This window comes from Anaeromyxobacter sp. SG17 (assembly GCF_022690695.1).
GTDB lineage: Bacteria > Myxococcota > Myxococcia > Myxococcales > Anaeromyxobacteraceae > Anaeromyxobacter > Anaeromyxobacter soli.
The window spans coordinates 1-55,259 of record NZ_JALCYX010000029.1 but is presented as its reverse complement, the minus strand read 5'-3'; the positions used below and the strand labels follow the sequence as shown (position 1 = coordinate 55,259).

General features: G+C 73.2%; 50 protein-coding genes and 2 tRNA genes. 29 read left to right on the top strand and 23 right to left on the bottom strand.

Annotated elements, in window-relative coordinates; all coding sequences use genetic code 11:
- The coding region (locus MNY60_RS12755) for a PLP-dependent aminotransferase family protein (protein WP_242360709.1) at window positions 1–1,255 on the top strand (1,255 nt) is incomplete at its 5' end.
- Here MNY60_RS12755 and MNY60_RS12750 read toward each other — a convergent pair.
- The 3 genes from MNY60_RS12750 to MNY60_RS12740 form a co-directional block, all read right to left on the bottom strand.
- A complete protein-coding gene (locus MNY60_RS12750) occupies window positions 1,203–2,552 on the bottom strand; it encodes a hypothetical protein (RefSeq protein WP_242360708.1) in 1,350 nt (449 codons plus the stop codon). The two genes, MNY60_RS12755 and MNY60_RS12750, sit on opposite strands and share 53 nt — an antisense overlap.
- A gap of 137 nt (window positions 2,553–2,689) precedes the next feature.
- Window positions 2,690–4,102: a sigma-54 dependent transcriptional regulator gene (locus MNY60_RS12745; RefSeq protein WP_242360706.1), complete on the bottom strand. Its 1,413-nt coding sequence runs from the start codon at window positions 4,100–4,102 to the stop codon at window positions 2,690–2,692.
- A gap of 134 nt (window positions 4,103–4,236) precedes the next feature.
- A complete protein-coding gene (locus MNY60_RS12740; protein WP_242360704.1) occupies window positions 4,237–6,492 on the bottom strand; it encodes an ATP-binding protein in 2,256 nt (751 codons plus the stop codon).
- Between the two features lie 130 nt (window positions 6,493–6,622).
- Here MNY60_RS12740 and MNY60_RS12735 point away from each other — a divergent pair, with 130 nt between their 5' ends.
- The 6 genes from MNY60_RS12735 to MNY60_RS12710 all read left to right on the top strand — a co-directional run bounded on the left by MNY60_RS12735 (window position 6,623) and on the right by MNY60_RS12710 (window position 12,797).
- Window positions 6,623–8,902, top strand: coding sequence for a transglycosylase SLT domain-containing protein (locus MNY60_RS12735; RefSeq protein ID WP_242360702.1), 2,280 nt, complete (start codon window positions 6,623–6,625; stop codon window positions 8,900–8,902).
- Between the two features lie 110 nt (window positions 8,903–9,012).
- Window positions 9,013–9,606 carry an HNH endonuclease gene (locus MNY60_RS12730; RefSeq protein ID WP_242338209.1) on the top strand — a complete coding sequence of 198 codons (594 nt, stop codon included), beginning with the start codon at window positions 9,013–9,015 and terminating at the stop codon, window positions 9,604–9,606.
- 29 nt (window positions 9,607–9,635) lie between these two features.
- Window positions 9,636–10,622 (top strand): P-loop NTPase, encoded by a 987-nt coding sequence (locus tag MNY60_RS12725; RefSeq protein WP_242360701.1) that lies wholly within the window; start codon window positions 9,636–9,638, stop codon window positions 10,620–10,622.
- Window positions 10,619–11,446 carry a helix-turn-helix domain-containing protein gene (locus MNY60_RS12720; protein WP_242338205.1) on the top strand — a complete coding sequence of 276 codons (828 nt, stop codon included), beginning with the start codon at window positions 10,619–10,621 and terminating at the stop codon, window positions 11,444–11,446. The genes MNY60_RS12725 and MNY60_RS12720 overlap by 4 nt, the downstream gene beginning before the upstream one ends.
- 61 nt (window positions 11,447–11,507) lie before the next feature.
- Window positions 11,508–11,774, top strand: a complete 267-nt coding sequence (locus MNY60_RS12715) for a hypothetical protein (RefSeq protein ID WP_242338203.1) — start codon at window positions 11,508–11,510, stop codon at window positions 11,772–11,774.
- Between the two features lie 15 nt (window positions 11,775–11,789).
- On the top strand, window positions 11,790–12,797 hold the full coding sequence (locus tag MNY60_RS12710) for an RluA family pseudouridine synthase (protein ID WP_308197130.1): 1,008 nt from the start codon (window positions 11,790–11,792) through the stop codon (window positions 12,795–12,797).
- A gap of 1 nt (window position 12,798) precedes the next feature.
- Here MNY60_RS12710 and MNY60_RS12705 read toward each other — a convergent pair whose 3' ends face one another.
- The 5 genes from MNY60_RS12705 to MNY60_RS12685 form a co-directional block, all read right to left on the bottom strand.
- A complete protein-coding gene (locus MNY60_RS12705; RefSeq protein WP_242354992.1) occupies window positions 12,799–14,283 on the bottom strand; it encodes a hypothetical protein in 1,485 nt (494 codons plus the stop codon).
- A 99-nt stretch (window positions 14,284–14,382) separates the two neighbouring features.
- On the bottom strand, window positions 14,383–15,648 hold the full coding sequence (locus MNY60_RS12700; protein WP_242338199.1) for a hypothetical protein: 1,266 nt from the start codon (window positions 15,646–15,648) through the stop codon (window positions 14,383–14,385).
- A 96-nt stretch (window positions 15,649–15,744) separates the two neighbouring features.
- Window positions 15,745–16,644, bottom strand: coding sequence for a hypothetical protein (locus MNY60_RS12695; protein ID WP_242354994.1), 900 nt, complete (start codon window positions 16,642–16,644; stop codon window positions 15,745–15,747).
- Between the two features lie 110 nt (window positions 16,645–16,754).
- Window positions 16,755–17,375: a class I SAM-dependent methyltransferase gene (locus MNY60_RS12690; RefSeq protein ID WP_242354995.1), complete on the bottom strand. Its 621-nt coding sequence runs from the start codon at window positions 17,373–17,375 to the stop codon at window positions 16,755–16,757.
- Between the two features lie 28 nt (window positions 17,376–17,403).
- On the bottom strand, window positions 17,404–19,203 hold the full coding sequence (locus tag MNY60_RS12685) for an ABC transporter ATP-binding protein (protein ID WP_242355025.1): 1,800 nt from the start codon (window positions 19,201–19,203) through the stop codon (window positions 17,404–17,406).
- 166 nt (window positions 19,204–19,369) lie between these two features.
- Here MNY60_RS12685 and speA point away from each other — a divergent pair, with 166 nt between their 5' ends.
- The 3 genes from speA (at window position 19,370) to MNY60_RS12670 (ending at window position 22,158) form a co-directional block, all read left to right on the top strand.
- The gene (gene speA / locus MNY60_RS12680) at window positions 19,370–21,349 is read left to right on the top strand and encodes a biosynthetic arginine decarboxylase (RefSeq protein WP_242338193.1); all 1,980 of its coding nucleotides are present in this window, start codon (window positions 19,370–19,372) and stop codon (window positions 21,347–21,349) included.
- Window positions 21,350–21,414: 65 nt separating this feature from the next.
- Complete coding sequence (locus tag MNY60_RS12675; protein WP_242338191.1) at window positions 21,415–21,840, top strand: DUF1992 domain-containing protein; 426 nt, start codon at window positions 21,415–21,417, stop codon at window positions 21,838–21,840.
- A 114-nt stretch (window positions 21,841–21,954) separates the two neighbouring features.
- Window positions 21,955–22,158 (top strand): dodecin, encoded by a 204-nt coding sequence (locus MNY60_RS12670; RefSeq protein WP_242338189.1) that lies wholly within the window; start codon window positions 21,955–21,957, stop codon window positions 22,156–22,158.
- A gap of 29 nt (window positions 22,159–22,187) precedes the next feature.
- Here the strand turns inward: MNY60_RS12670 and MNY60_RS12665 are convergent, their stop codons facing one another.
- From MNY60_RS12665 to MNY60_RS12655, 3 genes are all read right to left on the bottom strand, one after another.
- Window positions 22,188–22,961, bottom strand: a complete 774-nt coding sequence (locus MNY60_RS12665; protein ID WP_242354997.1) for a hypothetical protein — start codon at window positions 22,959–22,961, stop codon at window positions 22,188–22,190.
- Between the two features lie 51 nt (window positions 22,962–23,012).
- On the bottom strand, window positions 23,013–23,450 hold the full coding sequence (locus MNY60_RS12660; protein ID WP_242354999.1) for a hypothetical protein: 438 nt from the start codon (window positions 23,448–23,450) through the stop codon (window positions 23,013–23,015).
- A gap of 143 nt (window positions 23,451–23,593) precedes the next feature.
- Entirely contained in the window at window positions 23,594–23,827 is a 234-nt protein-coding gene (locus MNY60_RS12655) for a hypothetical protein (RefSeq protein ID WP_242338183.1), read from the bottom strand.
- Window positions 23,828–24,149: 322 nt separating this feature from the next.
- On the opposite strand from MNY60_RS12655, the gene MNY60_RS12650 reads away from it, so the two are divergent.
- Together MNY60_RS12650 and MNY60_RS12645 are read left to right on the top strand one after the other, a co-directional pair.
- Window positions 24,150–26,696, top strand: a complete 2,547-nt coding sequence (locus MNY60_RS12650) for a hypothetical protein (protein ID WP_242360699.1) — start codon at window positions 24,150–24,152, stop codon at window positions 26,694–26,696.
- Window positions 26,697–26,799: 103 nt separating this feature from the next.
- Window positions 26,800–28,341 carry an FAD-binding oxidoreductase gene (locus MNY60_RS12645; protein ID WP_242355004.1) on the top strand — a complete coding sequence of 514 codons (1,542 nt, stop codon included), beginning with the start codon at window positions 26,800–26,802 and terminating at the stop codon, window positions 28,339–28,341.
- Window positions 28,342–28,345: 4 nt separating this feature from the next.
- On the opposite strand, the gene MNY60_RS12640 is transcribed toward MNY60_RS12645, so the two are convergent.
- Window positions 28,346–28,888 (bottom strand): peroxiredoxin-like family protein, encoded by a 543-nt coding sequence (locus MNY60_RS12640; RefSeq protein ID WP_242338176.1) that lies wholly within the window; start codon window positions 28,886–28,888, stop codon window positions 28,346–28,348.
- Window positions 28,889–29,239: 351 nt separating this feature from the next.
- Here MNY60_RS12640 and MNY60_RS12635 point away from each other — a divergent pair, with 351 nt between their 5' ends.
- Window positions 29,240–29,917, top strand: a complete 678-nt coding sequence (locus MNY60_RS12635) for a hypothetical protein (protein WP_242338175.1) — start codon at window positions 29,240–29,242, stop codon at window positions 29,915–29,917.
- Window positions 29,918–30,061: 144 nt separating this feature from the next.
- Window positions 30,062–31,732: a serine/threonine-protein kinase gene (locus MNY60_RS12630; RefSeq protein WP_242355006.1), complete on the top strand. Its 1,671-nt coding sequence runs from the start codon at window positions 30,062–30,064 to the stop codon at window positions 31,730–31,732.
- 127 nt (window positions 31,733–31,859) lie between these two features.
- On the opposite strand, the gene MNY60_RS12625 is transcribed toward MNY60_RS12630, so the two are convergent.
- Window positions 31,860–31,955: transfer RNA gene (locus MNY60_RS12625), tRNA-Sec, on the bottom strand.
- 101 nt (window positions 31,956–32,056) lie between these two features.
- Entirely contained in the window at window positions 32,057–33,709 is a 1,653-nt protein-coding gene (locus MNY60_RS12620) for an HAD-IG family 5'-nucleotidase (RefSeq protein ID WP_242338171.1), read from the bottom strand.
- Window positions 33,710–33,822: 113 nt separating this feature from the next.
- Here MNY60_RS12620 and MNY60_RS12615 point away from each other — a divergent pair, with 113 nt between their 5' ends.
- On the top strand, window positions 33,823–34,065 hold the full coding sequence (locus tag MNY60_RS12615) for a hypothetical protein (RefSeq protein WP_242338169.1): 243 nt from the start codon (window positions 33,823–33,825) through the stop codon (window positions 34,063–34,065).
- Between the two features lie 10 nt (window positions 34,066–34,075).
- Here MNY60_RS12615 and MNY60_RS12610 read toward each other — a convergent pair whose 3' ends face one another.
- On the bottom strand, window positions 34,076–34,321 hold the full coding sequence (locus MNY60_RS12610; RefSeq protein WP_242338167.1) for a helix-turn-helix domain-containing protein: 246 nt from the start codon (window positions 34,319–34,321) through the stop codon (window positions 34,076–34,078).
- A 239-nt stretch (window positions 34,322–34,560) separates the two neighbouring features.
- Here MNY60_RS12610 and MNY60_RS12605 point away from each other — a divergent pair, with 239 nt between their 5' ends.
- Genes MNY60_RS12605 through MNY60_RS12595 form a run of 3 tightly spaced genes read left to right on the top strand, consistent with a single transcriptional unit; the run spans window position 34,561 to window position 37,870 of the window.
- Window positions 34,561–35,847, top strand: coding sequence for a pitrilysin family protein (locus MNY60_RS12605; protein ID WP_242338165.1), 1,287 nt, complete (start codon window positions 34,561–34,563; stop codon window positions 35,845–35,847).
- Complete coding sequence (locus MNY60_RS12600) at window positions 35,844–37,163, top strand: pitrilysin family protein (protein ID WP_242338163.1); 1,320 nt, start codon at window positions 35,844–35,846, stop codon at window positions 37,161–37,163. Before MNY60_RS12605 ends, MNY60_RS12600 begins: the two co-directional genes overlap by 4 nt.
- A complete protein-coding gene (locus tag MNY60_RS12595; RefSeq protein ID WP_242338160.1) occupies window positions 37,160–37,870 on the top strand; it encodes an RluA family pseudouridine synthase in 711 nt (236 codons plus the stop codon). The genes MNY60_RS12600 and MNY60_RS12595 overlap by 4 nt, the downstream gene beginning before the upstream one ends.
- A 9-nt stretch (window positions 37,871–37,879) precedes the next feature.
- Here MNY60_RS12595 and MNY60_RS12590 read toward each other — a convergent pair whose 3' ends face one another.
- Entirely contained in the window at window positions 37,880–38,290 is a 411-nt protein-coding gene (locus MNY60_RS12590; protein ID WP_242338158.1) for a hypothetical protein, read from the bottom strand.
- Between the two features lie 91 nt (window positions 38,291–38,381).
- Between MNY60_RS12590 and MNY60_RS12585 the strand changes: the two genes are divergently transcribed.
- The 3 genes from MNY60_RS12585 to MNY60_RS23830 are packed head-to-tail and all read left to right on the top strand — an operon-like array spanning window position 38,382 to window position 41,632.
- On the top strand, window positions 38,382–39,134 hold the full coding sequence (locus MNY60_RS12585) for an ABC transporter permease (protein WP_242338156.1): 753 nt from the start codon (window positions 38,382–38,384) through the stop codon (window positions 39,132–39,134).
- 3 nt (window positions 39,135–39,137) lie between these two features.
- Window positions 39,138–39,905, top strand: a complete 768-nt coding sequence (locus MNY60_RS12580; RefSeq protein WP_242338154.1) for an ABC transporter ATP-binding protein — start codon at window positions 39,138–39,140, stop codon at window positions 39,903–39,905.
- On the top strand, window positions 39,902–41,632 hold the full coding sequence (locus MNY60_RS23830) for an MlaD family protein (RefSeq protein WP_277956983.1): 1,731 nt from the start codon (window positions 39,902–39,904) through the stop codon (window positions 41,630–41,632). The genes MNY60_RS12580 and MNY60_RS23830 overlap by 4 nt, the downstream gene beginning before the upstream one ends.
- A gap of 104 nt (window positions 41,633–41,736) precedes the next feature.
- Here MNY60_RS23830 and MNY60_RS12570 read toward each other — a convergent pair whose 3' ends face one another.
- Together MNY60_RS12570 and MNY60_RS12565 are read right to left on the bottom strand one after the other, a co-directional pair.
- On the bottom strand, window positions 41,737–42,717 hold the full coding sequence (locus MNY60_RS12570) for a hypothetical protein (protein WP_242338153.1): 981 nt from the start codon (window positions 42,715–42,717) through the stop codon (window positions 41,737–41,739).
- A 5-nt stretch (window positions 42,718–42,722) separates the two neighbouring features.
- Window positions 42,723–45,305 carry a TonB-dependent receptor domain-containing protein gene (locus MNY60_RS12565; protein WP_242338150.1) on the bottom strand — a complete coding sequence of 861 codons (2,583 nt, stop codon included), beginning with the start codon at window positions 45,303–45,305 and terminating at the stop codon, window positions 42,723–42,725.
- Window positions 45,306–45,361: 56 nt separating this feature from the next.
- Between MNY60_RS12565 and MNY60_RS12560 the strand changes: the two genes are divergently transcribed.
- The 4 genes from MNY60_RS12560 to MNY60_RS12545 all read left to right on the top strand — a co-directional run bounded on the left by MNY60_RS12560 (window position 45,362) and on the right by MNY60_RS12545 (window position 48,325).
- Window positions 45,362–45,877, top strand: coding sequence for a TlpA disulfide reductase family protein (locus MNY60_RS12560; RefSeq protein WP_242338148.1), 516 nt, complete (start codon window positions 45,362–45,364; stop codon window positions 45,875–45,877).
- 96 nt (window positions 45,878–45,973) lie between these two features.
- Window positions 45,974–46,174, top strand: coding sequence for a DNA gyrase inhibitor YacG (locus MNY60_RS12555; protein ID WP_374109403.1), 201 nt, complete (start codon window positions 45,974–45,976; stop codon window positions 46,172–46,174).
- The gene (locus MNY60_RS12550) at window positions 46,171–47,112 is read left to right on the top strand and encodes a D-glycerate dehydrogenase (RefSeq protein WP_242338146.1); all 942 of its coding nucleotides are present in this window, start codon (window positions 46,171–46,173) and stop codon (window positions 47,110–47,112) included. Before MNY60_RS12555 ends, MNY60_RS12550 begins: the two co-directional genes overlap by 4 nt.
- Window positions 47,113–47,257: 145 nt before the next feature.
- Window positions 47,258–48,325 (top strand): lysylphosphatidylglycerol synthase transmembrane domain-containing protein, encoded by a 1,068-nt coding sequence (locus tag MNY60_RS12545; RefSeq protein ID WP_242338145.1) that lies wholly within the window; start codon window positions 47,258–47,260, stop codon window positions 48,323–48,325.
- On the opposite strand, the gene MNY60_RS12540 is transcribed toward MNY60_RS12545, so the two are convergent.
- The 3 genes from MNY60_RS12540 to MNY60_RS12530 all read right to left on the bottom strand — a co-directional run bounded on the left by MNY60_RS12540 (window position 48,322) and on the right by MNY60_RS12530 (window position 49,066).
- Window positions 48,322–48,483, bottom strand: coding sequence for a hypothetical protein (locus MNY60_RS12540; RefSeq protein ID WP_242338143.1), 162 nt, complete (start codon window positions 48,481–48,483; stop codon window positions 48,322–48,324). The genes MNY60_RS12545 and MNY60_RS12540 overlap by 4 nt on opposite strands.
- The gene (locus MNY60_RS12535) at window positions 48,483–48,659 is read right to left on the bottom strand and encodes a hypothetical protein (RefSeq protein WP_242355008.1); all 177 of its coding nucleotides are present in this window, start codon (window positions 48,657–48,659) and stop codon (window positions 48,483–48,485) included. The genes MNY60_RS12540 and MNY60_RS12535 overlap by 1 nt, the downstream gene beginning before the upstream one ends.
- A 191-nt stretch (window positions 48,660–48,850) precedes the next feature.
- The gene (locus MNY60_RS12530) at window positions 48,851–49,066 is read right to left on the bottom strand and encodes a hypothetical protein (RefSeq protein WP_242338139.1); all 216 of its coding nucleotides are present in this window, start codon (window positions 49,064–49,066) and stop codon (window positions 48,851–48,853) included.
- Window positions 49,067–49,226: 160 nt separating this feature from the next.
- On the opposite strand from MNY60_RS12530, the gene MNY60_RS12525 reads away from it, so the two are divergent.
- Window positions 49,227–50,186, top strand: coding sequence for a hypothetical protein (locus tag MNY60_RS12525; RefSeq protein WP_242338137.1), 960 nt, complete (start codon window positions 49,227–49,229; stop codon window positions 50,184–50,186).
- Window positions 50,187–50,337: 151 nt separating this feature from the next.
- On the opposite strand, the gene MNY60_RS12520 is transcribed toward MNY60_RS12525, so the two are convergent.
- Window positions 50,338–50,411, bottom strand: a tRNA-Met gene (locus MNY60_RS12520).
- 120 nt (window positions 50,412–50,531) lie between these two features.
- On the opposite strand from MNY60_RS12520, the gene MNY60_RS12515 reads away from it, so the two are divergent.
- From MNY60_RS12515 to MNY60_RS12505, 3 genes are all read left to right on the top strand, one after another.
- Window positions 50,532–51,398 (top strand): hypothetical protein, encoded by an 867-nt coding sequence (locus tag MNY60_RS12515; protein ID WP_242338135.1) that lies wholly within the window; start codon window positions 50,532–50,534, stop codon window positions 51,396–51,398.
- 152 nt (window positions 51,399–51,550) lie between these two features.
- A complete protein-coding gene (locus MNY60_RS12510; protein WP_242355010.1) occupies window positions 51,551–53,317 on the top strand; it encodes a methylmalonyl-CoA mutase in 1,767 nt (588 codons plus the stop codon).
- Window positions 53,318–53,457: 140 nt separating this feature from the next.
- Window positions 53,458–53,880 (top strand): cobalamin B12-binding domain-containing protein, encoded by a 423-nt coding sequence (locus MNY60_RS12505; RefSeq protein WP_242338131.1) that lies wholly within the window; start codon window positions 53,458–53,460, stop codon window positions 53,878–53,880.
- A gap of 134 nt (window positions 53,881–54,014) precedes the next feature.
- Here the strand turns inward: MNY60_RS12505 and moaA are convergent, their stop codons facing one another.
- The gene (gene moaA / locus MNY60_RS12500; RefSeq protein WP_255821247.1) at window positions 54,015–55,058 is read right to left on the bottom strand and encodes a GTP 3',8-cyclase MoaA; all 1,044 of its coding nucleotides are present in this window, start codon (window positions 55,056–55,058) and stop codon (window positions 54,015–54,017) included.
- Window positions 55,059–55,259: the final 201 nt, after the last annotated feature.

Genomic DNA, 55,259 nt, shown 5'->3' with positions numbered 1-55,259 from the left:
GCCCCCGCCCGCGGGGCGCGCCGAGCGAGCCGGGTTCGACCTGCCGGCCGCGCCGGTGCCCGCCGTCGCGCCGCCGCCGCCCGGGGCGCTGCAGCTCCTCGGCGGCGTGCCCGACCCGCGCCTCGTGCCGGTGGCGGCCCTGGCCCGCGCCTACCGCCGCGCGCTGAGCAGGCGCGAGCACCTCGGCTACGGCGACGCGCGGGGGCACCCCCGGCTACGCGCGGCGCTCGCGCGGATGCTGGGCGAGGCGCGAGGGCTGGCGGTACGACCCGAGGGCGTGCTCGTCACCCGGGGCGCACAGATGGCGCTCGCCGTGGCCGCCCGCGGGCTGCTCCGCCCCGGCGACGCCGTCGCGGTGGAGGACCTCGGCTACCGCCCGGCCTGGGAGGCGCTGCGGCTCGCCGGCCTGAGGCTCGTGCCCCTGAAGCTCGACGCCCGGGGCCTCGACGTGGAGGCGCTCGCGGCGCGAGCGGGGCCGGAGCGGATCCGCGCGGTGTACCTCACCCCGCACCACCAGTACCCCACGCTCGTCACCCTCTCGCCGGCGCGGCGCCTCTCGCTGCTCGACCTCGCGCGCAGGGCGCGGCTCGTCGTGCTCGAGGACGACTACGACAACGAGTTCCACTACGAGGGCCGCCCCGTGCAGCCGCTCGCGAGCGCCGACGCGGCGGGCGTGGTCGTGTACGTCGGCTCGCTCTCCAAGGTGCTCGCGCCGGCCCTCCGCATCGGCTTCCTGGCGGGGCCGGAGGACGCCATCGCCCGCCTCACCGCGCACCGGCACTACCTCGACCGCCAGGGCGATCTCGCGGTGGAGGCGGCCGTGGCCGAGCTGCTCGAGGAGGGGGAGGCGCAGCGCCACGTGTGGCGCACGCGGAGGATCTACGCCGCGCGGCGCGAGGCGCTCGCGGACGCGCTGCGCGCCGAGCTCGCGGGCGCGCTCACCTTCGAGCAGCCACCCGGCGGGATGGCCTACTGGTGCCGCGTCGCGCCCGGCCTCGACGCCGAGGCGTGGGCCGACCGCGCCCTCGCGGTGGGGGTGGCGGTGCAGGCGGGCCGGCTCTTCGCCTTCGACGGCGGCTCCCCCCCGAACCTGCGGCTCGGCTTCGGCCGGCTCGACGAGCGCGAGCTCCGCGAGGCGGTCCGGCGCCTCGCGGGGGCGCTGGGGAGAGCGAGCGTGGCGGGCGGCGCGGCCGCCCGTCCCCTCAGAACTGCAGCACGCCCGCGACGGACAGGCCGAACACGCTCGTCTCGCTGAAGCGGAACCGCCGGCCCGGCGCGTCGTAGCGCCAGTCGTAGTTCGGGTTCAGGTCCGGGTTCGCGGTGACGCCGGTGATGTCCTTGCCCGCGTCGGCGACGCCGCCGCGGCCGAGCGACTCGCCGGAGAGGAAGTGCGCGGTCTGGGTCGCGAGCGAGGCGCTCGCGTGGAGCGACACGAAGCGCGACGCGCGGAGGTACAGGCCGAACAGGCCGCCCATCGTGAGGTAGGGCTCCGTCGCGTGGAGCTTGCCGCTCATGTCGGTGAGCGGGTTGTAGAAGCGCTGCGACGACGTGTAGTCCGCGAACGCTCGGACGTCGACGGACACCTTCTGGTCCTCCGACGGGTTCTCGTACGGCACGAGCTCGGCGCCGAAGGTGAGGCCCCCGATCCACGGGAGGCGGGCGCGGGCGTCGTCTCCCCAGCTCGAGCAGTTGGCGGCGCCCGCGAGCGTCGCCTCGGCGGGCGCGCGGCGCGCGAGCTCCGCTGCGTGCTCGCAGTTGGAGTACGTGCCGCTCGAGCGCTGCATCCCGGTCACGTGCGCCTTGAAGTACGGGTCGATGGGGCCGAGGCGGCGGGAGAGCACCGTGTAGAGGTCGTACTTCCAGACCTTCTCGCCGAACGCGCCGGGGTTGCCCGACGAGACGTGCGGCGACGCCCAGCTCGCGCTGCGGCCGGCGGCCGGATCGTAGGCGCTGGCGGTGGGGAAGGTGAGGTCGGCGCCCACGAGCCAGAAGGGCTTCGTGTCGTCGCGGGCGTCGCTGAAGATGCCCCAGGCGACGCCGGCCTTCACGTCGCCGGCGCGGCCGCCGTGATAGACGGTCGTGTTCGACCCGACCGGGAAGAGCGGGCACGTCGCGCCGCCCGGATCGCACGGCTGGTTCATCGCGTCGATGGTGTTGTTCGTGATGGTGGAGACCGCCTCCACGGGCAGCCCGTTCACCAGGGCGAAGCGCCAGGAGTGGTCGTCCGCGAGCACGTAGGGCAGCTCGACGTGGACCTCGAGATCGCGGTGGAGGCCGACCGCGAAGCGCGGCACGAGCGCGTTCGTGATGCGCGTGTAGCGCAGCTCGTCGACGTCGGCGTTCGCGCCGAACGGCGGGTTCGCCGCCGGGTCTCCCTGCTCGCGGGTGAGCTTCCCGCGCAGCTGGGTGCGATCCCAGCGCAGCGACACGTGGAAGTCGAACAGGTTGCCGGTCTCGCTCGTGGCGACGCGGGTGATCTCGGCGGCCCCGGCGGGGGCGGCGAGCGCGACGAGGGTGCAGATCGTGAGGGCGCGCAGGCGAAGCCGCCGCATGTCTCCTCCGTGGACTGGAGCGAACGCCGCGGAAAGCGCAGCAAAACCGCGCCGACGCTAGCAGTGGCCCCCGGAGCGGTCAAGTTGACGAGCCCCCGCCTGGTGTGTGCTTCGGCGCACGATGCAGGAACGGGCCGCTACTCGTCCGTCTCGGGCGGCTCGCGCAGCCCCAGCTCCTTCATCTTCACCTGCAGCGACTTGCGGCTGATCTGCAGGCGCTTCGCGGCGCGCGTGACGTTGCCGCCCGTCTCCTCGAGCGCGCGCGTGATGAGCTCGCGCTCGAGCTCCGCCTGCGCGTGGCGCACGATCTCCTTCATCGACGCGCCGCTCGGCGCGGCGATCGCGCCGAGCGGGCCCATCGCCGCGATGGGCACCGCCGGCTGGGCGCCGCGGTCGCGGAGGGAGTCGGGGAGGGCGCTCGCCTCGATGAGCGGCCCGTCGGCGAACAGGACCGAGCGCTCCATCAGGTTCTCGAGCTCGCGGATGTTCCCGGGCCAGCCGTAGCCGAGGAGGAGCTGCAGCGCCTCCTCCTCGATGCCCTCGACCTTCTTGCCGAGCCGCTGGTCGTACTTCTCGATGAAGTGCCGCACGAGCAGCGGGATGTCCTCCTTGCGCTCGCGCAAGGGGGGCAGGGCGATGGGGACGACCGCGAGCCGGTAGTAGAGGTCCTCGCGGAACCGGCCGTCGGCGATCATCTGCCGGAGGTCGCGGTTCGTCGCGGCGATGAGCCGGACGTCCACGCGGAGGGTCTTGATGCCACCCACCCGCTCGAACTCCTGCTCCTGGATGGCGCGCAGGAGCTTCACCTGCATCTCGACCGGGATCTCGCCGATCTCGTCGAGGAACAGGGTGCCGCCGTCGGCGAGCTCGAAGCGGCCGGGCTTCGACGCGACCGCGCCGGTGAAAGCCCCGCGCTCGTAGCCGAACAGCTCGCTCTCGACGAGGTCCTTCGGGATCGCGGCGCAGTTCACCTTGATGAGCGGCTTGTCCCGGCGGGAGGAGCCGCGGTGGAGCGCCTTCGCGATGAGCTCCTTGCCGGTGCCGCTCTCGCCCGTGACGAGCACGGTGGAGGGCGAGTCCGCCACCCGCGCGACCATGTCGTAGATGGCGCGCATCGCCGCGGACTGGCCGACGAGCGGCGGGCGGTCGCCCTCACCGAAGCTCGAGTGGACGTTCTGGCGCTCGAGGTCGTGCGCGCGCGCGGCCTTGGCGATGACCTTCTTCAGCTCGTCCTGCTCGAACGGCTTCGTGATGTAGTCGAAGGCGCCCGCCTTGAGCGCGCACACCGCGCTGTCCACGGAGCCGTGCGCGGTGATCATGATCACCGGCACGTCCGGGAAGTCGGCCCCGACGCGACGCAGGAGATCCATCCCCCCGAGCTTCGGCATCACGAGGTCGGTGACGACCACGTGGACGGGCGTCTTGTGCAGGACGCCGAGAGCCTGCTCGCCGTCCGCGGCGGTCGTGACCTCGTAGCCCTCGCGCTTCAGCATGGCCGCGAGGACCCGGCGGATGTTCACCTCGTCGTCGACGATGAGGACGTGAGCCACGGGGGTGCGTTACCACAGTCGACCGGTCTCCGCACGCGCGGCGCGCCTCGGGCCCGGCGCAGGGCTCTCGCCCGCCAGGGCGCGGCGAGGGGGCGCGGGATCCCGGGCCGCCGGCGCCGGAGGCCGGGCCGGGCTCACGCCTGCTGCTTCTTGCGACGCTTCCGCCGGCGGCGGAGCCGCGCCGCGGCCTTGGCGCGCCGCCGCTCGCGGGCGCGGCGCTTCTCCTCCTCGTCGACGGGAGGCTTCGGCGACTCGGGCGGCCGCTCCTCCCGGAGCCCCGGCAGCGAGATGAGGAACTCCGCGCCCTCGCCGGGCGACGAGCGGACCTGGATCGTGCCCTGGTGCGCCTTCACGAGGCGCTGGCAGATGGCGAGCCCGAGCCCGGTGCCCTTCTCCTTCGTCGTGTAGAACGGCACGAAGATGCGCTCGCGGGCCTCGTCGGGGATGCCCGGGCCGCTGTCGCGGAACCGCACCTCGACGAGGTCGGCCTTGCGCATCCCCTCCCGCCAGAAGGCGAGCTCGTCGCGCGCGAGGCGCGTCGAGACGACGAGCTTGCCGCCGGCGGGCATCGCCTGAAACGCGTTCAGCGCGAGGTTCAGGAACACCTGCTTGAGCTGCTCGGCGTCGGCGTTCACGGGGGGGAGCCACTCCGCGAGCGCGAGCTCCACCGAGATCGTGGGCGGGACCTCCGCCTGGAGCAGCTTGAACGTCCGCGCGAGGACGTCGTTCACGTCGGTCGGCGCGAGGGCGGGCTTGAGCGGGCGCGAGTAGTCGAGGAACTGGGTGACCACGCCGTTCAGGCGGTTCACCTCCTCGATCACGATCTCGAGGAACTCGCGGTCCTCGCCGGGGAGCTTCGCGGGATCGAGGAACTGGACCGCGCCCTTGATGGCGGCGAGCGGGTTGCGGATCTCGTGGGCGAGGCCGGCCGACATCTCGCCGAGCGCGGCGAGGCGGTCGCGCTCCTTCATCTGCTGGTACAGCTTGGAGTTCTCGATGACGAGGGCGCACCGATCGGCGATCTCGATGAGGGCGGCGATCTCGTCCGACGCGAAGGCCTCGGGGACGCGCTCGTCCCAGCAGGCGAAGAACCCGACCACGCGGTCGCCCGCGAGGAGCGGCATGCAGATCCCCGCGCGCATGGAGCACATCACGGCGCGCGCGTCGCTGAGCCGCTTCAGCTCCTCGGCGACGGCCGCGGGCGCTCCGCGACCGCTGCGGCTCTCGTGCTCCGCCGGCCCGGGCGGGAGCATCGCCCGGAGCTCCGCCACCCGGCGGTCGATGTTCTCGAGCAGGATGGCCTTCTGGGTCGAGGAGGCCGCGGCGAGGAGGGCGCGCGCGGTCGCGGGCTCGAGGAACGGGACCGGGGGCGGGCCGCGGAAGTCGAGGAGCCGGTAGCCGGGGCGATCGTCCGCCACGAGCCAGAGGGAGGTGTGCGTCGCCCGGCGCGTCTCCACGAGGCCGTCGAGCACCACCTCGGCGAGGCCGGCGGGCTCGATGACCTTGCCCGTCCGCTGGCGGAGGGCCTCGAGGCGCCGCACGAGCTCGTAGCGCTCGCGGAACAGCGTCGCGACCACCCACTCCTCGACCCGCTCCCGCATCGGCTCGAACAGGGACAGGATCACGAAGGACGCGACGATGGTGTTGAAGTAGAAGAGCTCGGGGCGGTCGCCCACCCACGACACGAGCCCGCCGTAGATCGCGACGAGCACGAGCCCGAGCGCGGTCACCACGACGATCTTCCCGAGGAACTCGTGCAGATCGAGCAGCCGGTGGCGCTGCAGCGTCTGCGACAGGAAGAACATGAAGATGGTGAGGGTGATCGAGCCGAGCCCCTCGGGCGGATAGGGGAGGCCGAGCAGCGGGAGCATGTCGAGCGTCGACAGGAGCACCGCGACGACCGCGCCGAGGAAGAGGTACTGGAGGCGCGCGCGCTCGACCCGCGTCGGCGAGGCGTGCATCTTGCCCCACAGCACGGAGAGCACCACCGCGAGCCCGCCGACCACGTAGGTCGCGACGAGGAGCTTCGCGGCCTTGAGCTGAACGAGCGGGGTGACGGCGACCACGATCCCGGAGAGGGACCCCGCGAGCATGGCGTTCCGGGCCCGGCGCGCCGGCCGGCGCGCGACGCCCAGGAACTCCAGGAAGAAGGCGAGCGCCGCGGCGGGAATGAGGCCGCCCGACGCCACCGCGAGCCGCTCCCACCAGGGGACCCCGAACGCCTCGGACCAGCGCAGGAAGAAGCTCGCGAGGGAGAAGAGGCACAGATCCGCGGCGAAGAGCGCGAACAGGGTGAACACCCGCGAGCGGTTCTCGCGCAGGAGCGCGGCCGCCGAGAGCGCGAGCGTCACGATCGCGGCGAGCAGCGCCGCCTGGGTCCGGATGTCCACGCAGGGGCGATCCTAGACGTTTTCCGCGCCGGTTGCCCGCCCCGGAGTCGCCCGCCCGCCTCGACGATCCCGAGCGGCGGGAGGCGCGGCCGGACGGCGCAGCCGGGCGGGCCCTTGACGCGACCCCTCCGTGATCCGCACTCTGCACCTGCCCCCGATGATCACCGCAGCGCTCGCCGCCGTCCTCCTCGCGTCGGTCACCCCGTCCGACGCCGTCCTCGATCTCACCCCCGCGTTCCAGGCCGGAGCGGCCGCCCAGGCGAAGACCGCGTTCGACGCCGGGCGCCACGCCGAGGCCGCCGCGAAGCTCGCGCACGTGGCGACCCCGGAGGCGCGGCTCCTCCGCGCCATGGCGCTCGCCGAGGCGGGTCGGGCGGCGGAGGCGCTCGCGCCGCTCGAGGGGCTCGAGGCGCGCCTCCCGGACGCGGCCGACCGGATCTCCCTGCTGCGCGGCCGCGCGCTCGAGGCCGCGGGGCGCGGGCGCGAGGCGCTCGTCGCGCTCGCGGCGGTGCCGGACGCGTCGCTCGTCGCGGGAGAGGCGCGGCTCGCGCGCGCGCGGCTCGCCCGGCGCTTCGGCGATCGCGCCCAGGCGCTCGAGGCGCTCGCGCCGCTCGTCTCCGTCCCCGCGCCGAGGGACCCCGCCGCCTCCGACGCCGGGGCGACCGCGCTGCTCCTCTCCGGCCGCGTCCACGCGGAGGGCGAGGGCGCGGACCCCGCCGCCGCGCGGCGGGCGTTCGCGGCGTGCTGGGCGGACCACCCCATCGCGCCGGAGGCCGGCGAGTGCCTCGCCGCGCTCCGCGCGCTGCCCGCGCCCCTGGGCGGCGAGCCGGGCGTCGAGGAGCAGGTGCGGCGCGCCGAGGCGCTCCTCGAGGCGGGGCTCGCCGATGCCGCGGTGGACCTCCTGCGCAAGGCGGTGCCGGATCTCGCCGCCGCAGCGCCGGGCGAGGAGCTCGCCTGCCGCGCCCGCGCCGCGCTCGGGCGCGCGCACCGCAAGGCGCGCAGCTACGCGGACGCGATGGAGGCGCTCCGCCCGGTGGTCGAGGGCTGCGACGACCCCGCGGTGCGCGTCAAGGCGCTGTTCCTGCTCGCCGGCGCGACCTCGAACACGGGGGACAAGGACGGCGCGATCGCGCTCTACCGGCGGCTCGCGCGCGACTACCCCCGCAATGCGCTCGCGGACGACGCCCTCTTCTCCGCCGCGGATCTGCTCCTGCGCGCCGGGCGGGACGCAGAGGCGCGCGAGGCGCTCGCGGGCATCGTCCGGGACCACGCGGGCGGCGACTACTGGGACGAGGCGCGGTTCCGCCTGGCCTGGCTCGCTCGCCGCGCGGGGGACCTCGACGGCGCCATCGCGCAGCTCCTCGCCATCGAGGAGGGCGAGCGCGACCTCGATCCCTACGAGCACGCGCGGGCGGCGTACTGGCGGGCGCGGATCCTCGCCGGGCGCGGCGACGGCGGTGCCCGGGCGGCGGAGGCGATCTGGACGGACCTCGCCACCCGCTTCCCGGCCGACTACTACGGCCTGCTCGCCCGCGCACGGCTGGCGGGCGGCGCCGGGGGCGAGGAGGGCGCTGCCCGGGCGCTGCCAGCCGCGGCGCACGCCTCGACGGCCGCCGCGCTCGCGCCGCCCAGGTGGCGGCCCGGTCCGCTCGCCGCCGATCCGCACTTCCGCGCCGGCGTCCTCCTCCTGCGCATGGGGCTCACGCGCGACGCCGCCACCGAGCTCACGTCCGTCGATCCCGAGCGCCTCACGGATCCCGACGCGCCGGACGCGGCGCTCATGGTGGCGGATCTCCTCGACCGTGCCGGCGACCACCGCAACGCCCACCAGCTCCTCCGCACCCGGGCGCGCGTCGCGCTCCGCCGGGCGCCCGCCGCCGAGAACCTCCGCGCCTGGCACATCGCCTACCCGCCGGCGTTCCGCGGCGACGTGCAGCGCTGGGCGCCGCCGGCCGGCGTCCCCGTCGATCTCCTCCAGGCGCTCATGCGGGAGGAGAGCGCGCTCGACCCCCACGCCGTCTCCCCGGTGGGCGCGATCGGGCTCACGCAGCTCATGCTCCCCACGGCGCGCGAGGTCGCGCGCCAGCTCAAGATCCGGCGGCCGTCCCGGGCCGACCTCATGAACGGCGCGCTGAACATCCGCATCGGCGCCCGCTACCTCGGCCAGCTGCTGCGCCGCTTCGACGGCCGCGTCGCGCTGGCGGTGGCCGCGTACAACGCGGGCGGCGGCGCGGTGAGCCGCTGGCTGGAGGCGCGCGGGGATCTCGAGCTCGACGAGTTCGTCGAGGAGATCCCGTTCGAGGAGACGCGCGGCTACGTGAAGCGCGTGCTGCGCTCGTACGCGGCCTACCGGCTGCTCTACGGCGGCGGCGGCCCCGCCGGCGGCCTGTTCCGTCTCGCCGGGCGCTGACGGGCACCCGGAGCGCCTTGCCGAGCCGGGGCGGCAGCCCCGTCAGGCTGGCGGCCAGGCGAGCGCCGGCGGACGTGCGGAGGTGGAGGCCGGGCGCTACTTTAAGCAGGATGCTCGACACCGGCGTGCTCGTCCTCAACCGGGTCTATCAGCCGGTCCACGTGACCTCGGTGCGGCGCGCCTTCACGCTCCTCTACCAGGGCGTGGCGAAGGCGATCGACGAGGAGTTCCAGCTCTTCGACTTCCCGAGCTGGAGCGCGCTCGCGGCAGCGCAGCACGACTCCATCGGGACGGTGAGCCGGCGCATCCGCGTGCCGCGGGTGATCGTGCTCCTCGCCTACGACCACCTGCCGAAGACCCGCGTCCGCTTCTCGCGCTTCAACATCTACGCGCGGGACGACAACACGTGCCAGTACTGCGGGCGGCGGTACCGCCGCGCGGAGCTGAACCTCGACCACGTCGTCCCCCGCTCCCGGGGCGGCTCGACGACGTGGGAGAACGTCGTCTGCTCGTGCGTCGCGTGCAACCTGCGCAAGGGCGGCCGCACGCCGGAGGAGGCCCGCATGCGCCTGCTCCACGCACCTACACGGCCGCGCTGGACCCCGGTCTTCCGCTCCGCCGCGCGGCGGGCGCTCTACCGTGAGTGGCGTCCGTTCCTCTCGCTCGCCGACGCAGCCTACTGGAACGCCGAGCTTTTGGAGTAGCGGGGCGCTTCGGCTAGGATGTGCCCGCGATGGGCGACGCCCCGACGCTCAAGCTGGTGAAGACCGTCCCGGAGCCGCGCCGCCACCCAGCGCCGGCCCCCGTTCGCGCGCGCCGTATCATCTCGGTGGGCGGCGGGAAGGGCGGCATCGGCAAGAGCCTCATCTCCGCGAACCTCGGCATCGCGCTCGCGCGGCGCGGCAAGAAGGTCGTGCTCGTGGACGCCGATCTCGGCGGCGCGAACCTGCACACCACGCTCGGCCTCGACGTGCCGAAGCGCACGCTCTCCGACTTCATCGACCGCAAGGTGGAGCGGATCGAGGACGTCATCACGCCGAGCGGCATCGAGAACCTCGGCCTCGTGTCCGGGGCGCTCGACGATCTCGACGTGGCGAACCCGCGCCACGCCCAGAAGATGCGGCTCCTGCGCCACGTGCAGCAGCTCGACGTGGACTACGCGATCCTCGACCTCGGCGCAGGGACGCACACGAACGTGCTCGACTTCTTCCTCGTGTCGGACCACGGCGTGCTGGTGCTCGTCCCCGAGCCGACCGCGGTGGAGAACGCGTACCGCTTCGTGAAGGCGGCGTTCTGGCGGCGGATGCGGACCGTCGCGCAGGTGTTCGGGTACGACGGGCTCCTGCGCTCGGTGATGGGCACGGGCACGTTCAAGAGCCCGGTGGAGCTCGTCGCCACGCTGGCGCAGCGCGATCCCGAGGCGGGGAGGAACCTGGCGCGGCAGCTCGCGGCGTTCCGCCCGAGGCTCGTGGTGAACCAGGCGCGCACCGCGCAGGACGCCGACGTCGGCAAGGCCGTGGTCGGGGCCTGGCGCAAGTACTTCGGGCTCGAGATGGACTACCTCGGGTTCATCCACTACGACGACGAGATGTGGCGCGCCGTCCGCGCGCGCCGGCCGCTCCTCGTCGAGCGGCCGGACGTACCGGCGGCGCGGGCGTTCGCGGGGATCGCCGAGGGCCTCATCGCGCTCGACGTGGCGCGCCCCGGGGGCACGAAGTGAAGCCGCTCGCGCAGCAGACGCTCTACGAGATCCTGGAGGTCCCGGCCGACTCCACGCCGGGCGAGATCGAGGCCGCGTACGCCCGCGCGCGCGAGCTGTACGCGCCGGGATCGATCGTCACCTACTCGCTCATGGCGCCCGAGGACGCGGAGCTCCTCTCGGCGCGCCTCGACGAGGCGCGGGCGACGCTCCTCGATCCCGCGGCGCGCGCCCGCTACGACGTCCGCATCGGCGCGCCGACGGACCCGATCCCGAGCCCGTGGCCGCCCGCGATCCCCCCCGTCATCCCCGCGCTCACGCTCGCGCCGGCCGCGCGCGACCGGGATGACGACGAGGACGAGGCCGACGCCGCACCGCCCGCCGCCGTCCCCGCCGAGCCTTCGCGGCCGGCCGCCTGGGCCACCGCGGAGGCGCCGCGTCCGGCGCCCATCCGGCTCGACCGCGAGGTGGCGCCCACGCGCACACCTCCGCCCGTGCGCGCCCCGCTGCCCGCCCTCACGCCCGCTCCCGGCGCGCCGCCCCCGCCCGCGCGCGAGGCCGGGATCCCGGATGCCACCGCCTGGACGGGAGAGGTGCTCCGCCAGATCCGGGAGGCGCGCGGGATCTCCCTCCAGCTCATCTCCGAGCGGACCAAGGTCACGCGGCACCACATCGAGAACATCGAGGCGGACCGCTACTCGCTCTTGCCCGCGGCCGTCTACCTGCGCGGCATCCTGCTCGGCATCGCGCGTGAGCTCAGGCTCGACGGGCAGAAGGTCGCGCGGTCGTACCTGGAGCGGATGGCCGCGGCGGCCGGGACGAGCGGGCCGGCGCCGCGGCGGTAGCGTCCCCGCGCGCGGGTCCGTTCGTTGACCGACACCTGCGCGTCACGTACGATCTGCGCCCATGCCGCTCATCGACTCCGCCGAGGCCGCGATGCGCCTGGCCCGGGCCATCTGCTCGGACGTGTCGCTCTACAACGAGGAGAAGATCGTCCGCGGGATCGAGCAGGATCGCTTCTTCGACGTGCTCGAGGACGAGCTGGAGGAGGGGCGTGAGCTCTACCGCTCCCGCGTCTCGCCCGACCTGTACGCGCGCACGAACTTCTACGACCGCGCGATCGTGGACGTGATCCTGCGCTCGAAGGGTCACGTGAAGTCGCGGATCTGGTAGCCCGGGAGCCCGCGCATCGATCGCCGGATCGTCCTCGTCCCCGTCGAGCTCGCCGGCACGCGCCTCGACGTCGCCCTCGCGCGACTGCTGCCGGAGCTCTCCCGCGCCCGCGTGCAGCGCCTCGTCGAGGACGGCCGCGTCCGGATGGGCGAGCGGGCCGCCAAGGCGGCGGCGCGGCTCCGCGGCGGCGAGACCCTCGAGGTGGAGGTGCCGCCCCCGGAGCCCTCGCACCTCGTCGCCCAGGACCTGCCGCTCGCCGTGCTGTACGAGGACCGGGATCTCCTCGTGATCGACAAGGCCGCCGGCATGGTGGTCCACCCGGCCCGCGGCACGCCGCACTCCACCGTCGTGAACGCGCTGCTGCACCGCCTCGCCCGCGAGCCTCGACCCGCAGCCGGCGAGGCGGGCTCCGCGAGCGGGCTCGACGAGGCGCGGCTCGGCCTCGTCCACCGGCTCGACAAGGACACCTCCGGGTGCCTCGTCGTCGCGAAGACCGAGGCCGCCCTCGCCGCGCTGCAGGCGCAGTTCAAGGGGAGGACCGTCGAGAAGCGCTACCTCGCGCTGTGCCACGGGACGCTCGCCCCGGTGGGACGGCTCGACACGCCCTACGGACGGCACCCGCGCGATCGCACCCGCTACACGGGCCGGGGGGCTGGCGCGCGGCGCGCGGTCACCGAGTGGCGCGTCCGCGAGGCGTTCGCGTCGGGCGCGACGCTCGCCGAGGTGACGCTCCACACCGGCCGGACGCATCAGATCCGCGTGCACCTCGCCGAGGCGGGGCACCCGCTGCTCGCGGACGCAGTCTACGGAGGCACGCGGCGCGAGGCGCGGCTCCCGCCGGAGCACCCGGTGCGCCTCGCCGCGGAGGCGATCGGGCGCCAGGCGCTCCACGCCGAGCACCTCGCGTTCGAGCATCCGCGCACCGGGCGGCGCCTCGCGATCGAGGCGCCCCTCCCGCAGGACCTCTCGCGCGCGCTCGCGGTGCTCCGCGCCGCCCCCGCTCCGCCGCCCCGGCGCCGCTGAGTCACGGCCCCGCCGCCGTCGGCGGAGCGCCCGAGGCGACGCGGCACTGCTGGGCGTAAGCGTCGAGCTTCCCCGCGAGCGCACGCCGCGCGAGCGCGGGCGCGCGCTCGGGGAGCGCGTCGATCGCGCGCTGCTGGACCGGCATCGCCGCCGCGCACTGGCCGAGGTCGGAGAGCACGGCCGCGTAGCCGGCCAGGATCGGCGGGCTCCAGGGGGCGAGCTGGACGGCGCGCCGCGCCACCGGGAGCGCCTCGCCGGACCGCCCCTGCGCGAGCAGCTCGGCGGCGAGGTTGTGCAGCGCCGCCGCGTTCGCGGGGGCGAGCTCGGAGGCGCGCCGGAAGGCGTCCTCCCGCTCGGCGGCGGCCGCTGGACCGGCGAGCGAGATGGCGAGGAAGGTCCAGGCGCGCGGATCGAGCGGGTGCGCCTCCACCGCCGACCGTGCGAGCCGGACCGGGTCCTCGCGCCAGAGCGCCGCGCGGTACTGGAGCGCGATGGGGTGAGCGGGGTCCTCGGTGAGCGTCTCCTCGACCTCGGCGCGCAGGGCGTCCAGCCGCTTCGCGGGACCGTGCTGCCACAGCGCGAGGCGGATCGCGTGCACCTCCGGTGAGGGGATGCGCTGCTCGAAGTAGCCGATCGCGACGGGCACGGCGAGCTCGCGGGTCTGCGCCTCGAGGCGCCCCCGCGCGTGCGCGGCGAGCGCCGCGTCGAGCGCCTCGAGCCCGCCGGGCCGCGCCGGATCGTGCTCGGGGAACGCCGCGCGCCAGGCCGCGTCGGGGGGCTCGCCCGCGGCGAGCCGCCGCTGGAGCTCGGTGAACGCGTCGGGCCGGGCGGAGGCGAGGTAGTGGACGAGGAGCCAGCTCGCCGCGTACCAGTCGAGCACGTCCCGCTCGCCCGCGGTCCCATCCCAGGCGAGGAGCGACCGCGCCGGCACCGGAGCGCGCCTCGCCCGCGCCAGCCGCGCCGCGGGAGGAGCGCCGAGCTCCAGCACGCCGCCGGGGACGTCCACGCCGAGCGACTCCATCGAGACCGCGATGCCCTCGGCGAACCAGCGCGGCTGACGCAGGAACGCGCCCGAGAGGAAGTGGTGCGCGATCTCGTGCGCGAGGAGGGCGCGCTGGTCGGGGCGGAGCTCGCCGGAGAGCACGATCCGCGGCGGCCCGCCCTCGCTGCGCAGGTAGTAGCCCTCGGCGCCGTCCGGCGCGAAGGCGGCGTACTCGGCCGCGTTCCGGAACGCGATGACCTCCACGCGTCCCGGCGCGGGCCGTGCCACGGGGAGCGCCGCGGCGACCGCCGCGCGCATCCGCTCGAACCGCTCGACGAGGAGTGCCGCCCGACCGGCGTCGAGATCGGTGCGCAGGACGAAGTGGTCGCTCGCGAGCTCGCGCCACTCGGCGCCGCCGCGATCGGGGCAGCGGAACGGTCGAGCTCCGCCCATGCACGCGCCGAGGAGCGAGCCGAGGACGACGAGCGCGCCGAGGCGCAGCACGGACGGATCGTAACGCCGTGCCGGGGGGCCGCCGCAAGGAGGGGCGGGCGGGCGCCATCCGCCTCGAAGGAGCCGAGCCCCGGGCGAGCCCTCCGGGCCTCAGCCCGGCACGCGCGCGCCGGGGGGCAATTCGGGCGGGGGATCCGCGGGCTCGAGCGGCTCGGGCGCGCGCCGCATGCCCTGCCCGCGCGGCGCGTCCCAGCCGCGGAACTGCACCTCCAGCCGCAGCATCAAGGCGTACTCCCGCTCGCGGCCCCGCTCGGGTGTCCACGGCCAGGACACCTCGGGCTCGACCTCGAAGAACAGCCAGCGGCGGTAGACGTCGGTGCGGAAGCGGGTGCTCGCGCTGTAGCGGTCCACGCTCGGACGACCTCGGGTCGTCCCCTCCATCCCCACGCCGATCGACATGGCGACGGTGGGCGAGAAGGCTCGCAGCGCGGCGAGCCCGCTCGACCACTCCACGCCGCGGCTGCGCTGGGTGAGCCGCCCGGAGCCCGAGAGCCGCAGCAGCGCGTAGCGCCGGATGCCGCGCTCCAGTGCCGCGTCGAGCGAGGTCCCGAGGTGCGTGTCGGTCCGCCAGAAGCCGCTCGTCGCGACGCGCGTCAGGAACAGCGGACCCACGGGGATGGCCCAGCGGAGCCGCGCGCGGACGAACCCGCCCGGCGGCAGCTGGAGCAGGAACCCGGCGCCGAGGTCGCCGTGCGCGAGGAGCCCCTCCCAGACCCGCACCCGCAGCTCCGCGCCTCCCGTCCCGACCGCGTCGGTGGGCTCCTCGCCCTCGGAGGGGAGGAGCGCGGAGATGGCGTCGCGCGTCTGCCCCTCGACGACGAAGCGAAGCCGGTCGAGCACGCGGTTCATGCCCGGCAGGCGCAGATCGGCCCGCAGCCCCACCGTGTAGCTCGGCGGATGGCCCCGCCGGAGCTTGAGCTCGTTGCGCCAGCGAACGAACGACAGCGATCGCTCGGCCTCGAGCTCGGTCTCGTCCGAGAAGAAGCGGTCGAAGACGATGACGGGCGCGAGCATGCGCTCCGCGATGAAGGCATGGCTCGCGTCGAGCCAGTTGTCCCCGCCGGCGGGCCGCTCGCCAGGGGCGCCGGGTCCCTCGTCGGGCTGCGGGGGAGGCGCCCCCGGAGCCTCGGGAGCCTCCTTCGGCGGCAGCCTCGGCATGAACCAGGCGTTCGGGGCCGCGGGCTCGACCTGCGGGAGCGGAGACTCGAGCGCGGCGGGCGGCGGTACGGCGGGCACGAGCGGCGCCGCCCGAGCGGGCTGCTGCCGTCCCGGGCGGGCGCTCGCCCCGACGGGCGCGAGCGCGAGCGACGCAAGGGCGAGGAGGGGGCGCAGGCGGCGCAGCACGGTCGCCTGCACGTTAACCCGCGCGGGCGCCGTCGGACAGTGGAACACCCGCGCGTCACCCGCTGCCGGCCCCGCGCCGTGCGCCGCCGGCAGCAGGGACCGACCGTCCTACAGGAACAGGCGCGCGTACACCGAGACGAAGCGCTCGTCGCCGCGGCTGCGGTTCTCGGTGAGGACGTCGCGGGCGCGAGGGAACCGATCGAGCGGGAGGTACCCGGACGCGGTCGCGTTGTCCTCGCCGACGAGGTTCGAGAACATCACGTCGGCTCCGACGGTGATGTTGTGCACCGGGGTGAGCTCGACCCCGGCGTTCACCGGCCCCGCGACCTTCCGGTCGAAGCTGGACTGCTCGTTCAGCGGGTAGTCCAGGCCGATGTTCCCGAAGGCCGCGAGCCCCGGGAAGAGCTGGAGCTGGAGCCCGAGCGCGCCAGCGATGGCGTCCTTGAACGCCACGTCGCTGCGCTTGTTGAGGAACGACGTCCAGTCGGCGGCCGCGAGCAGCGCGAGGTTCGGGCCGAGGGTGGTCTTGTACTGGAGCCCCACCGCGCCCGTCCAGACGACGTCGCTGAACTCGAACGCCTGCACGCGGGCCTCGACCGCGGCCTGGTTGGAGGCGCCCGCCCGCAGCAGCCCGAGCCGGATGCGGCCTCCGACGTCGTCGTAGACCTTCCGGCAGTCGTTGCCGCTCTCGCCGAAGCACAGGCCGGTGGAGTGGAAGACGCCGACCTGGAGATCATCGGTCACGCCGAAGTCGAGGCTGGCGGGGATGCTCCAGTCCGGAACCCTGCCGTCGTTCGTGTTCGAGATCTCGATGCGGACCGGGACGCCGAGCTCGATGAGCCCGCGGGAGAGGGTGAGCGGCTGACGCACGAGCTCCTGCGTCGGATAGGAGTCCTTCGCGTACCGGGTGCCCGCTCCCTCGTCGAGCTGCGCGCGCGCGGGCGAGGCGGCGGCGAGCAGTACGACGACCCAGGCGACGACGAGGCGGAGAATCGCGTTCGGCTTCACGGCGTGCTCCCTTCTCCAAGGGTGACTGTCGACGGCCGTTCTATGAGGCGGCGGCGGCCGCGCTCGCAACGCCATCGAGTCGCACCCCGGCGGGCCCCGTCGAGCTGCCGTCACGGATCGTGACGCCCCGGCGGAGCCGATCGGAGCGAGCCCCCGCGCGGCTGCGCCTCGAGTCGGCGCATGACGCCCCGGGCTCGCAGAGAGCTCGCGTCGAGCTCGAAGCCCGCCTCTCGGAGCGCACGCTCCGTCTCCCGGTTCGGATGGCAGCCGCCCGTGATCACCGTCCACGCGGGCTGCACGCGATCCTGGATCGCGCCGATGAGGTGACCGCCGCGGACGTGCTCGATGGCGCGCAGCGTCCCTCCCGGCGCGAGCACGCGGCGCGCCTCGCCGAGCGCCAGGGGGACGTCGCGGACGCTGCACAGCACGAGGCCGGAGAGCACGGTGTCGAACGCGCCGTCGCGGAACGGCAGCGCCTCGGCGCGGGCGAGCACGAGCGGCACGTGCGGCGCTCTGCTGCGGGCCCGGGCGAGGTTCGCGCGGTGGGGATCGACCGCGACGGCGGCGCCGCGAGGCAGGAGGGGCAGGTTCCGGCCAGTGCCGGTGCCGAGATCGAGCGTCCGGCCGCGGGCGCCGCCGGCGAGCCACTCACGCCACCGGCCGAGCCGGCCGCGCTCGAGGAGGGCGAGGCCGAGATCGTACAGCCAGGGGATCTGCTCGAGGCCTCGCATCACGGCTCCTTCCCGCCGCGCGGCGGCGTCAGTCGAGGTAGCCCTGCGCCTGGAGCCGGAAGAGCTGGGCATAGCGGCCGCCGCGCGCCACGAGCTCACGGTGCGTGCCGAGCTCCTCGAGCCGTCCGCCGTGGAGCACGGCGATCCGGTCCGCGATGCGGACCGTGGAGAACCGGTGCGAGATGACGATGGCGGTCCGGTCCGCCGAGAGCTCCTTGAAGCGCTGGAACAGCTCGTGCTCGGCCTCGGCGTCGATGGCGGCGGTCGGCTCGTCGAGCACGAGGACCTCGGCGTCCTCGCGCATGAAGGCGCGCGCCACCGCGAGCTTCTGCCACTGGCCGGAGGAGATCTCGTGGCCGGACTCGAACCAGCCGCCGAGGACGGTGTCGTAGCCGTCCGGCAGCGCCTCCACCAGCGCGGCGGCGCCGCCCCGCCGGGCCGCCTCGGAGACCCGGGCGCGGTCCCCGACGAAGGCGGGGTTGCCGAGGCCGATGTTCTCCGCGGCGGTGAACTGATAGCGCACGAAGTCCTGGAACACGGCGCCGATCCGCTGGCGCAGATCGGCGGGGTCCATGTCGCGCAGGTCCACCCCGCCGTAGCGGATCTCGCCCTCGGTCGGATCGTAGAGCCGGAGGAGCAGCTTCACGAGCGTGCTCTTGCCCGCTCCGTTCTCGCCCACGAGCCCGAGCTTCTCGCCCGGCGCGAGCGTGAGGGAGAGATCGCGGAGCGCCCACCCCGTCTTCCCCGGATAGCGGAACGAGACGCCGCGGAGCTCGATCTCGGCCGGACGCCCGCGGGGCGGGCTGCGGGGCGGGCGGGTGCGCGGCTCCTCGCCGCCGGTGGGGATGTCGAGGTAGCCGAACAGGTTCGACATGAAGAGGGCGTCCTCGTACATGCCGCCCACGCCGGAGAGGACCGCCTGCACGGCCCCCTGGCCCTGCCGGAACACCGCGATGTAGAGCGTGAGGTCGCCGAGGGAGATGTCGCCGCGCGCCGCGCGCCCGGCCATGAGGGCGTACATCGCGTAGAACGCGAGGAGCGAGAGGAGGCCGAAGACCATCCCCGCGCGGAGCCGGCGGATCGCCAGCAGGCGGTCCTCGTCGAAGAACTTCCGGAACAGCGCGCGGTAGCGGCCCAGCACGAGCGGCCCGAGGCCGTAGAGCTTCACCTCCTTCACGTGGCTGTCGCGGGTGAGGATCCACTCCAGGTAGTTGAGCCGGCGGCCCTCCGGCGCGCGCCAGGTCCAGAGCCGGAAGGACTCCCCCGAGAGGCGCGCCTCCGCCAGGAAGGCCGGCACCGAGGCGGCGACGATGACGAGGACGCTCGCGGGGGAGAGGCGCAGGAGGAGGCCGGAGAGCGCGACGAGGGTGACCGTGTTCTGCCCGATCGCGAACGCCTGCATCACGAGCGAGAGGGGCCGGGAGGAGGCCTCGCGCCGGGCGTTCTGCATCCGGTCGTAGACGTCGGCGTCCTCGAAGTGCCTGAGCTCGAGCTCGAGCGCCTTTTCGAGGATCCGCTCGTTGATCCGGTTGCCGAGCGCGCCGCGCAGGAGCTCGCGCCGAAGGGCGAGGAGGCGGCCGGCCGCCATTTGCACCGACATGAGCCCGAGCTCGAGGGCGACGAGCCACAGCACCCGCTCCCGGTCCTGCGCGAGGCCGCCGCGGGCGGCGGCGACGACGCCGTCGACGATGAGCTTCCCGATCCAGGCGATGCCCGCGGGCAAGAGCGCCAGCACCACGGTGAGCGCGGCCACGAGCAGCGCGCCGCGGCGGTCGGCCTCCCACACGAGCCGCATCGTCCCAGGCACCTGCCGGAACACGACGCGCATTCCCTGCAGCCGCTCGCGGAGCGCCTCGCCGGCGCCGCGCGGAGGCTGCGGGGGCAGGGGGTGGGAACGGGCGGCGGGCACGGCGCCCGCTATAACGCACGCGGCGCTCCAGATCGATGTCACACGCGCTCGATTTCTCGGGCGCGCTGTCGTAGATCAGCGGGCGATGAACATCCCGGAACATCGGAGCGACGCGACGACGGCGATGGCGCCTGCGGATTGGTCCATCGACCGCGCGATGCAGTACTACAACGTGGGCGGGTGGGGCGCCGGGTTCTTCTCCGTGAACGAGAAGGGCCACGTGGTCGTCCACCCCATGGGCCAGCCGGGCCCGGTCATCGACCTCATGGACGTGGTCGAGGACATCCGCGAGCGGAAGATCGGCTTCCCGTGCGTGGTCCGCTTCCAGGACGTGCTCCGCGCGCGCGTGAAGCAGATCAACGAGGCGTTCGCGAAGGCGACGGCCGAGATGGGGTACGGCGGCCGCTACTTCGGCGTCTACCCGATCAAGGTGAACCAGATGCGCGAGGTGGTCGAGGAGATCCTCGACGCCGGCGCCCCGTACAACTACGGCCTCGAGGCGGGCTCGAAGGGCGAGCTGCTCGTGGTGCTCGGGATGAACACCAACCCCGAGGCGCTCACCATCTGCAACGGGTACAAGGACGAGCAGTTCCTCCGGCTGGCGCTGCTCGGCCGCAAGCTCGGCCGGAAGGTCATCGTCGTCATCGAGAAGCTCTCCGAGCTGCCCCAGCTCCTCAAGCTCGGGGAGGAGATGGGCGTCGAGCCGATGATCGGGCTCCGCTCGAAGCTCACCACCCGCGGCACCGGGAAGTGGGAGGGCTCGTCCGGCGACTTCGCCAAGTTCGGCCTCACCGTGCCCGAGCTCATCCACGCGGTGCGGATCCTCAAGGAGGCGGGGAAGGAGCACTGCGCGAAGCTGCTCCACTTCCACGTCGGCTCGCAGCTCACCGAGATCCGGGTGGTGAAGGACGCGGTGAACGAGGGCGCCCGCGTCTACGCCAAGCTGCGGAAGATGGGGCTGCCCATCGAGTACTTCGACGTGGGCGGCGGGATGGGCGTGGACTACGTCGGCGTCCAGACCAACGGCAACGCGCAGCCCGGCACCATCGCCTCGACGGTCAACTACACGCTCGACGAGTACGTCGGCGACGTCGTCTACAACGTCCAGCGCGTCTGCGTGAACGAGGGCGTCCCCGAGCCGCACCTCGTGACGGAGTCCGGGCGCGCCATCACCGCGCACCACTCCTGCATCATCATGAACGTGTTCGGCCACATCGAGATCGGGTCGGCGGAGGAGATCGCCGCCGCCTCGGCGCCGAGGCCGGACGAGCCGAAGCTCGTGCGGGAGATGCGCGAGATCGTCTCCTCGATGACGCCGCGGAACCGCGCGGAGGCGTACCACGACGCGGCCGCCAAGAAGGAGGAGGCGCTCCAGATGTTCAAGCTCGGCATCCTCGGCCTCGAGGAGCGAGCGGTCGTGGAGAGCCTCTTCTGGAAGCTCGTGCGCGGGATCGCCGACCTGAACCGCGGCAAGAAGCGGCTCCCGCGCGAGACGCGCGACCTCGCCGACAAGATCGCCGACCAGTACATGGCGAACTTCTCGCTCTTCCAGAGCGCGCCGGATCACTGGGCGTTCGACCAGCTCTTCCCGATCGTGCCCCTGCACCGGATGGGCGAGGTGCCGACGAAGGACTGCACCATCGTCGACATCACCTGCGACTCCGACGGCAAGATCGACCGCTTCATCGAGAACGACGGCGTGGACGAGACGCTCTCGCTCCACGCGCTCAGGCCGGGCGATCCCTACTACCTCGGCATGTTCATGACCGGCGCCTACCAGGACATCATGGGCGACATGCACAACCTGTTCGGCCGGGTGAACGAGATCCACGTCTTCGTGGACGACGAGGATCCGGAGGACTTCTACATCGAGGAGGTCATCCCGGGAGACACCATCGAGAAGGTGCTCTCGCGCCTCCAGTACGAGCCCGCCGAGCTCTCGCGGCGCGTGAAGGGCGCGCTCGATGGCAAGGTGAAGGAGGGCGCGATCCGTCCGAAGGAGGGCGTGTCGCTCGCCGACTTCTACGAGGCGGTGATGAAGGGGTACACCTACCTCGGCGTCTGATCCCGCCCCCCGCGCCCCGCGGCGGGCGGTTGCGGAGCGCCGGCGGCCGCCGTTATCGAAGGGGAGTGGCCGAGCGTCCTCGCAAGCCCGGAGAGACCTTCGAGTCCTACGCCGAGCGGCTCATCCGCGAGGCCCAGGAGGAGGGCGCCTTCGAGCGGCTCTCCGGTGCGGGCAAGCCCCTGCCGCTCAGCGGCGGCGCGCTCCCGGAGGCGTGGTGGATCAAGGAGAAGCTCCGGCGCGAGAAGCTGTCGAGCCTCCCGGACTCGATCGCCATCCGCCACGAGGCGGAGGCGGTGCTCGCCGCCGTCGCGCGCGATCGCGACGAGCACCTCGCCCGCGAGCGGCTCGAGGCGCTGAACGCCAAGATCCGCCGCCTCAACGCGACCTTCGTCGGCTGGCCGCCGACCACGCTCGCGCCGCTCGACGTCGAGGAGGTGCTGCGGCGCTGGCGCGAGGGGCGGCTCGCCCCGTACGGCACCGCAGCGCCGTGACCACCGGTGTGGTCTTCCCCCACTGGGCCGCGCTCGAGGCGAGGGCCGGGGCCATGGTTCCGGCACCACTCACCCGAGGCGGCGCCCGCGCCGCCCTCCGCCGAGGAGCCGCGCATGTCCGGGGTCTACAAGAAGATCGAGATCGTCGGCACGTCCCCCACGAGCTTCGCGGAGGCGACGCGCGCGGCGATCGAGGAGGCCTCGAAGTCCATCCGGCACATGGCATGGTTCGAGGTCGTCGAGGAGCGCGGCGCCATCAAGGACGGCAAGGTCTCGGAGTTCCAGGTCACGCTGCGGGTCGGGTTCAAGCTGGAGTAGCGGCGGGCGGCAGGCCGTCCCGCCCGCGCTCATCGCTCGCCGAGCCCTGCGCCCGGGATCGCGGGTACGACTCGCGTCGCCGAGAACACGAGCGCCACGCCGACGAACCTGCCGGCCGTGACGTCGCCGGCCTGCGCCGCCGTCGCGCGGTCGTAGTGGAGCACCGACACGGCGAGCCCGACGCGGCGCATCCCGCCGGGCAGCGGCCCGTAGTGGAGCTGCCCCGTGGCGCCCCACAGCTCCGGCTGCGCGAGGGCCGGACGGAGACTCCAGCTGCACTGCGGGGCCACGTCGAGCTCCAGGCCGTAGACGAGCGGCACCCCGGCGATGAGCGCGACCCGCGCCCGCGTGGTGGGCTCGAGCTCCGGCCGTCCCGTGAGCTCGGCGATGCCCGTCGCGGCGAGCGACAGGTCGAGGTGCCGCGTTCGGACGGCCTGGGCCTTGACGCCGAGCTGCGCCGACAGCACCGACAGGCGCCCGTCGACCTCGAGGCGGGGCGCGATCCCGCGCGCCGCCCAGAGCTCGACGGGCACGACCGGCACCAGGGGCAGGACCACGCCGCCCGTGGGGTGCTCCTGCGGGACCTTGCGCTCGTGCCCGTAGCCCGAGAACCCGATCGCAGCGCCCAGGTCCCACTCGCCGGCGTCGAGCGTCCGGGCGCGCCCGAGCTCCATCTCCGCGGTGCAGCCGGAGAGGGCGACGGCGGCGGCGACGAGGGCGGCGGCGCGCGGGCAGGGCAGCAGGACGTTCACCTCGGGGCGATACGGCCGCGCCATTCTCCACGAGTGGAGGGCGAACGTCACGTCCCGGGTGATGGGGACCGGACGCCCATCTCGGCGTCCAGCCGGCGCGGCTCACTGCGCGTTCCGTTCACCCTCGGGCTCGGCGGACGGGGCGTCGGCGCTACGGGCCGCGGGCTTCTCGACCTCTGTCGGCGCGGGCTTCTCGACGTCGGTCGGCGCGGTCGCTCCCTTGTCGAGGATCTCGATGCGGTAGCCCTCCGTCTGTCCCTTCGACTCGTCGAGCGCCGCGCGCACGCGCTGCCCTTCCTTCAGGTCCTCGAACGTCGCCTTGAAGTCGTCCACCTTGATCTCGGCCTCCGGTGCGACGAGGACCTCGCGACGCTTGTCGCCCACCCGCAACGTGACGGTCCCGTCGTCGCGGCCCACCTCCTCGACCCGGCCCTCCACGGTGCGGCCGGCGTTCCCACTGCTCGCCCGCGTGCCCTGGGCGGTCCGGCAGCCTGCGGCGGCGAGGGCGAGCCCCAGGGCGATCGAGAGGTGCGTGCGCATGGCGGGTCCTTTCGAGGAAAGTGTGGTCCTCGTCCGCCGGGGATGGGAGCGCGCGGGCCCGCCGCGCGTCGCTTTCGCCTCGCACCGAGGGAGCGTCGGCTCCGCGAGCGGCTGGGCGTCCGCCCGCTCGCAGCGCGCGGCCGTCAGTCCTTCTGGCGCTTGAAGTAGAAGTGCGCGGTGCTGCCGTGGGCGAGCACTGCGACGAGCTCCCACCCGTTCGCGCCGAGCGCGTTCAGCTCGGCCTCGTCGAGCGTCGCCTCCTCGGCGAGGTCGCGTACCACGTGCTTGTAGTCCCACTTCGGCTCGACGTAGACGACGGGGGGCGCGACGTGTGCGCCGGGCGGTCGCGGGGGGTCTCGAGGAGAGGAGGGGGCCATCGCGTCACTCCGGCGGCAAAGGCCCGCGGATCCTCGTTGCAGGCCGAGAAGTCCTTACTCTTTCATCATTTTGCGCCCAGCGGCGCGTAGGGGCCCAAGAGGACGGGAGGCCAGCCTGCGCGCTCTCAGGACCGTTTCGCGGCGGGGGCAGGGTATCGCGCGTGCGGCGCCCGCGAGGTGCGAGGCGCCTACACTCGCGGGCGCAGGTGGGCGGGTGTCCTTCCACGGGGCCGAAGGATTGCTCCCCTGGCGTCCCTGACCGTCGGAGAATGCGCACCCGAAGTCATTGAACCGCAGGTGTATTGCGGGAGGGGCGCGACACATGTCGAGACGGACGGGTGGCGTGACGGCGCTGGTCATCCTGGCGTTGCTCGCGGCGGCATGCAGCGGCGGCGGCGGCGGCGGCGCGGGGCCCGGCGGAGGCGTGACCGTCACCCTCGACACAGACCACTTCACGATGCGGGGTGACGAGGGCACGTCGCTCTCGGCCACCGTGACCGCGAGCGTCTCCGGGCAGACGAGCGCCAGCATCCGCGTGAGCGCCGTGGACCAGGGCGAGGCGATCGCCGGCGCGCAGGTCGAGGTGATGGAGACGCAGGCGCGTCTCTGGATCTCCTCGAAGTCCTCCCTCGCGCCCGGGACCTACGCGGGCACGCTGGCGGTGAACGTTTGCTACGACGCAGGGTGCAGCTCTCCGGTGCGGGGGTCGCCGTTCCGGCTGCAGTACACGGTCGAGGTCCTGCCCATCCTGAAGGTCGCGCCCGACCAGGTGGCGCTGTCGGCGGTGAGCGGCTCGCCCGCCAGCGCCCCGGTCGCGGTGCAGCTGCCGTACGGTGCGACCAGCTTCCGCGTGTCGGGCCTTCCTTCCTGGCTGCGCGTCGCGGACGAGACCGCGTCGGGCTTCACGCTCGTCGCCGCCAGCGTTCCGGCGGGCGCCTACGACGCCTATCTCTACGTCGCGGCCGGTGGCTCGCAGCGCACGCTCCGGGTGACCTACTCGGTCACGGAGGCGCCCGGAGGAAGACACGACCTGTCCCTGGACACGAGCTCGCTGGCGCTCACCACGACGGAGGGCGCCGACGCGTCCGCGCACGTGGGCGTCACGCCCCCGAGCTGGAACCCGCCGCTGACGACGAGCGTGAGCTACGGCTCCGGCGCGAGCGGATGGCTCGGCGTGACCCCCACGGACGGGGGCCTCGACCTCCGCGCCGACGCCGGCGCCCTGTCCCAGGGGAGCTACACGGCCTGGCTTTACGTCAGGGGCGACGGCTTCACCACCGGCCGGTCGGTCACCGTGACGCTCACCGTCGGACCGGGCCTGCTGAAGCCGCAGGATCAGGCGCTGACCCTCACAGCGACCTCGGTCCCCGCGGACCTGCTGGGCAGCGTGCCCGTGACGATGGCCGGCGGCCCCGCTCGCGCCTGGACCGCCGCGACCGACGCCGCCTGGCTCACGCTCGATGCCGGCACCGGCTGGACGGGGACGCCGCTCGGCTTCCGCGTCACGCCCGAGGCACTGCAGTCCGTCGAGAACGGCAGCACGCAGGTGGCGACGGTCCGCGTGGCCGCCGATCCCCCGAGCATCACCCCCGTCCAGTTCAAGGTCACCCTCAGCAAGCGGCTCCCGGAGGTGCGCTCGCTCGGGCCCGGGGTCATCCTCGCCGGCCGGGCGCATCGCGTCCTCGCGCGCGGCGTGGGGTTCGACGGGCTCGCCGACGTCGCGGCGGGGATCACGGTGGAGGGACTCACCGGCGTGGGCGTCACGCGCGTCAGCGACACCGAGGTGGCGCTCGACGTGCCCGCCGCGCCGGCCGGCGAATACGCGATCAGCGCGTCGAACGCCCTCGGATCGCCCACGGCGGCGGCGGCGCTGCACGTCGTCGATGCGCCCACGCTGGCCTACGCGCGGGTGCAGACCTCGGGCCGCAAGCGTCAGCTCATCTACGATCCGCGGCATCAGGCGCTGTGGGCCTCGATGCCGGGCGTGGCGGTGCGCGTCGGTTACGCGGGGGGCGCGTGGACGGCGGCGAGTCAGGCGATCGCCGACCTGCGCGACCTGGCGCTCACTCCCGATGCTGGCGCGGTGATCGCCGTCTCCTGGTCGGGCAAGCTCCGCTTGCTCGATCCGGTCACGCTGACGGAGCAGGCGACCTACGACCGCGGCGGCGCGCTCGGTCCGGCCTCCCTGCGCCCGGACGGCGTCGCGGTGACGAACGACGGCCGCGTCTGGCTGCCGTTCGGTGACACGGGCATCGACGACCTCGGGTTCTTCGACCTGGCGCGCCGGACGTTCTCGAACACGGGCCTGAATTTCTACGAAGGGCCATGGCTCGCGGTGAGCGGCAACGGCGAGCGCCTCATGGTCGACGGTCGAACCGGCCGCATGCACCTCGACGGCGCCGACGGCACGCTGAAGGACGGCGGCTTCTACTTCGAGGGAAACTTCGGCATCGACGAGGTAGGCAGCCGATTCGTGACCGTCAGCTACAGCGAGGCCGCGCTCTGGGACGCCTCCTTCGCCTTCGTGGGGCGACTCTGGCTGCCGGATTCCTACACGAAGTACACGGGAGGCACGACCATCGCCGCCACCGTGTCGCCGGACGGAAGCCGCGCGTACGTGCTGAGCTACAGCATCGGGAGCCTCGACCTGCCGAGGGTCTGGGTGTTCGACTCGACCGCGGCCGTGAGCGGCGACCCGCCGCTGCTGGGGTACTTCCAGCTCCCCGAGTACCCGACGGTGCGGAGCGGCTTCACCATTCAGAGCCGCGAGGCCGTGATGGCGATGACCCCGGACGCGACCACGCTCTTCATCGCGGGTGACGACGCGGTCATGGTCGTCCCGGTGCCGTCGACGCTGACCGCTCCGTGACGGGCGCGTCCGCGCCGCCGGGTGCTCATTTGTGACGCCGCGCGCTGCGGCCGCGCAGGCCGAAACCGTGGGGCGTCCCGCGGCGGGGCACTAGGGTCCAAGGATGAGCGCTCGAACAGAAGCGGGCTCGCCGCGGACCGATCCGGCCGTCCCTGGCCGGATCGGCCCGGACGACCCGCGCTACGCCGACCTGGCCCACCGCGGATTCAACAGGCGCTTCCGCGGGAAACCCGACTACGTGCGGCTGGTCGGCTCGACCGAGCAGGTGGTCCAGGCGGTTCAGGAGGCGGTGCGGGAGGACCTGCGGGTGGCGGTCCGCAGCGGAGGCCACTGCCTGGAGGGGCTCGTCGCCGATCCGGCCGTGCGGGTGCTCATCGACACCTCCCTCATGACCGGCGTCGCCTACGACCCGGAGATGTCCGCCTTCGTGGTGGAGGCGGGGACCACGCTGGGCGAGCTGTACCGGAAGCTGTTCCTCGGCTGGGGAGTGACCGTCCCCGCCGGCGAGAGCCCGGACATCGGCGTGGGCGGGCACGTGCTGGGAGGCGCCTTCGGCTTCCTGTGCAGGGAGCATGGGCTCGCGGCGGACCACCTGTACGCTGTCGAGGTCGTGACGGTGGACGAGGCCGGTACCGCCCGCAGCGTGGTGGCGACGCGGGAACCCTCCGATCCCAACCGCGAGCTCTGGTGGGCGCACACCGGCGGCGGGGGCGGCAACTTCGGCATCGTCACGCGCTACTGGTTCAGGTCGCCGGGCGCTCGCGGGACCGACCCTGCCTCGCTGTTGCCGCCTGCGCCGGCGTCGATCCGGACGTTCCGGGTGGGGTGGAGCTGGGACGAGCTCGACGAGCGGGCGTTCGCGAGGCTCCTGCGCAATCACGGGGAGTGGTGCGAGCGCAACGCGGGCGCGGACGCTCCCGGCGCCAAGCTGTTCAGCATCCTCTTCCTCAACCGTCGCCAGACCGGCAAGGTCGAGCTGCGCGGGCTCTCCACCGCCGGTCCCGACGCCGAACGGCTCTGTCACGAGCACCTCGATGCCCTGAACCAGGGAGTGGGCGCGGCCTGCACCCGCCAGCTCGAGACGAGCACCTGGCTGCGCTTCGCCCTGAACCCTTTCCCCGAGCTGTTCCGCGCGCCGGGCGCCGAGAACGCCAGCTTCAAGATGAAGGACGCCTTCCTGCGCAGGCGCTTCACGGATCGGCAGATCGAGGTCGCCCACCACTTCCTCACCCGGACCGACGTGGACGTGCCCGGCGGCATGCTCGGCCTCGCGACCTACGGCGGGAAGGTCAACACCGTGGCGCCCGACGCGACCGCCTCGGCGCAGCGCGACTCGATCCTCACCACCTCCTGCAACGCGGGCTGGATGGATCCGAGCGAGGCGGAGCGCAACCTGGGCTGGGTTCGCGCGCTCTACCGGGAGCTCTTCGCCGACACCGGCGGCGTGCCCGCGCCCGGCGAGGCGAGCGACGGCGCGTTCATCAACCATCCGGACGCGGACCTCGCCGATCCGCGGTGGAACACCTCCGGCGTCCCGTGGCACACGCTCTACTACAAGGACAACTACCCGCGGCTGCAGCGCGTCAAGGCGCGCTGGGATCCTCGCGACGTGTTCCGGCACGCGCTGTCGGTCCGGCTGCCGTGATGCGTCACGCCTGCTTCGCGGACTCGGCCACCGCCCCGAGCAGCGTGGCGACGGGCACGTCGTCGCCGACGCTCCGTCCAACGTGCGCCAGGACGATCCGCCCCGTCCGATCGAGCACGAAGTCGGCGGGCATCTGGGTCTCACGACCCTCGAACCGGCGGTGGCGCTTTCCGGCTCGCGTGGCCCGAACCAGCGCGAGCATGGAACGCGGGTGGAGGTACCCGCTCAGGCTCGCGCCCACGCCGAACGCGTCGTAAAGGACGGCGCCGGGGTCGGCCACGGCCAGGAACCCCGGCCGCCATTCGGCCATGGCAGCCTGGAGCCGCGCCGGCGCGGATTGAAACACCATCCAGACCGCACATGAGAGCGCCTGGAATTCAGGCATTGCCGCCGCGATGCGGCCGACGTGGAGCTGACACACCGGGCAGCCCGCATGACGCGTGAACGACACCACGACAGGGCCACGGGGCACCTGGCACTGCAGCCTCGACCCGTCCAGCGCCTCCAGCACCACCGCCGGCGCACGGTCTCCGACGCGAAGCTTCACGGCCGGACCCTCCGAATGGGAGACGACACTACGAGAAAAGTAGCAGGTCCGCATCGAGAGGGCGGGCCACTCGCTCACGGAGGCGCGCCGGCACGGCCTGATCGTCTTGCGCTGCGCGGGCTCGGCTCAGGAGGGATGCGGCAAGTGATCTGACGCGCGTGGCGTCACCCCCGGACGACTGCGCGCCTTCGCCGCGGTCGTACCCGGAGGACCATCGGGGGAGGCGAAGAAACGTGTCGGACTCCGGGTGAACGCAGTACGGTTGCCGACGCCATGGAATCCACGAGAGCGGAGCCCGCACGACCAGGAGGCCTCGGTCCGAGCGTGGCCGTGCCCCCGCACCTACCGCTGGTGCTGTTCGTCATCTTTGCGCTCGAGTGCTTCATCGTGCTTCACACGATCGCGCCGGTGACCGCGCCGTGGGCAACGCTCGTCCTCGGGGGATTGGCGACCAGCGCGATCGCCGTCCTCAACCCGCTCGCGGTGAAGACTCCGAAGCCGTGGGTACTCGCATGGTCCGTGGCCGAGGTGGCCGGCGTGGTGTTCGGTGAGGCGATCGCTTACTTCATGGCCGTTCCGTGGGAGCTGAGCTGGATCTGCTTCACGCGAAGCCAGCACCACGTCGAAGCCACGATGGTCCTGCGTCTCGTCGCCATCGGGCTCGCGACGGCCGCGTGGCGCATGACCCGACGCTCCGAGGGCGCATGGCCGAGCACGGCGTCACGCGGGCGGGCTCCGTACGCAGGTGGCCTGGCGCTGGGTCTCATGGCCGCGCTCCTGGTCGCGATCGTACCCGCCGTCTTCCCGGTCATCACGGGGCATCGTCCATCGCTCGAGGTCGAGGCCGAATCGCGGGCGGCAGCGCAGCTCGGACCGGATTACGCGGGCTACCGTTATCTCGTGCGCCGCCTCGACCAGGTCTTCCGCCGGAACGTGAGCGTCACCATCGAGGCGTCGGTGATCGCGTACGACGCCGAGCTCGGCGACCTGCACGACGTGACGGTGACCTGGAAGGAGCCCTGGGACTGAGCTCGCTCCCCGGAGCGCTCAGAACGACTCAAGGCGTTCCCCGCCACCGTTCTTCGCGAACGTCTCGGCGTGCCGCTCCTCCGCGCCCGTCGCGACGGCGCTCCATGGGCCGACGGTTCCCTGACCGCGACTGCTCGCGGTACCATGGCGGACGACCTCATGAGCGAGCTCTCCTCCACCATCGTCGGCACGGCGCCGGCCGTGGACGTCGGCACCACGCTCGGCAGCTACGAGCTCGTGGCCGTGCTGGGCAGGGGAGCCATGGGGTGCGTCTACCGCGCGCGCCACATCCGGCTCGGGCGGGAAGTCGCCATCAAGGTCCTGAACCCGGAGTACGTGGCGCGGCCCGATGTCGTCGAGCGCTTCTTCCGCGAGGCGCGGGTCGTGAACGACATCGACCACGAGCACATCGTCGAGGTCACCGACTTCGTCGAGGCGCCCGGGCTCGCGTACCTCGTGATGGAGCTGCTCGAAGGCACGAGCCTGCGCGAGCTGATGGCCCAGCGCGGCCGGAAGTACCCGCCGCTGAGTCGGATTCTCCGGATCGTGACGCAGGTGTGCGAGGCGCTCGAGGCTGCGCACGAGAAGGGGGTCGTCCACCGCGATCTCAAGCCGGACAACATCTTCGTCGTGGAGAGGGACGGCGCCGACTTCGTGAAGGTGCTCGACTTCGGGGTCGCGAAGCTGCGCGATCCCGTCGACAACGCCGCCACCTCGGCCGGGATGGTCCTGGGGACGCCGCACTACATGGCGCCGGAGCAGGCGCTGGGGAGGGACGTCGATCGACGCGCCGACATCTGGGCAGCGGGCGTCGTCCTGTACGAGCTGCTCTCGGGCAGCGTGCCGTTCACCGCACCGAGCTTCGTCGAGCTTGCGATCTTCATCCGTGAGCAGCCCCAGAAGGCGCTGCCGCGGCGGACGCCGCGCGGCGAACGCATCCCGGCCTGGCTCGGGGCGGTCCTCACGAAGACCCTCGAGAAGCGCCCGGATGATCGCTTCGAGTCGATGTCGGCCCTCGCCAGGGCGCTGCACGCGCCGCGCCGTCGCCGCTCGATCGTACGCCCGCGCCGCCTCCTCGCTGCGGTCGCCTCGGCGGCCGTCGTGGCGACCGGCGCTGTCGTCGCCCTGCGGTTCGGCGTCCCGCGGAACCTCGGCGCAGCGCTCGAGCCCGGCCGAAGGCTGGTGCGGGAGCTCGCGTCGGCGGCTCCAGCGGTCCCGTCGCCGTCGTCCGACGCGACCGGGACCCCGATCTCGCCCGCGATCCCGAGCCCGACCGCGAGTCCGAGCGGGACGTCATCCGCGACCTCGACCTCGTCCGCGCCGGCGGCATCGCCGCGTCCGGGGACGTCGGCCTCGGCCGCGCCGACGACATCGCAGCGTCCGGCGCCGTCGACCTCGGTCGCGCCGGCGGCATCGCCGCGTCCGACGACCTCGCGGGCGACGCCTCCCTCGCGTCCGGCGACGTCGACCCCGGCCGCGCCGGCGACATCGCAGCGTCCGGCGACGACCTCGCGGGCGACGTCTCCCTCGCGCACGACGTCCGCTTCCGGACCGCAGCAGCGGGGATCCGTCGAGCTTCTCATTCGCTCGTCACCGCCCGGCGCGTCCGTCGTCCGGCTCGACACAGGGCAACGCCTGGGGAAGACACCGCTTCGAGTGAACGTCGCCCGCAAGGCGGCGGAGGTCTGGCTGCGGTTGACCCTCGACGGCTACAAGCAGGTGAAGTTCGCCGTCGATCTCCGCAGGGACAACACGGCCAACGTCGCGCTCCACGGCGTGGCGAAGAAGCCGAAGGTGGCGCGGCGTCGTCGCTGACGGCTGCGTTTCCTGCAGCGATCCGAGTGGAGCTGCCCGAGGACGAGCCGGGCTGCGCCTCGCCGTGAGCGCGCGTGCGGTGCGGGCTCGCCCGATGAGCGCGTGCGCCGAAAACGAATCGAGAAAACGGCAGAGCAGGGGAATCGAACCCCCCAACAGCGCCTCTCAGCACCATCCACCGGTTTTGAAGACCGGGCCCGGCACCAGCCTAGGACGCTCTGCCGCGCAAGGGTTTATGCGCAGCGCCCGGCACCGTCAAGCGGCGGCACCGCGGCGAAGCGCGCGGGCGCCGCGGAGCATGAGGCCTCTGTCCCGCGAGCGGGCCTACTTCGACGCCTTCGACACACGCGACGGGCGGTCGCCGGCGAGGGGCGCGCCGTGCTCGTCGCCCCAGGGCGACAGGCGGGTCGCGGCGGTGCGCTCGTGCGGCATGGCGGCGCGCGGCGAGCGGAAGTACTGCATCGGCGAGTAGAAGACCAGGTTCGACGCGCGGCTCGTGTAGATGCAGGCGTAGTTCTCGATCTGCTCGGCGAAGCGCGAGTTCTCGTGGCCCTCCTTGAAGGTGAGCCCCCAGTACGGGTTGAAGCCCTCCTCGACCGCGCGCTCCAGCTCGCGCACGCGATCGTCCGCGTCCCGGCGCGCGCGGCGGAGCACCTCGAGCTCGGCCTTGTCGCGCCGCCGCGTCGCCTCGAGCCGCTCGCGCTCCGCAGGATCGCCCACGCGATCGAGGCGCCGGTCGAGCGCGTTCAGGGCCGAGCGGTGCACCGCGACCTCGTCCTCGATGCGGACGCGCAGGGCCTCGAGCCGCGCCATCTCGGCGAGCGCGTCCTGGTTCTTCTCGAGCCAGGCGAGCTCGGCCTCGAGCTCCTCGACGACCATGCAGGTGCGCCAGAGGGAGCTCTTCTTCGAGCGCAGGATGTCGCCGTAGATGTGGTCGCCGACGTAGAGGATCCGGTCCCCGCCGATGCCGATGAGCCGCTCCAGCGTGGGGAGATCGCCCCCCTCGTACCAGCGACCGCGCTCGATGGAGGTTGCCTCGCCGGCGCGCGCGCCGTCCGGCGCGAGCGCGTACAGCGGCCGGCGCTCGGAGAAGAAGGCGGGCTTCGCCGCGCCGGTCACCACCGCGTCGAAGTAGTTCCGCCAGCTCGGGTACTCGGGGAGGACGTCGTCGAGGACGTAGGACATCACGGCGTCGGTGTAGTCCCAGAGCGAGTTCGTGAGGAGGAAGAGCTTCTTCCCGCCGGAGCGGAGCTTGTGGAGCGCGGGGCCGAGCTCGGCGTCCTTCACGAGGTAGCGCGGGAGGTCCTTCTTCACCTCCGCCTTGAGCGTGCCGTCGCGGTGCACCGTGTCGATGGACTCGCGGATGTCCTGCCAGAGCTTCTCGTAGTCGATCGTCTGCCCCTCGCCCTCGAGGTGCTCGATGATCCCGGCGAACAGGCTCGCCTCGGGCAGCGCGAAGAGCGTGTCGATCCAGGCGAAGCGCGGGGAGGAGAGGTGGACCTTCTCGTCGCGGTAGAGGCGGCGGAGCTCCTCGTGCGGCAGGGGGCGGCGCCCGTGGTAGCAGCGGCCCACGTGGTTGTGCCGGTCCATCTTGAAGATGTTGCCGTGCAGCTTGTCCATCACGAGCCCGCGGATGACGAAGGCGGGGTCGTACTGGAGGACGCCGAGCTGCTGCGGGTAGCCGCGCGCGGAGATCATGCGCGCGAGCGTCATCCCGAACGCGAGCTCCTCGAGCCGCTGCAGGTGGTACATCGCGAGCGTGTAGTCCATGTCGAAGCCGACGGCCTCGATCTTGTCCATCCGGAGGTTCCGGTTGACGAAGACCTGGCGTGCGCGCGGCACCTCGCGGTGACCGACGTGCGGCGTGGTGAGCAGCGACAGGAGCTCGGGCGCCTCGTACGCGCGCCCTGCGGTCGGTGTGGCGGGCGCGGCGTGCCCGACGGCGCCGGCCGGGACGCCCCCTCTGGCGGTTGGCATGTCGGAGGCCGTGATAACCCGCCCGGCGCACCGGCTCAACGATCGTGCGGGCGGATGCTCGCGGCGCCGAGGCGGCGGGCGGCAGGCCCGCCGGGAAAGTTGACCGGGGTGGCGTGCGTGGCACGCTCGCGCGCACCGTGCCGAGGCGCCTCACCCTCACCGAGCTCGCCGCCCGCATCGAGCAGCTCGAGGATCGCATCGCCCGGCTCGAGGCCGGACGCGCTCCCCCGGGCGATGGGCGCGCCGCGCGCGTGAAGCGCACCCGCGAGGTGAAGCGCTGCCCGGGCTGCGGCCTCCCGCTGCGGCGGCGCGCCGGGCGCTGCGCGAGCTGCGGGCGGCCGCTCGACTCGCTCTAGCCGCTCGAGGCTACTCGTCCGCGACCATCCGTGACGCCGGAACGCCGAGCGCCCGCGCGATGGCGACCACGGTGGTGTAGGGCGGGTTGCGGCCGCCGCGCTCGATGAGGCTCACGTACGCGACCGACAGGTCGAGCGCCTCGGCGAGCGCCTCCTGCGTGAGGCCGCGGCTGCGGCGCTCCTCTCGTACGCGCTCTCCGAGCCGCCGCAGCTCTTCGCGGCGGGGGTCACGCTGTGGCTTGTTCTTGCTGGCCATGCTCCGCGCGCTCTCCTGGGTGGAGGGAATACTAACGACTCGGCCTAGCGAAAAGGACCGACTCCTTTAGGGCGAGATGGCCCTCGCGATCCACGGACCATGCGTCCAGCCTCCACACGAGGGGGGTGCGGCGCCTTCCCGGCGGGGGCTCCACTCACAGCAACATCCGAGAATCGCCCCGCTTCCCCGGCCGCGCGCATGGACGCTGAGTCGCCCCGCGGCTATGTTCGCGCGCGCACATGGCGACCCCTCCCGCGCACACGGGCGTCCTCGACCTCGATCAGGTGAGGGCGCACACGCTCCCGAACGGCCTCCGCGTCCGGCTCCTGCAGGACCGGAGCGCGCCGACGCTCAGCTATTACACGTTCTTCCAGGTCGGCTCGCGCAACGAGCGGCTCGGCACGACCGGCATCAGCCACCTCTTCGAGCACATGATGTTCAACGGGGCGGCCAAGTACGGGCCGAAGGAGTTCGACCGCGTCCTCGAGTCGCGCGGCGGTCACTCGAACGCCTACACCTCGAACGACGTCACCGCGTACTACGAGGACTTCGCGCCCGACGCGCTCGAGACCGTCATCGACCTCGAGGCGGACCGGATGCGCTCGCTCCGGCTCACGACCGACTCGCTGGAGCAGGAGCGCGAGGTCGTGAAGGAGGAGCGCCGGCTGCGCACGGAGAACTCGATCTTCGGGCTCATGGAGGAGCAGCTCGAGTCGCTCGTCTTCCTCGCGCACCCGTACCGCTGGCCGGTGATCGGCTGGATGGACGACATCGAGCGGATCACCCGCGACGACTGCGAGGCGTTCTTCCGGACCTACTACGCCCCGAACAACGCGGCGGTGTACGTCGTCGGCGACATGGACCCCGACGCGACGCTCGCGCTGCTCGAGCGCCACTACGCGGACATCCCCGCCGGCCCGCGGCCCGCCCCGGTCCCGCAGGGCGAGCCGCCCCAGCGCGGCGAGCGCCGAGCCGTCGTGCGCTATCCGGCGCAGGCGCCCGCGCTCCTCGCCGGCTGGCGCGGGCCCGCGGCCCGCAGCCCGGACTCGGCCGCGCTCGACGTCCTGCAGGTGTGCCTCGCCGTGGGCGAGTCCTCGCGGCTCCGCCGCCGCCTCGTGCAGGACGAGGAGGTCGCGGTGTCGGTGTCGATCGGCTGGGGCTGGCGCATCGACCCGGGGGTGTTCCTCGCCTTCGCGGAGCTCACGCCCAAGGTGAAGAGCGCCCGGGCGGAGGCGATGCTCTGGGAGGAGCTCGATCGCGCCGCGTCGAAGGGGGTCTCGAGCGCGGAGGTGCGCCGGGCGCAGGCGCTGCTCCGCAGCTCGGTCCTTCACGAGCTCGCGACGCACCACGGGGTCGCGCACGCGCTCGGGCAGGCCGAGGCGCTCCTCGGCGACTGGCGCGAGGCGGGACGCGCGCTCGAGCACTACGCGGCGGTCGGCCCGCGCGACGTCAAGCGGGTGGCCGCCGAGTACCTGGATCCCTCCCGGCGGAGCGTCGTCGCGCTCGATCCCGAGGTGCAGCGGTGAGCGCCCCCATCGCCCTGCCGCCCATCCACCGCGAGACCCTGCCGAGCGGGCTCTCCGTCGTCGTCGCCCAGCGGCCGGGGGTGCCCCTCGCGGCGGTGCGGCTCGTGCTCCGCGGCGGCTCGTCGCTCGACCCCGCGCGTCGCAGCGGCCTCGCCCACCTCGTCGCCCTGGCCGCTCGGCGCGGGACGCGGCGCCGCACCGGTCCCGAGATCGACCTCGCCGTCGAGTCGCTCGGCGCGGAGCTCGGCGCGGGCGTGGACGAGGACGCGACCTACTTCGGCCTCTCGGCGCCGGTCGAGGAGCTCCCGCGCTGCATGGACATCCTCGCCGACGTGGCGACCCACCCCGTGTTCCCGCCTGCCGAGGTGAAGCGGCTGAAGCGGCGCGAGGTCGCGGCGCTCGCCCATGACCTCGACGAGCCGTCGGTGGTCGCCGATCGCGCGATGCTCTCCGCCGCCTTCGGCGATCACCCCTACGGCCACTCGCCCGAGGGGCGCGTCCGCGATCTCACCCAGGCCACCCGGGCCGACGTGGCTGGCTTCCACGCGCGCCACTACAGGCCCTCCGAGGCGATCCTCGTGGTCGTCGGCAAGGTTGAGCTCGCGGAGGTGCTCGCGCTCGTGCGGCGGCGCTTCGGCGCCTGGCGCGGGCCCGAGGGCGCGGAGCCGCCGGTGCGCGCGCCGGCGCCGCCGGAGACGCGGGTGCTGGTGGTGGACAAGCCGGACGTCACGCAGTCGCAGGTGCGCATCGCCTCCGCGGGGTTCCCGCGCAAGAGCCCGGACTACGTCCCCGGGATCGTGGCGAGCGCCCTGCTCGGCGGGGGCTTCACCTCGCGTCTCATGGAGGCGATCCGCGTGAACCGCGGCCTCTCCTACGGGGTGCGCAGCCGGTTCGCGACGAGCGCGTCGGGCGGAGTCTTCTTCATCTCCACCTTCACGAAGGTCGAGACCACCGGCGAGATCGTGCAGGTGGCGCTCGACGAGACGGCGCGCTTCAGCGAGGAGGGGCCGGCGGCCGAGGAGCTGGAGCGCACGAAGAGCTACCTCTGCGGCCTCTTTCCGCTCTCCCTCGAGACGCACGACCAGCTCGCGGAGAAGCTCGCGGATCTCGCGCTCTTCGATCTCCCGGACGACGACATCCGGCTGTTCCGGGATCGCGTCCGCGCGATCGGGGCGGACGAGTGCCGCCTCGCGGCCCGCCGCTACTTCCCGCTCGAGCGGCGGGTGGTGGTGGCCGTCGGCCCGGCGAAGGCGATCGCCCCGGCGCTGGAGCGGTTCGGGCCGGTGTCGGTCGTCCCCGCGAGGAAGATGGTGTGAGCGGTGAAGGAGGAGGGATCCGCGTCCTCCACTCGGACGCGGCGCTGCTCGCGGTGGACAAGCCGGCCGGGCGCATCGTCATCCCCGGCCGCGGCGGCGACGAGCGCAGCCTGCGCGAGGAGCTGGAGGCCGAGCACGGGAGGCTCTGGGTCGTGCACCGGCTCGATCGCGGCACGACCGGCGTGCTCGTCTTCCCGCGCACCGCCGAGGCGCACCGCGCCCTGAACCTCGCGTTCGACCGGGGCGAGCCGCGCAAGCGCTACGTCGCGCTCGTGCGCGGTACGCCGCCCGAGGAGGCGCGCCTCGACGCGGCCATCGCGCCGGCGCGCCGGGGACGGATGCGCCCCGCCCGGCCGGGCGACGCCCGCGGCAAGGCCGCGCTGACGGTGGTCCGGCTGCTCGAGGCCTTCCCGCCGAGGCCCTGGGCGGGCGGCGCGCTCGCGCTCGCGGAGGCGCTGCCGGAGACCGGGCGCACGCACCAGATCCGGGTTCACCTCATGCACGCCGGCTTCCCGCTCGCGGTGGACCCGGACTACGGCGACGAGGGCCCGCTCCTCGGGCCGGACGCGCGGCTGCTCCTCGCGCGGACCCCGCTCCACGCGGCGCGGCTCGAGCTCCGCCACCCCGCGACCGGCGCCCCGCTCGTGCTCGAGGCGCCGCTGCCCGACGACATGGCCGGGGCGATCGCGGCGCTGCGGGCGGGGTGAGGCCGCGGGCTATGCCCGCCCGTGGACGAGCAGCTTCACGTCCGAGCGGAACGTGACCTCGATCTTGCCGGCGTCGCGGATGGCCGAGACGAAGCCGCGGCCGAACGTGGGGTGGTCCACCACGTCGTTCACGAGGTAGGTGCGCTTCGGCGAGTAGGGCTGCGCGGTGGAGAGGTCCTTGCCGGCGAGGAGGTCCTCGAAGGCGACGACCGCCGCCTTCTCTCGCGCCGGGCGCTCCGCCCGCGCGCCCGCGGGGCGAGGGGCCGGGCGGCCGGGGGGATCGCGGTAGCGGTGCACGCCGTGGCAGGTGTTGCACTCGACCTTCACCGGCCTGCCCGACACCACCGCGTGCACGGTGTGCGCGAGCATGAGCTGGCACTTCGTGCAGAACGCATCGACCTCGCCGCCGACCTTGACCATGGGGCGCGCGAGTATAGCGATGGGCCGCCGGCCCGCAACCCGCCTCCGGGAAAGCGGCGCAGCGCTCGCCGCCATGCGATAGTGCGCGCCGATGGAACGCCTGAAGGCCGCCCTCGAGGACTTCGGCCGGATGCTCCTCTTCGCGGTCGAGATGGTCGCGTGGATCTTCCGGCCGCCGTTCCGGCCCGAGCTCGTGCTCGCCCAGATGGCGTTCATCGGGGTGGGCTCCGCCTTCATCGTCGGCGTCACCGGCACCTTCTCCGGGATGGTGTTCGCGCTGCAGATGAACTTCGCGATGAAGCAGTTCGCCGCCGAGGGCTACGTCGGGGGCTCGGTCGCCTTCTCCCTCGCCCGCGAGCTCTCGCCCGTGTTCACCGCGCTCATGGTCACCGGCCGCGCGGGCAGCGCCATCGCGACCGAGCTCGGCACCATGCGCGTCACCGAGCAGCTCGACGCCATGGAGTCGATGGCGGTGAACCCGATCCAGTACCTGGTCGTGCCGCGGGTGATCGCGTCCCTGCTCATGTTCCCGGTGCTCACCATGCTCTTCAACGCGCTCGGCTACGCCGGCGGGTTCGTGATGGGCGTGTACGTCGCGCGGATCCCCATCGGTCCGTACCTCGCCCACACCCAGGAGTTCATGAACGTGAGCGACATCCTCCACGGCCTGCTCAAGGCGGTGGTGTTCGGGCTCATCGTCTCGGTCATCACCACCTGGCGCGGCTACGCCGCGACCGGCGGCGCGAAGGGAGTGGGGGAGGGGACGACCCGCGGCGTCGTCGCGAGCTCCATCTTCATCCTGCTCGCCGACTACGCGATCACCTTCGTCTCGGTGGGGACCTGAGCCGTGATCGAGGTCCGCGATCTCTGGAAGTCGTTCGGCGACAACCACGTCCTGAAGGGGATCACGCTCACCATCCCCGAGGGGCAGACGTACGTGGTCCTCGGCGGCTCCGGGTCCGGCAAGACCGTGCTCATGAAACACGTCATCGGGCTGCTCAAGCCCGACCGCGGCTCGGTGCACGTCGGCGGGCGCGAGATCTCCGCCCTCCACGGGAAGGCGCTCACCGAGGCGCGCCAGCTCTTCGGGATGGTGTTCCAGGGCGCCGCGCTCTTCGACTCGATGACGGTGTACGAGAACGTGGCCTTCCCGCTCACGGAGAAGCGGCGCGGGGAGCGGGTCCACCCGGACGAGGTGCGCCGACGGGTGATCGAGAAGCTGCGCGTCGTCGATCTCGGCGAGGAGGTCCTCCCGCGCTGGCCGTCCGAGCTGTCCGGCGGCATGCGCAAGCGCGTGGCGCTCGCGCGCGCGCTCGTCTCCGACCCGCAGGTGGTGCTCTACGACGAGCCGACCACCGGCCTCGACCCCATCACCACCGACTACGTGGACGGCATGATCCTCAACGCGAAGCGGGCGCTCGGGATCACGAGCATGGTCATCTCCCATGACATCGCGAGCGCCTTCAAGGTGGCCGACCGCCTCGCGGTGCTCTACGATGGGCATCTCGCCGCCGAGGGGACCCCCGCAGAGGTGCGGGAGAGTAAGGACCCATACGTGCAGCGGTTCCTCTCGATGTGGTTCGAGAAGCAGGCCTCCGAGGACCGATCCGCTTGAAGCCGGGAGTCAACAGGGCGCTCGCCGTGGGCATCCTCGCCGCCGTCACCGGCGTCGCGTTCCTCGTCGCGCTCACCTTCTTCCGCAAGGGCGGCTTCTCCGACCGTGACAGCTACGTCGTGTACGCGTACTTCCGCGACGCGACCGGCCTCACCTGGAAGAGCCGCGTGCAGATCGCCGGCATCCAGATCGGCGAGGTGGACGGGATCCGGCTGGAGGGCGCCCGCGCGCGCCTCGAGATCCGGGTCAAGAACGACATCGAGCTGCACGCCGACGCGTGCCTCACGAAGACCTACCCCTCGGCCCTGCTCCCCGACGCCATCCTCGAGGCGACGCCGGGCACCGAGGCGACGCCGCTCCTCCGGGACCTCCCCGAGGAGAAGCGCGAGATCGCGTGCGCGCGGGCGGCGGCCACGACCCAGGAGCTCATGGACGCCATGGCGAAGATCGCCATCGACGTCCAGGCCATCACCGGCGACCTCGCGAAGACGGTCAACGGCAACCAGGGGAGCCTGCGCGAGATCATCGAGAACCTCGCCCGCATCACCCGCGAGGTGGACCAGGTCGTCGCCGAGAACGGTCAGACGCTCGCGCAGATCCTCCAGAACACGCGCGACTTCACGGGCGACATCTCCGAGATCGCCGGCCGCGACAAGGACCGGATCCACAACATCGCGCGCAACGTCGAGGATCTCACCGCGCGCCTCAACACGGTCCTCGCGAGCGTCCAGGACATCATCGACCCGCAGGGCGCCGGCCGCGGCGTGCCGGGAGCCCGGGGTGAGCCGGGCGCGCCGGGCACGCCGGGCACGCCGGGGGTCGCTGGAGCGCCGGGGGCGGCGGGCGCTCCGGGCGCTCCGGGCGGGACGCTGCTCACCCCCGAGCAGCGCGCGGTCGCGCAGGCGGAGATCGGCGGCGTGCGCCAGGCCGTGGACCGCCTGAACGGGAGCCTCGGCAAGCTCGACTCGATGCTCGACAAGGTCAACGAGGGGAAGAGCCCGGCGGGCAAGCTCCTCGTGGACGAGCGCCTGGGCCGCAAGATGGGCGAAGCGGTCGAGGGGGTCAGCGACTACGTCGACCGGCTCGTGAAGCTGCAGGTGCAGCTCCAGCTCCGCTCGGAGTGGCTGCTCAACCAGACCGTCTCCGAGGGGCGCCCGGGCTCCAAGATCTACTTCGGCGCGCGGCTCATGCCGCGGCCCGACAAGTACTACCTCATCGAGCTGGTCTCCGACCCACGCGGCGTGAACACCGTGACGACCGAGACGATCACCACCCGGCCGCCGGGCTCGAACGTCGAGAGCACGACGCTCGTCACGCGCACGCTGAACGAGGAGAAGCTCTCGGTGTCGCTGGAGCTCGCGAAGCGCTACGGGCCCGTCACCTTCCGCGCCGGCATCATCGAGGGCTCCGGCGGCGTCGGCTCGGACCTGCACCTCCTCCAGGACGCGCTGCAGCTGTCGGTGAACATGTACCAGTTCTCCCGACCCGGCCGCTCCGTGTACCCGCGCGCCAAGATCTGGGCGAACTACCACTTCTTCCAGCACTTCTACGTCACGAGCGGCGTCGACGACTTCCTGAACCAGTGGGAGACCGGCAAGTACCCCGGCGGCCGGAGCTTCAACGTCGGCACCGACGTCTTCTTCGGCGGCGGGCTCTACTTCACGGACGACGACATCAAGACGCTCCTCGGCGCCGGGCTCGGCAGCGCGGCGAGCGCGGCGCCCTAAACGACCGCCGCGAGCGGCTTCGCCGCTTCCGCGGCGTCGCCCCGGCGGGCTCGCGTCGCTCGCCTGTTCGCGAATCATGGCGGCCGTTTAGGCGCCGCTTCCCCTCAGCGGCCCGGCACCTGGCGCTCGAGCCACGCCTCGCCGCCGCGGCCGTCGCGCAGGACGACCCACATCGTGAACGGCCCCGCGGGCGCCTCGAACTCCACCGCGTCGCCCGTGGCGTTCCCCACCCCCGTGAACTCCGGGAACCGGCCCGCGGTCACGTACCACTGCCAGTCGAGCGACTCGAAGAACCCCATGCGCGTCCCGTCGGGCGCGCACTGATAGTAAGGCGGGTCCGCCGCGCCCGGGTCCGCCCGGGCGCAGAGCACGCCCCGCCCCTCCGGGAAGGACGCGGCGCAGAGGCCGTCCCCCCCGCACGCCGCCCCGCCGCACGCGGAGGCGTCCTGGCACGGCACCAGGACCGGCACGCCCTCGCCGCACGGCACGTCCTCGGTCGGTACCCGGCGGACCGTCAGCGGCACCGGGTTCGAGTTCGTGACGTAGGCGCCGGCGAGGTCGGTCCCCGCGATCTCGCTCCCGGGCGTGAGCCGGACGCGCTTCACCGCCACCTCGCGCTCCGCGCCCGCGTCCGCGACGACCAGCACCGGGAGCTCGAGGTAGAGCCGGCAGGCGAGCGCGGGCTCCGCCTCGGCGCGCGCGATGAGCCGGTCGAACGCGCCGGCGACCTCCGGCACCTGCACCTCGATCGCGCTGCCCTCGCCGAGCGCGATCACTCCCGGCGCGGCGAGGAGCCGATCCACGTCGCGCAGCGCCTCCGGGTCGAGGCAGGGCGGGAGCGCCTCCGTGCCGTCGGGGATGCAGGTCGCCCAGCGGATGCGCAGCGGCGCGCGGCCGAGCGGGTTCGCGACGAGCGCGGTGAGCCGCACGGTGTCGCCCAGCCGGGCGTCGGCCGCGAGGCTCCCCGCCACCTGCGAGCGGACCGCGAGGATGCGCAGGTCGGCGACGAGGTACTGCGGCGGGAAGCCGGTGTTGCAGGCGGAGAGGGCGAGCGCGGCGGCCGCGGCGAGCCTTGAGAAGGGCATCGGGGTCACCATTCGGCGCGCAGCCCGAGGGCAGGCAGGACGGGGACGGAGGGGATCGCCACCGTCTCCGAGCAGTCGTAGCTCGGGAAGCGGAACTCGGCGTTCTCGCGGTTCGTGACGTTCTGCACGTCGACGTACACGGACATCATCCAGGAGCGGAACACGAAGCGCTTGTCGAGTCGAGCGTCCGCCTGGAAGAACCCCGGCAGGCGTCGGGAGTACCGGCTCGGGCCGGGGATGCACTGGTAGCGCCCCGAGTCGGCGTCGTACACGCTGCCCTCGAACGGCGTGTAGGGATTGCCGCTCACGCCGCGCACGCGCGTGCCGAGGATCCAGTCGCCGCGCAGCCGGTAGGAGAGCACGAGCGCGAGGATGTGGCGCTGGTCGAGCGGGAAGGGGTGCCACTCCGGGTACGACGGCATGGTCGGGTCGTCGCGGCGATCCGAGCGCGACCACGTGTACGAGAGCCAGCCGAACAGGCCCCGCGCGAGCTCGCGGCGGAGCAGCACCTCGATCCCGAGCGCCCGGCCTCGGCCGCCGTTCGAGAGCTGCTCGAGGTTGCCGGCGGCGTCGGTGGCCCGCGTAGGCACGACGAGATCCCGGAGCCGCTTGTAGAAGCCGGTGAGCTCGAGGCGCGCCGACCACGGCAGCGCCTGGCGGGCGCCCAGCGAGAGGTGGAGCCCGTGCTGCGCGCCGAGGTTCGGGTTGCCGAAGGTCTCGGTCAGATCCTGCACCTGGGGCGCGGAGCCGAACAGCCCGGCCGCCGCGGTGAGCGTCGTGCCCTCGCGGAGGTCGTAGAACGCCGAGAGGCGCGGATCGAGCCACGTCTTGCGCCCGCGCAGCCGCGAGTCGCCGTCGAGCCGCACCCCCGCGACGAGCCGCAGCCGCGCCGTGGCGCGGAGGTCCGCCTCGACGTAGCCGGCCGGCGCGAGCCAGGAGCCGCGCGTGCTCTCGCCGACGGTCGCCTCGGGCCGCTCCTGGCCCTGCTGGTCGATCGAGCCGGGGGCGTTCATGGGCGGCGCGTAGATGGAGTAGTCGAACGACCGGAGGATGGCGTCGACGCCGGCCTCCAGGGTGAGCCGCTCCGAGACGCGCCAGGTGAGGGCGTCGCGCAGGGTGAGCGAGCGGAGCTCGGAGAGGACGCCGAAGTTCGAGGACTGCAGCACGTCGAAGCTGTCGCGCCCCAGCGCGACGACGAGATCGTTGCGCGCCGGCCCGATCGCCCGCCGCCAGCGCGCGCCGACCCGGTGGAAGACCGTGGAGAGGTAGAAGGTGGGCCGGCCGGACGACTCGCCGCGGTCGACGAACTCGAGCTTGTCGTCCGAGCCGTAGCCGAGGAGCGACAGGGTGCCGCCCAGGAGCGGGTGCGAGTACTTCGCCTGATAGTCCCAGTACCGCGGCGCGACGCGGAGCTCGCTCGCGGTGTCCGGGGCCACGCGCGGCAGGACGACGGCGAGGACGGCGTCCACCCAGCTGCGCCGGACGGCGAGGAACCCGGTCCCGCCCGCGACCGGCCCCTCGAGCTCCACGCGACCGTCGAACACGTCGAGCTGCGCCGAGCCGTGGAAGGCGTCGCGCCCCTCGCGCGTGCGCAGGTCGACGGTGCCGCCCAGCGCGCGGCCGTAGCGCGTCGCGAAGTTGCCGGGGAGGAACTCGAGGGACTCGATCACGTCGGAGGAGACGACCGAGGTGATGCCGCCGAAGTGGAAGAGCAGGGGGACCGGGATGCCGTCGAGGTAGACGTTCGTCTCGGTGGGCTCCGAGCCGCGCACCACGAGCAGCCCGATCCCGAACGGGCTGCGCGCCACGCCCGGCAGGTTCTGGAGGACCTTGAGCGTGTCGCCCTGCGTCCCGGCGATGGTCCGGATCTCCTCGACCTCGAGCGTGTGGACGCTCACCTCGCGCCGCGGCCGCTCGCCGCGCACCACCGCCTCGTAGGGATCGTAGCTCCGGCGCGAGAGCCGGTACTCCACCTCCAGGCGCTTCCCGGCCTCGATCGTCTCCGTGACGGTGAAGGTCTCGTGCTCCGGCGAGACGATGCGCACCGGGGCCGGGCCGGGCGCGACGCCGCGCACCGAGAAGCGGCCGTCCGCGTCCGTCTCGGTCGCGACGCCCCCCACGTCGATCGAGGCGCCCGCGACAGGGGTGCGGGTCCCGCGCTCGATGACGCGGCCGGCGAGCACCACGGGCGACTCGGCCGGCGGGGGCGGCGTCGCGCGCCGGAGGACGAAGTCGTAGCGGTAGGCGATCTCGACCGGCGCGGGCTTGCCGTCGATCTCGGCGGGCCGGAAGCGGAACTGCTGCACGGCGTGCAGCGCCGCGGGGGCGAAGCCCGGGTGCGGCCCGGGGTCGACCACCACCGCCTGGTGCACCTCGCCGTGCACGTCGATGACGATCGAGAGCTCCACCGAGCCCTCGATCCCGGCGGCCTCGGCGTCGGGCGGGTACTCGGCGGGGACGAACGCGATGAGCTCGGGCGCGCGCGTGAGCACGCCCGCCTCGGGGGCCTCCTCGGGGGCCGGCGCCGTCCGGGCCGCGGACGGGAAGGCCGCGAGGACCGCTCCGAGGAGTAGCGCGTGAATCCTCATCGAGGCGCGTGGATCTTACGGTCTGGCGCCGAGGGGCGCCTATACTTTCCAGGCCCATGCGGAACTGGCTGAAGCTCCTCATCGTCGCGGTCACCGCCGTCGTCGTCACGCAGCTCCTGCTGCGCGGAGCGGGGTCGTCCCGCGGCTCCGGCGAGCTCGCGCCGCCGCTGGTCCTGCCCGACCTGCAGGGGCGTCCGGTCGACGTCGCCGCGCTGCGCGGGAAGGTGGTCGCGGTGAACTTCTGGGCCACCTGGTGCGGACCCTGCCGGGAGGAGATCCCCCAGTTCGCAGAGGTCTGGCGCGCGCACCGCGGCCGCTGCTTCGAGATCCTGGGCGTCGCGGAGGAGTCCGCGCGCGAGGACGTCCTGCGCGCCGCGCCCCAGATCCCGTATCCGATCCTGGTGGACGAGCGCGCCCAGGCGCTCGAGCCGTGGAGCGTGCGGGGCTACCCGCGCACCTACGTCCTCGACGCGGAGGGGAAGGTGCGGCACGTCTTCGAGGGCGGGATGGCGGGCGCCGAGCTCGAGGAGGCGATCCGTCCGCTCCTGCCGGCGAGCTGTCCGGGCTCTTGAGTGCGCTGGCCCGGGCGACCGACGCCGCGAGGGCGGGCGGCCGGGCGGGCACGGATCGAGATGCACGGCGCCCGGCGCTCGCGGTAGATCTCGGGCGTGCCGCGCGCCTGCCCGATCTGTGGAAAGCCCGTCCTACCTCGCACCGAGAACCGCGCGTTCCCGTTCTGCTCGGCCCGCTGCCGGCTGCTGGATCTCGGCAAGTGGCTCGGCGAGGACTACCGCATCCCCGGGCCGCGTCCCGGCGACGGCGTCGAGGCGCCGGAGTCGCCGCAGGAGCCCGAGGGGGACGACGCGTGAAGCCGGTGCTCTACCTCGTCCGCGCCCTGCCGGGCGGGGAGCTCGCGCCGCTGCGCGAGCTCTTCGACATCCGCGGCGGCGCGCCTCGCCCGCCGCCCCGCGAGCGGCTCGTCGAGGAGGCACGCGACGCGGTGGTGCTCGTGCCGACCTACCTCGACCGCGTGGACGCCGCCCTCCTGGACGCGCTCCCGGCGCTCCGGCACGTCGCCTCCTACGGCGTGGGCGTCAACCACCTCGACCTCGAGGCCTGCCGCCGGCGCGGCGTGCTCGTCACGAACACGCCCGGGGTCGTGACCGACGCCACCGCCGACCAGGCCATGGCGCTGCTCCTCGCGGCCGCGCGCCGCGTCGTCGAGGCGGACCGGATCGTCCGGTCCGGCGGCTGGACCGAGGCCGACCCGAGCTGGATGCTCGGGACCGAGGTGACCGGCAAGACGGTCGGCGTCATCGGCTTCGGCCGCATCGGCCAGGCGTTCGCTCGCCGCGCGCGCGGGTTCGAGCTGCGCGTGCTCTACGCGAGCCCCCGCGAGGCCGGCGTCCCGTGGGCGGAGCGCGTCTCGCTCGACCGGCTGCTCGCGGAGAGCGACTTCGTCTCCCTCCACGTGCCGCTCACGCCGGACTCCCGCGAGCTCCTCTCGCGCGAGCGCATCGCGCGCCTCAAGCCCGGCGCCATCGTCGTGAACACCGCGCGTGGCGGCGTGCTCGACGACGCTGCGCTCGCCGAGGCGCTCGCCGCCGGCCGGGTGGGGGCGGCGGGGATCGACGTCTTCCCGGACGAGCCGCGCGTGCCCGAGGCGTACCTGCGCCTGCCGAACGTCGTGCTCACCCCCCACCTCGGCTCCGGAACGCGCGAGACGCGCGCGGCGATGGCACGGCGGGTCCTCGAGGACGTGGCCCGCGTCGCGCGCGGCGATCCGCCGCTGTACCCGGTGCCCTGATGGTCGCGGCCGGGAGGAGCGAGACTTCGGCCCCTGGCCGGGGTGCCGCCCGCGTGGTATCACCGCCCACCCGCGGCGCCGCCGGAGTGACCGGAGGGCAGCACGCGTCGCGCTCGCGGCGCAGCCGCGCCTGGGAGGAGCTCGCGTGAGACGCATCGTGCAGGCGCTCGTGGGGATCGCGATCTCCGGGGCGGCGCTCTGGCTCACGCTGCGCGGCAAGGACGTGGCCGCGATCGCGCAGGAGATCCGCGTCGCGGACTACCGTTACCTCGCGCCGTACGTGCTCATCCTCGTCGGCATCCACCTCGCCCGGACGGTGCGCTGGGGGCTCCTGCTCGAGCCGGTCGCGAAGCTGCCCTTCTCGAAGCTCAACGCCGTGTCGGCGGTCGGGTTCATGGCGCTCGTGGTGCTGCCGTTCCGGCTCGGCGAGTTCGCCCGCCCATACCTCGTCGCCGAGCGCCCGCGCCTCCGCGTCTCGTCCGCGCTCTCCTCGGTCGTGGTCGAGCGCGTGGTGGACGGGGTGTTCACCGGCCTCCTGCTCGTCGTGTCGCTCCTCGCCGTGCCGGACGGCACGCCCGGCGTGCGGCTCCTCAGGACGGCCGGCGTGGTCGTGTCGCTCGCGTTCCTCGCGCTGCTCGCGTTCCTCGTCGGCGCCTACCGGAACCGCGTGCTCGCGGTGCGCTTCTCCGAGGCGCTCCTCCGGCCGTTCTCGCCCCGCCTCGCGGCGCGCGCGTCCGGGATGCTCGACGCGTTCATCCACGGGCTGCGGCTCGTGCCGAGCCGGCGCAAGCTCGCGCTCTTCCTCCTGCTGACCGCCGGCTACTGGGGCCTGAACGCCTGGGGGATGGCGCTCCTCGCCCGCGGGTTCGGGTTCCAGCTCGGCGCCGTCGAGGCCTGCACGATCCTCGGCGTCCTCGTCGTCGGCGTCATGATTCCCGCCGGCCCCGGGATGATCGGCACGTTCCAGGGCGCGATCGTCCTCGGGCTCTCGCTCTTCGCGTCACGCGAGGCGGTGGCCACGCGCGGCGTCGCGTTCGCGAACGTGATCTGGGCGGTGCAGCTCGCGCAGCAGGTCGCGCTCGGGCTCTTCTTCCTCTTCTCGCGCCACATCCAGCTCGGGCGACTCTTCGCCGCGCCGGGCGCGATCGAGACGGGCCTCGAGGCCGAGGAGGCGGAGTACCGCGGCGAGCCCGGAGCGGCCTCGCGGGACTAGGCGATCGCGGCGGCGACCTGCTCGCGCGCGACCTTCACCCGCTCGAGCACCTCGGACAGCTCGCCGAGGAACGACGCGTCCACTGCGGCGTCGATCTCCTCCACGAGCTCGTCGATGAGGGAGGGCGACTCGTCGTCGAAGGGAAAGAGCTCCAGCATCACATCTCCTCCTCGAGCCAGCGGAGCAGGGCTTCCTTGATGCGGTCGGCCGGGCGCCGCGGAGGTCGTGGCGCCTGACGGGGTGGGTTCTCGGGGACCTTGAGCGGAAGCTCGCGCGGGGTGAACTCCTGCGTCCGCGTCGAGATCGAAGCCTGGGACGACTGCACCTTCCCCATCCGAAATCCTCCGATATCGCCCAGCCGTATCCGTGTACCACGGGGAAGGCCGCGAGCAAGAATCCAGGCTCGCAGCCCAGGCGTGGGTCGGACGACGGAGGTGGTTATCACACCCGTCTGACGTTGTCTGTCCGGACCGAGGTCACCGCGCGCGGGCGGCGCCGGCGCCTGCTGCGACCCCCGGCGCGCGCTCACGCGCAGCCTCGCCCGTCGGCTTCCTCGGCGGCGCGCCCTGGATCGCGCGCTTCGCCGTCACCGCCCCTGCCGACCACCGCGTGCCGTTCACCGTGGGTGCGCTGCTCACCCTGCGTGTCGGTCTCGAGCAGCGCGCGAGGTGTTCGACGGTAGGCGCGCTGCTCATTGATATCGCATCCACTTTGAGCAAAGCTGCCGAGCATGACGCGCACTCACCGTCGCGCACGTGCTCTGCTTACCGGCACCGCGCTGGTCACCTCCCTTCTCGCCCCGCGGAACGCAACCGCATGCTCATCGAGCGACCCCGGGTGCTGGGGTCGGCTGGCTCCCGCGGAAGGCGAGACGATCCCGGCGAACGCCCCTGCGCTCACCATGCGTGCCATCGGTGGCGGCGTGACGGTCCACCGCGCCGATGGGTCGCCGGTGCCGGCAGATCACGAGACCTCGCTCGACGGCTACTCCCTGGTGGTGCGACCGCACTCACCGTGGATTGCGGGCGAACGCTACACCGTGCGGCTCAGCTCGATGTGCTCGTCCGGACCGGGGCCGTGCCGGGAGTCCTCGTTCACGGCGACAGCCGCTGCGGCGGTTCCCGAGCGAATCGACGGCTTCTCGCTCGCCAACACCGGACACGGGAACGTGAAGGCAGGGGATCCCGGGCAGTGTGCGCAGGAAATCACGGCCGCGTGGGCCGCGTTTCGACTCGAGCCCGGAACCCTGTCGCCGTGGCTGCGCGTCACCGCCTGGGAGCTGTCGGTGGACGGGATGCGATGGGCAATCGAGGAGGCAGGAGCCGTAGGAGCCGATGGGCTCCTCGAGCCCGGCTCGAGCTACACCCCCGTGGAGCGCCGTCGAATTCTCCTCGTGCATGCGAGCTGCGGCGGGTTGACGAGTGCGGACCGCGGCCTGACGACCGGACGCCATTCCGCCGTGCTCTCCGCGCAGATTGCTGGCGGAGCGAAGATCGTCTCACCCATCGTGGACTTCGAGCTCGCCTGCAACGGGGGCATCGAAGATCCTCCGCCGGTAGTGGGCGCCGCGCGGCCGCTGCTCGATTCAGCGCCGCTGTGCGCAGAAAACGTATCCACCGGTGGAGACACGGGCGGCGCCACGCCCGGCACTGCGACGGATCCCGTCCGCTCCACAAGCGGCTGCTCCAGCGCCGGCGGCACGCCGGCCGTTTGGATGCTGCTCGCACTCGGAGTGATCGCGCTCGGTCGGGGCTCTCGACACGCACCGGCCTTCGTGAAGGCTCGCCGCCCGCCAGTCACGCCGCGGACCGGCGGCGACGATGAGCACGCGTCGAGTGTCGGCGATTCGGGGACTTGCTGAGGACGCGCGTCGACGCTCATTCAAATCGCGGCTGATCGACCGAGCCCGTGGCACGACGCGCAGGCCGCCGGTCCCGGCTTCCACGTTGGGGTCTGTCCCCGACTCACCCCGGGAAAAACAGAGGCCGCCTCGGAAGGCGGCCTTGGAGGAGTGGTGAGGGAGAGAATCGAACTCTCGACCTAGGGATTATGAGACCCTCGCTCTAGCCGACTGAGCTACCTCACCGAGAGGCTTTCGAGAACGCGGGTTTATAGGGCCTCGCGCGCGAGCGGTCAAGCGTGTACGGCGGGCGGGGAGAGGCTGCGGAACGGCGGCGAGGCCGCGCCACCTGTTACCATCCGGGGCATGCGCCCTCTCGCCATCCTGACGCTCCTCGCCGCCAGTGCCTGCGCCGCCCCGAGCTTCGTCGCGAACACCGGGCGCGTCGCGCCGAAGGGCGCGTTCCGCGCCGGCTTCGGCTCGGGCTACCAGGTGAACACCCAGGCCGCCGCGATCGTCCGGGACGGGCGGGACCTCGCCGAGAACCTGCGCTCCAAGGCGACGGCTTGCCCGGACGGCAGCGGCTCGTGCTGGAACGCCGCCGACGTGGAGCCGGTCGTGGACGCCGCGTTCCGGTTCGCGCTCGTGGCCCCGCTCTCGTCGCACACGGAGGTGTCCGCGCGCTACGGCTTCGCGCCCGGCTTCGACGGCGGGATTCACTGGGGCCCGGACTCGAAGGGCCTCGACCTCGGCTGGCAGGCGTTCGGCCCGCGCGACCCTGGGACCGACGGCTGGGCCGGGACGCTGCTCGCCGGCTGGGGAACGCGCGACCTCGGCACCTTCGGCGACGTCATCGAGAACGTCCTGCACGGCGACGCGGGGCTCACGGACTTCCAGCTCGCGTTCGTCGCCGGTCGCCAGTGGCGCGAGATCGCCCACACCTACGTCGGGGCGCGCTACACGCTCACGCGCTGGAAGGTCCAGGTCATCCCCGATCTCCCGATCGTCTACGACGGCGGCGCCGCGCAGGAGCGGCTGCTCGGGACGGACTCGACCGGCTTCGTGCACACGACGGGCGGCGTCTTCGGCGGCGCGCTCGGCTACAAGCACGTCTTCGTCGGCGCAGAGCTGAACCTCCTCTACACGGCGGGGAAGGCCGACGTGTTCTTCAAGGAGCGCGATCTCGGCGCGTTCGGCGTGATGCCGGCGGTCTACATCTACGGTCAGTACTGACGCGCCCCGCCAGCAGCCGGTTGCCTGCTGCGGCTCCCGTCCCCGGGCCTCGGCGGGGCACCGCGCCCCCTCGCGCCGGGCCGCCCCGCCGGATCCCCTGCGTCGCTTCCGGGCAGGGGATAGAAGTCCGGGGCACCGCGCACGGAGGGGACATGGCGAAGGCGGCGAAGGAGCTCGGCCGGAAGGCCGCCACGACCCGGAAGGACACGCCCGCCGCGCCCGAGCGCGCCGAGCACCCCACGTTCGCGCGGGAGGAGCTCCAGCGGATCCTCGCCGAGCGCGAGTCGTGGACGGAGGGCGAGCTCGCCGAGGCCCTCGGGAAGCTCGTCCACCGCAAGGCGCGCTTCGAGACCGACTCGGGGATCCCGATCCCCGACGTGCTCGATCCGGCGAGCGTGCGCGAGACGGACTACCTGCGCGACGTCGGCTACCCGGGCCGCTATCCGTTCACGCGCGGCACGCAGCCGACGATGTACCGCGGGCGGCTCTGGACGATGCGCCAGTTCGCCGGCTTCGGGAGCCCCGAGGACACGAACGGGCGCTTCAAGTACCTGCTCCAGCACGGCGTGACGGGGCTCTCGACCGCCTTCGACATGCCCGCGCTCATGGGCTACGACGCCGACCACCCGATGAGCCGGGGCGAGGTCGGCAAGGAGGGCGTGGCCGTCTCGACGCTGCGCGACCTCGAGCTCCTCTTCGACGGCATCCCGCTCGACGAGGTCACCACCTCGATGACCATCAACGCGACCGCGGTCATCGCGCTCGCGATGTACGTCGCCGTCGCCGAGAAGCAGGGCGTCCCGCGTGCGAAGCTCGGCGGCACGCTCCAGAACGACATGCTGAAGGAGTACATCGCGCAGAAGGAGTGGATGATCCCGCCCGCTCCCGCGGTGAAGGTGAACTGCGACGTCATCGAGTTCTGCGCCAAGGAGATGCCGCGCTGGAACCCGGTGTCGATCTCCGGCTACCACATCCGCGAGGCAGGGGCGACCGCGGTCCAGGAGCTCGCCTTCACGCTCGCGGACGGCATCGAGTACGTGCAGGAGTGCGTCGATCGCGGGCTCGAGGTGGACGCGTTCGCGCCGCGGCTCAGCTTCTTCTGGGACGTGCACAACGACTTCTTCGAGGAGGTCGCGAAGTTCCGGGCCGCGCGCCGGATCTGGGCGCGCACGCTGAAGGAGCGGTTCGGGGCCAGGAAGAAGGAGTCGCTGCTGCTCCGCACCCACGCCCAGACGGCCGGGGTCTCGCTCACCGCGCAGCAGCCCTACAACAACGTCGTCCGCACCGCCCTCCAGGCCTTCGCGGCGGTGCTGGGCGGCACGCAGTCGCTCCACACGAACTCCCTCGACGAGACCTACGCGCTCCCCACCGAGGAGGCGGTCACCATCGCGCTCCGCACGCAGCAGATCATCGCGCACGAGTCGGGCGTGGACCGCGTGGTGGATCCGCTCGCCGGGAGCCACTACGTCGAGTGGCTCACCGACGAGATGGAGCGGCGCGCCCTCGAGCACATCCGGCGCATCGACGAGATGGGCGGGATGCTGCGCGCGGTGGAGGAGGGCTACCCGCAGCGCGAGATCGCCGAGAGCGCCTACCGTTACCAGCGCGACGTCGAGGCGGGCGAGCGGATCGTCGTCGGCGTGAACGCGTTCAGGACCGAGGCGGAGGAGCCGATCCGGATCCTCAAGATCGACGAGACCGTGGCGCGCCGGCAGGTGGAGCGGCTCCGCGAGGTGAGGGCCTCGCGCGACGCGGCCCGGGCCGCCGCCGCGCTCTCCGCCATCGAGCGCGCGGCCAGGGACGGCACGAACGTCGTGCCGTCCGTCATCGACGCGGTGAAGGCCTACGCGACGCTCGGCGAGATCTCGGACGTCTTCCGCGAGGTCCACGGCGTTTACCGGGAGGACGGGCGCTTCTAGCCGCCGGCCGGGCCGGCTGGGTCGCGCCGTCGAGTCGAGCGGTCTTCATCCCGGCGGGTCGCTCGGGTGGCGAAACGCCGCGGAGTTGCGGTACACCAGCGGAGCGCTGGAACTGTCGTCATTTCAACGGAGACGAAGGCATGAGCCCCGCGAAAGAGCGTCCCCTCCGCATCGTCGTCGCGAAGCCCGGCCTGGACGGTCACGACCGCGGCGCCAAGATCATCGCCCGCGCGCTGCGCGACGCCGGCTTCGAGGTCATCTACACCGGCCTGCATCAGACGCCGGAGATGATCGTCGCCGCCGCCATCCAGGAGGACGCGGACGCGATCGGCCTCTCCATCATGTCCGGCGCGCACATGACGCTCTTCCCCGCGGTGGTCGAGCTCCTCGGGGAGAAGGACGCGAAGGACGTCGTGGTCTTCGGAGGCGGGATCATCCCGCAGGACGACGTGCCCAAGCTGAAGGAGAAGGGCGTCGCCGAGGTGTTCCTGCCCGGCTCGCCGACGCAGGGCATCATCGACTGGATCCGGGCGAACATCCGCCCGCGCGTCGCGGCCGCCTAGCGGCGCACGATCCCTGCCTGCGCCGGGCGGACTCGTCGCTTCGCTGCTCGGCGTACCGGAAGCAGTACGCCTGCGCTGCTCCGCTCCTCTTGCGCCCGGCTCGGCGACGGGCTCGTGCGCCTCGCGGCTTTCGGCTAACCGCCCGAGCCGATCATCGGCAGGAGCCCCGCGCCGCCCTTCGGCATCTCGTGGCGCTCGCCCTTCGCAAGGAGCGCCGTCCGCACCGCCCGGGCGATCTCCTCGTCGGAGGCGCCGGAGCGGACGAGCTCGCGCAGGGGCACGCGGTCCCGGCCGCCCAGGCAGGCGCGCAGGGAGCCGTCCGCGCCGACCCGCACGCGGTTGCAGCCGTCGCAGAAGTTCTCGGTCATGGCGCCGATGAAGCCCACGAGGCCGTGCACCGGCGCGCCGCCGACGTCCGAGGTGCCGCGCATGTGGTAGGCGGGCCCCCAGCCGCGCGTCGCGTCCGGCTCGAGGCGGATGCCCTGCGCCTCGAGGAGGCGCTTCACCTCCGAGGTCGGCACGGGCTTCCCCGGCCCGAACGGCATGAGCTCGATGAAGCGGGCGGTCGCGCCGAAGCGCCAGGCGAAGCGCGCGAGGTTCCCGAGCTCGTCCTCGTTCTCGTCGCGGACCACGACCACGTTCAGCTTCACCGAGTCGAACCCGGCGCGGAACGCGGCCTCGATGCCGGAGACGATCCGCTCGAGCGTCGCGGCGCGGCCGGAGATTCGCTGGAGCTTCGCCGGATCGAGCGTGTCGAGCGAGACGTTGAGGCGGGACACGCCCGCGTCGCGCAGCAGGGTCGCGTGCGTCGCGAGGGCGTGGCCGTTGGTCGTGAGGGCGATCTCCTCGATGCCGGGCGTCGCCTTCACGTCGCGCACGATGTCGAGGAGCTCGCGGCGGAGCGTCGGCTCGCCGCCGGTGAGCCGCACGCGCCGGATGCCGAGCTTCGCGAACACCCCGACCACGCGCGCGAGCTCGGGCCGCGAGAGGGGGTCCTCCTGCCGGTCCGGCCCCATCGGCGCGCAGTAGGAGCAGCGGAAGTTGCAGCGGTCGGTGAGGGACAGCCGCAGGTACTGGATCTTGCGCCCCTGTCCGTCGACGAGGGGCCCGCTCACCGGCAACGCGTTGACGGGCTCGGACACGCGCCCCTTATACCCGATAAGCGCGGTCCAGATCATCCGGTGGTGACGGCGGCCAGCGGCGGGGCAGGGCGCAGTTCCGGTGATCCGTGGGAGGGCCCCGCGCGAAGCGCGGGAGGGGCGAAGCCCCTCCGGCGGGGAACGGTCGCGAACCCGCGAAGCGGGCGCGACCGTTCACGGGCCCCGCCGAGCAGGGGTGGGGCCCCGACGACGGCGGCCAGCCGTCGGCGGGGCGGGGGA

What these genes read in the sequence shown, in the direction of transcription:
- MNY60_RS12750 (WP_242360708.1), bottom strand. Translation starts at nt 2,552, where the DNA reads ATGCGGCGGCTTCGCCTGCGCGCCCTCACGATCTGCACCCTCGTCGCG.
- MNY60_RS12730 (WP_242338209.1), top strand. Translation starts at nt 9,013, where the DNA reads ATGCTCGACACCGGCGTGCTCGTCCTCAACCGGGTCTATCAGCCGGTC.
- MNY60_RS12725 (WP_242360701.1), top strand. Translation starts at nt 9,636, where the DNA reads ATGGGCGACGCCCCGACGCTCAAGCTGGTGAAGACCGTCCCGGAGCCG.
- MNY60_RS12715 (WP_242338203.1), top strand. Translation starts at nt 11,508, where the DNA reads ATGCCGCTCATCGACTCCGCCGAGGCCGCGATGCGCCTGGCCCGGGCC.
- MNY60_RS12690 (WP_242354995.1), bottom strand. Translation starts at nt 17,375, where the DNA reads ATGCGAGGCCTCGAGCAGATCCCCTGGCTGTACGATCTCGGCCTCGCC.
- MNY60_RS12685 (WP_242355025.1), bottom strand. Translation starts at nt 19,203, where the DNA reads ATGCGCGTCGTGTTCCGGCAGGTGCCTGGGACGATGCGGCTCGTGTGG.
- speA (WP_242338193.1), top strand. Translation starts at nt 19,370, where the DNA reads ATGAACATCCCGGAACATCGGAGCGACGCGACGACGGCGATGGCGCCT.
- MNY60_RS12670 (WP_242338189.1), top strand. Translation starts at nt 21,955, where the DNA reads ATGTCCGGGGTCTACAAGAAGATCGAGATCGTCGGCACGTCCCCCACG.
- MNY60_RS12660 (WP_242354999.1), bottom strand. Translation starts at nt 23,450, where the DNA reads ATGCGCACGCACCTCTCGATCGCCCTGGGGCTCGCCCTCGCCGCCGCA.
- MNY60_RS12655 (WP_242338183.1), bottom strand. Translation starts at nt 23,827, where the DNA reads ATGGCCCCCTCCTCTCCTCGAGACCCCCCGCGACCGCCCGGCGCACAC.
- MNY60_RS12650 (WP_242360699.1), top strand. Translation starts at nt 24,150, where the DNA reads ATGTCGAGACGGACGGGTGGCGTGACGGCGCTGGTCATCCTGGCGTTG.
- MNY60_RS12645 (WP_242355004.1), top strand. Translation starts at nt 26,800, where the DNA reads ATGAGCGCTCGAACAGAAGCGGGCTCGCCGCGGACCGATCCGGCCGTC.
- MNY60_RS12630 (WP_242355006.1), top strand. Translation starts at nt 30,062, where the DNA reads ATGGCGGACGACCTCATGAGCGAGCTCTCCTCCACCATCGTCGGCACG.
- MNY60_RS12620 (WP_242338171.1), bottom strand. Translation starts at nt 33,709, where the DNA reads ATGCCAACCGCCAGAGGGGGCGTCCCGGCCGGCGCCGTCGGGCACGCC.
- MNY60_RS12610 (WP_242338167.1), bottom strand. Translation starts at nt 34,321, where the DNA reads ATGGCCAGCAAGAACAAGCCACAGCGTGACCCCCGCCGCGAAGAGCTG.
- MNY60_RS12605 (WP_242338165.1), top strand. Translation starts at nt 34,561, where the DNA reads ATGGCGACCCCTCCCGCGCACACGGGCGTCCTCGACCTCGATCAGGTG.
- MNY60_RS12590 (WP_242338158.1), bottom strand. Translation starts at nt 38,290, where the DNA reads ATGGTCAAGGTCGGCGGCGAGGTCGATGCGTTCTGCACGAAGTGCCAG.
- MNY60_RS12585 (WP_242338156.1), top strand. Translation starts at nt 38,382, where the DNA reads ATGGAACGCCTGAAGGCCGCCCTCGAGGACTTCGGCCGGATGCTCCTC.
- MNY60_RS12570 (WP_242338153.1), bottom strand. Translation starts at nt 42,717, where the DNA reads ATGCCCTTCTCAAGGCTCGCCGCGGCCGCCGCGCTCGCCCTCTCCGCC.
- MNY60_RS12565 (WP_242338150.1), bottom strand. Translation starts at nt 45,305, where the DNA reads ATGAGGATTCACGCGCTACTCCTCGGAGCGGTCCTCGCGGCCTTCCCG.
- MNY60_RS12560 (WP_242338148.1), top strand. Translation starts at nt 45,362, where the DNA reads ATGCGGAACTGGCTGAAGCTCCTCATCGTCGCGGTCACCGCCGTCGTC.
- MNY60_RS12540 (WP_242338143.1), bottom strand. Translation starts at nt 48,483, where the DNA reads ATGCTGGAGCTCTTTCCCTTCGACGACGAGTCGCCCTCCCTCATCGAC.
- MNY60_RS12535 (WP_242355008.1), bottom strand. Translation starts at nt 48,659, where the DNA reads ATGGGGAAGGTGCAGTCGTCCCAGGCTTCGATCTCGACGCGGACGCAG.
- MNY60_RS12525 (WP_242338137.1), top strand. Translation starts at nt 49,227, where the DNA reads ATGCGTGCCATCGGTGGCGGCGTGACGGTCCACCGCGCCGATGGGTCG.
- MNY60_RS12515 (WP_242338135.1), top strand. Translation starts at nt 50,532, where the DNA reads ATGCGCCCTCTCGCCATCCTGACGCTCCTCGCCGCCAGTGCCTGCGCC.
- MNY60_RS12510 (WP_242355010.1), top strand. Translation starts at nt 51,551, where the DNA reads ATGGCGAAGGCGGCGAAGGAGCTCGGCCGGAAGGCCGCCACGACCCGG.
- MNY60_RS12505 (WP_242338131.1), top strand. Translation starts at nt 53,458, where the DNA reads ATGAGCCCCGCGAAAGAGCGTCCCCTCCGCATCGTCGTCGCGAAGCCC.
- moaA (WP_255821247.1), bottom strand. Translation starts at nt 55,058, where the DNA reads ATGATCTGGACCGCGCTTATCGGGTATAAGGGGCGCGTGTCCGAGCCC.